Annotated in this window: 58 protein-coding genes and 1 pseudogene (1 of these 59 cut by a window edge); 33 read left to right on the plus strand and 26 right to left on the minus strand. The window is 71.3% G+C overall.

The genetic code is table 11. The annotated features are described in order from the left end of the window. Positions 1 to 113: 113 nt before the first annotated feature. A complete protein-coding gene (locus AB0G59_RS23175; protein ID WP_360914660.1) occupies positions 114 to 950 on the minus strand; it encodes a DUF3097 domain-containing protein in 837 nt (278 codons plus the stop codon). 40 nt (positions 951 to 990) lie between these two features. Further along, positions 991 to 1,734, minus strand: coding sequence for an MBL fold metallo-hydrolase (locus AB0G59_RS23180; protein ID WP_360914663.1), 744 nt, complete (start codon positions 1,732 to 1,734; stop codon positions 991 to 993). Between the two features lie 211 nt (positions 1,735 to 1,945). Between AB0G59_RS23180 and hrcA the strand changes: the two genes are divergently transcribed. The 4 genes from hrcA to AB0G59_RS23200 all read left to right on the plus strand — a co-directional run bounded on the left by hrcA (position 1,946) and on the right by AB0G59_RS23200 (position 6,090). Then, the gene (gene hrcA / locus AB0G59_RS23185; RefSeq protein ID WP_360914666.1) at positions 1,946 to 2,962 is read left to right on the plus strand and encodes a heat-inducible transcriptional repressor HrcA; all 1,017 of its coding nucleotides are present in this window, start codon (positions 1,946 to 1,948) and stop codon (positions 2,960 to 2,962) included. Further along, entirely contained in the window at positions 2,963 to 4,102 is a 1,140-nt protein-coding gene (dnaJ, locus tag AB0G59_RS23190; RefSeq protein WP_071963315.1) for a molecular chaperone DnaJ, read from the plus strand. A 112-nt stretch (positions 4,103 to 4,214) separates the two neighbouring features. Continuing rightward, positions 4,215 to 5,279 (plus strand): nitronate monooxygenase, encoded by a 1,065-nt coding sequence (locus tag AB0G59_RS23195; RefSeq protein ID WP_360914670.1) that lies wholly within the window; start codon positions 4,215 to 4,217, stop codon positions 5,277 to 5,279. Positions 5,280 to 5,340: 61 nt separating this feature from the next. Beyond that, positions 5,341 to 6,090 carry a 16S rRNA (uracil(1498)-N(3))-methyltransferase gene (locus AB0G59_RS23200; protein ID WP_360914673.1) on the plus strand — a complete coding sequence of 250 codons (750 nt, stop codon included), beginning with the start codon at positions 5,341 to 5,343 and terminating at the stop codon, positions 6,088 to 6,090. A 102-nt stretch (positions 6,091 to 6,192) separates the two neighbouring features. Here the strand turns inward: AB0G59_RS23200 and AB0G59_RS23205 are convergent, their stop codons facing one another. Beyond that, complete coding sequence (locus AB0G59_RS23205; protein ID WP_360914676.1) at positions 6,193 to 6,702, minus strand: RICIN domain-containing protein; 510 nt, start codon at positions 6,700 to 6,702, stop codon at positions 6,193 to 6,195. 470 nt (positions 6,703 to 7,172) lie between these two features. On the opposite strand from AB0G59_RS23205, the gene AB0G59_RS23210 reads away from it, so the two are divergent. Further along, entirely contained in the window at positions 7,173 to 7,610 is a 438-nt protein-coding gene (locus AB0G59_RS23210; RefSeq protein WP_360914679.1) for a GNAT family N-acetyltransferase, read from the plus strand. After that, positions 7,607 to 9,079 (plus strand): alpha/beta hydrolase, encoded by a 1,473-nt coding sequence (locus tag AB0G59_RS23215; protein WP_360914682.1) that lies wholly within the window; start codon positions 7,607 to 7,609, stop codon positions 9,077 to 9,079. Before AB0G59_RS23210 ends, AB0G59_RS23215 begins: the two co-directional genes overlap by 4 nt. A 23-nt stretch (positions 9,080 to 9,102) precedes the next feature. On the opposite strand, the gene AB0G59_RS23220 is transcribed toward AB0G59_RS23215, so the two are convergent. The 5 genes from AB0G59_RS23220 to AB0G59_RS23240 form a co-directional block, all read right to left on the minus strand. Next, positions 9,103 to 9,282 carry a hypothetical protein gene (locus tag AB0G59_RS23220; protein WP_177337869.1) on the minus strand — a complete coding sequence of 60 codons (180 nt, stop codon included), beginning with the start codon at positions 9,280 to 9,282 and terminating at the stop codon, positions 9,103 to 9,105. A 109-nt stretch (positions 9,283 to 9,391) separates the two neighbouring features. Then, complete coding sequence (locus AB0G59_RS23225) at positions 9,392 to 10,129, minus strand: hypothetical protein (RefSeq protein WP_360914685.1); 738 nt, start codon at positions 10,127 to 10,129, stop codon at positions 9,392 to 9,394. 169 nt (positions 10,130 to 10,298) lie between these two features. Continuing rightward, the gene (locus AB0G59_RS23230; protein ID WP_360914688.1) at positions 10,299 to 10,520 is read right to left on the minus strand and encodes a DUF397 domain-containing protein; all 222 of its coding nucleotides are present in this window, start codon (positions 10,518 to 10,520) and stop codon (positions 10,299 to 10,301) included. A gap of 50 nt (positions 10,521 to 10,570) precedes the next feature. After that, positions 10,571 to 10,777 carry a DUF397 domain-containing protein gene (locus AB0G59_RS23235; protein ID WP_360914691.1) on the minus strand — a complete coding sequence of 69 codons (207 nt, stop codon included), beginning with the start codon at positions 10,775 to 10,777 and terminating at the stop codon, positions 10,571 to 10,573. A 10-nt stretch (positions 10,778 to 10,787) separates the two neighbouring features. Next, the gene (locus AB0G59_RS23240) at positions 10,788 to 11,642 is read right to left on the minus strand and encodes a helix-turn-helix transcriptional regulator (protein WP_360914693.1); all 855 of its coding nucleotides are present in this window, start codon (positions 11,640 to 11,642) and stop codon (positions 10,788 to 10,790) included. A gap of 148 nt (positions 11,643 to 11,790) precedes the next feature. Between AB0G59_RS23240 and AB0G59_RS23245 the strand changes: the two genes are divergently transcribed. The 4 genes from AB0G59_RS23245 to AB0G59_RS23260 are packed head-to-tail and all read left to right on the plus strand — an operon-like array spanning position 11,791 to position 13,502. Next, on the plus strand, positions 11,791 to 12,408 hold the full coding sequence (locus AB0G59_RS23245) for an ATP-binding protein (protein ID WP_360914696.1): 618 nt from the start codon (positions 11,791 to 11,793) through the stop codon (positions 12,406 to 12,408). Next, complete coding sequence (locus AB0G59_RS23250) at positions 12,405 to 12,719, plus strand: DUF6255 family natural product biosynthesis protein (protein ID WP_360914699.1); 315 nt, start codon at positions 12,405 to 12,407, stop codon at positions 12,717 to 12,719. Before AB0G59_RS23245 ends, AB0G59_RS23250 begins: the two co-directional genes overlap by 4 nt. 33 nt (positions 12,720 to 12,752) lie before the next feature. Next, positions 12,753 to 13,133 (plus strand): DUF6294 family protein, encoded by a 381-nt coding sequence (locus tag AB0G59_RS23255; RefSeq protein WP_360914702.1) that lies wholly within the window; start codon positions 12,753 to 12,755, stop codon positions 13,131 to 13,133. A 30-nt stretch (positions 13,134 to 13,163) separates the two neighbouring features. Beyond that, on the plus strand, positions 13,164 to 13,502 hold the full coding sequence (locus AB0G59_RS23260) for a deoxyxylulose-5-phosphate synthase (RefSeq protein ID WP_360914705.1): 339 nt from the start codon (positions 13,164 to 13,166) through the stop codon (positions 13,500 to 13,502). Positions 13,503 to 13,506: 4 nt separating this feature from the next. Here the strand turns inward: AB0G59_RS23260 and AB0G59_RS23265 are convergent, their stop codons facing one another. The 5 genes and pseudogenes from AB0G59_RS23265 to AB0G59_RS23285 form a co-directional block, all read right to left on the minus strand. Beyond that, complete coding sequence (locus AB0G59_RS23265; RefSeq protein WP_360914708.1) at positions 13,507 to 14,235, minus strand: amino acid racemase; 729 nt, start codon at positions 14,233 to 14,235, stop codon at positions 13,507 to 13,509. Positions 14,236 to 14,363: 128 nt separating this feature from the next. Then, positions 14,364 to 16,802: a galactose oxidase early set domain-containing protein gene (locus tag AB0G59_RS23270; RefSeq protein WP_360914711.1), complete on the minus strand. Its 2,439-nt coding sequence runs from the start codon at positions 16,800 to 16,802 to the stop codon at positions 14,364 to 14,366. A gap of 4 nt (positions 16,803 to 16,806) precedes the next feature. Beyond that, positions 16,807 to 17,274, minus strand: a pseudogene (locus tag AB0G59_RS23275) (GtrA family protein); the annotation flags it as partial. A 104-nt stretch (positions 17,275 to 17,378) separates the two neighbouring features. Continuing rightward, positions 17,379 to 19,010: a phospholipid carrier-dependent glycosyltransferase gene (locus tag AB0G59_RS23280; RefSeq protein ID WP_360914714.1), complete on the minus strand. Its 1,632-nt coding sequence runs from the start codon at positions 19,008 to 19,010 to the stop codon at positions 17,379 to 17,381. Next, complete coding sequence (locus AB0G59_RS23285; protein WP_360914717.1) at positions 19,007 to 20,263, minus strand: glycosyltransferase; 1,257 nt, start codon at positions 20,261 to 20,263, stop codon at positions 19,007 to 19,009. Before AB0G59_RS23285 ends, AB0G59_RS23280 begins: the two co-directional genes overlap by 4 nt. A 311-nt stretch (positions 20,264 to 20,574) precedes the next feature. Here AB0G59_RS23285 and AB0G59_RS23290 point away from each other — a divergent pair, with 311 nt between their 5' ends. The 3 genes from AB0G59_RS23290 to AB0G59_RS23300 all read left to right on the plus strand — a co-directional run bounded on the left by AB0G59_RS23290 (position 20,575) and on the right by AB0G59_RS23300 (position 22,437). Further along, on the plus strand, positions 20,575 to 21,084 hold the full coding sequence (locus tag AB0G59_RS23290) for a hypothetical protein (RefSeq protein ID WP_360914720.1): 510 nt from the start codon (positions 20,575 to 20,577) through the stop codon (positions 21,082 to 21,084). A 79-nt stretch (positions 21,085 to 21,163) separates the two neighbouring features. After that, positions 21,164 to 21,520 carry a histidine triad nucleotide-binding protein gene (locus AB0G59_RS23295; protein WP_360914723.1) on the plus strand — a complete coding sequence of 119 codons (357 nt, stop codon included), beginning with the start codon at positions 21,164 to 21,166 and terminating at the stop codon, positions 21,518 to 21,520. Between the two features lie 5 nt (positions 21,521 to 21,525). Beyond that, positions 21,526 to 22,437 carry a ribonuclease Z gene (locus tag AB0G59_RS23300; RefSeq protein ID WP_360914726.1) on the plus strand — a complete coding sequence of 304 codons (912 nt, stop codon included), beginning with the start codon at positions 21,526 to 21,528 and terminating at the stop codon, positions 22,435 to 22,437. 21 nt (positions 22,438 to 22,458) lie between these two features. Here the strand turns inward: AB0G59_RS23300 and AB0G59_RS23305 are convergent, their stop codons facing one another. Then, positions 22,459 to 23,256: an HAD family acid phosphatase gene (locus AB0G59_RS23305; RefSeq protein WP_360914730.1), complete on the minus strand. Its 798-nt coding sequence runs from the start codon at positions 23,254 to 23,256 to the stop codon at positions 22,459 to 22,461. Positions 23,257 to 23,408: 152 nt separating this feature from the next. Here AB0G59_RS23305 and AB0G59_RS23310 point away from each other — a divergent pair, with 152 nt between their 5' ends. After that, on the plus strand, positions 23,409 to 24,494 hold the full coding sequence (locus AB0G59_RS23310) for an S-(hydroxymethyl)mycothiol dehydrogenase (protein WP_360914733.1): 1,086 nt from the start codon (positions 23,409 to 23,411) through the stop codon (positions 24,492 to 24,494). Positions 24,495 to 24,497: 3 nt separating this feature from the next. Here AB0G59_RS23310 and AB0G59_RS23315 read toward each other — a convergent pair whose 3' ends face one another. Then, positions 24,498 to 25,829, minus strand: a complete 1,332-nt coding sequence (locus AB0G59_RS23315) for a 6-phospho-beta-glucosidase (protein WP_360914736.1) — start codon at positions 25,827 to 25,829, stop codon at positions 24,498 to 24,500. Between the two features lie 78 nt (positions 25,830 to 25,907). Between AB0G59_RS23315 and AB0G59_RS23320 the strand changes: the two genes are divergently transcribed. The 5 genes from AB0G59_RS23320 to AB0G59_RS23340 all read left to right on the plus strand — a co-directional run bounded on the left by AB0G59_RS23320 (position 25,908) and on the right by AB0G59_RS23340 (position 30,469). Further along, entirely contained in the window at positions 25,908 to 27,065 is a 1,158-nt protein-coding gene (locus AB0G59_RS23320) for a PfkB family carbohydrate kinase (RefSeq protein ID WP_360914739.1), read from the plus strand. Between the two features lie 106 nt (positions 27,066 to 27,171). Next, positions 27,172 to 28,164: a PhoH family protein gene (locus AB0G59_RS23325; RefSeq protein ID WP_360914742.1), complete on the plus strand. Its 993-nt coding sequence runs from the start codon at positions 27,172 to 27,174 to the stop codon at positions 28,162 to 28,164. Between the two features lie 29 nt (positions 28,165 to 28,193). Continuing rightward, positions 28,194 to 28,691: an rRNA maturation RNase YbeY gene (gene ybeY / locus AB0G59_RS23330; RefSeq protein ID WP_360914745.1), complete on the plus strand. Its 498-nt coding sequence runs from the start codon at positions 28,194 to 28,196 to the stop codon at positions 28,689 to 28,691. Next, the gene (locus tag AB0G59_RS23335) at positions 28,688 to 29,998 is read left to right on the plus strand and encodes a hemolysin family protein (protein ID WP_360914748.1); all 1,311 of its coding nucleotides are present in this window, start codon (positions 28,688 to 28,690) and stop codon (positions 29,996 to 29,998) included. The genes ybeY and AB0G59_RS23335 overlap by 4 nt, the downstream gene beginning before the upstream one ends. Positions 29,999 to 30,049: 51 nt before the next feature. Beyond that, positions 30,050 to 30,469, plus strand: a complete 420-nt coding sequence (locus tag AB0G59_RS23340; RefSeq protein ID WP_360914751.1) for a DoxX family protein — start codon at positions 30,050 to 30,052, stop codon at positions 30,467 to 30,469. A 9-nt stretch (positions 30,470 to 30,478) separates the two neighbouring features. Here AB0G59_RS23340 and AB0G59_RS23345 read toward each other — a convergent pair whose 3' ends face one another. Continuing rightward, positions 30,479 to 31,945, minus strand: a complete 1,467-nt coding sequence (locus AB0G59_RS23345; protein WP_360914754.1) for an MFS transporter — start codon at positions 31,943 to 31,945, stop codon at positions 30,479 to 30,481. A 105-nt stretch (positions 31,946 to 32,050) separates the two neighbouring features. Here AB0G59_RS23345 and AB0G59_RS23350 point away from each other — a divergent pair, with 105 nt between their 5' ends. The 3 genes from AB0G59_RS23350 to era all read left to right on the plus strand — a co-directional run bounded on the left by AB0G59_RS23350 (position 32,051) and on the right by era (position 34,385). Beyond that, complete coding sequence (locus tag AB0G59_RS23350; protein WP_360914757.1) at positions 32,051 to 32,962, plus strand: helix-turn-helix transcriptional regulator; 912 nt, start codon at positions 32,051 to 32,053, stop codon at positions 32,960 to 32,962. Between the two features lie 88 nt (positions 32,963 to 33,050). Beyond that, a complete protein-coding gene (locus tag AB0G59_RS23355) occupies positions 33,051 to 33,398 on the plus strand; it encodes a cytidine deaminase (RefSeq protein ID WP_071966719.1) in 348 nt (115 codons plus the stop codon). Between the two features lie 45 nt (positions 33,399 to 33,443). Continuing rightward, positions 33,444 to 34,385 (plus strand): GTPase Era, encoded by a 942-nt coding sequence (gene era / locus AB0G59_RS23360; protein WP_071966590.1) that lies wholly within the window; start codon positions 33,444 to 33,446, stop codon positions 34,383 to 34,385. 18 nt (positions 34,386 to 34,403) lie between these two features. Here the strand turns inward: era and AB0G59_RS23365 are convergent, their stop codons facing one another. Together AB0G59_RS23365 and AB0G59_RS23370 are read right to left on the minus strand one after the other, a co-directional pair. Then, positions 34,404 to 34,670, minus strand: a complete 267-nt coding sequence (locus AB0G59_RS23365; protein WP_360914760.1) for a protealysin inhibitor emfourin — start codon at positions 34,668 to 34,670, stop codon at positions 34,404 to 34,406. A gap of 39 nt (positions 34,671 to 34,709) precedes the next feature. Further along, the gene (locus AB0G59_RS23370) at positions 34,710 to 35,771 is read right to left on the minus strand and encodes a M4 family metallopeptidase (RefSeq protein WP_360914763.1); all 1,062 of its coding nucleotides are present in this window, start codon (positions 35,769 to 35,771) and stop codon (positions 34,710 to 34,712) included. 325 nt (positions 35,772 to 36,096) lie between these two features. Between AB0G59_RS23370 and leuA the strand changes: the two genes are divergently transcribed. Further along, the gene (gene leuA, locus AB0G59_RS23375; protein WP_360914766.1) at positions 36,097 to 37,866 is read left to right on the plus strand and encodes a 2-isopropylmalate synthase; all 1,770 of its coding nucleotides are present in this window, start codon (positions 36,097 to 36,099) and stop codon (positions 37,864 to 37,866) included. Positions 37,867 to 38,066: 200 nt separating this feature from the next. Next, complete coding sequence (locus tag AB0G59_RS23380) at positions 38,067 to 38,792, plus strand: TerB family tellurite resistance protein (RefSeq protein WP_071966594.1); 726 nt, start codon at positions 38,067 to 38,069, stop codon at positions 38,790 to 38,792. A 15-nt stretch (positions 38,793 to 38,807) separates the two neighbouring features. Here the strand turns inward: AB0G59_RS23380 and AB0G59_RS23385 are convergent, their stop codons facing one another. Further along, positions 38,808 to 39,578, minus strand: coding sequence for a hypothetical protein (locus tag AB0G59_RS23385; protein ID WP_360914769.1), 771 nt, complete (start codon positions 39,576 to 39,578; stop codon positions 38,808 to 38,810). Positions 39,579 to 39,699: 121 nt separating this feature from the next. Between AB0G59_RS23385 and AB0G59_RS23390 the strand changes: the two genes are divergently transcribed. Genes AB0G59_RS23390 through AB0G59_RS23405 form a run of 4 tightly spaced genes read left to right on the plus strand, consistent with a single transcriptional unit; the run spans position 39,700 to position 41,985 of the window. Then, the gene (locus AB0G59_RS23390) at positions 39,700 to 39,831 is read left to right on the plus strand and encodes a hypothetical protein (RefSeq protein ID WP_360914772.1); all 132 of its coding nucleotides are present in this window, start codon (positions 39,700 to 39,702) and stop codon (positions 39,829 to 39,831) included. Then, complete coding sequence (recO, locus tag AB0G59_RS23395) at positions 39,828 to 40,574, plus strand: DNA repair protein RecO (RefSeq protein ID WP_360914775.1); 747 nt, start codon at positions 39,828 to 39,830, stop codon at positions 40,572 to 40,574. Before AB0G59_RS23390 ends, recO begins: the two co-directional genes overlap by 4 nt. 32 nt (positions 40,575 to 40,606) lie before the next feature. Continuing rightward, on the plus strand, positions 40,607 to 41,440 hold the full coding sequence (locus AB0G59_RS23400) for an isoprenyl transferase (RefSeq protein ID WP_360914779.1): 834 nt from the start codon (positions 40,607 to 40,609) through the stop codon (positions 41,438 to 41,440). After that, positions 41,437 to 41,985, plus strand: a complete 549-nt coding sequence (locus AB0G59_RS23405; RefSeq protein ID WP_360914782.1) for a hypothetical protein — start codon at positions 41,437 to 41,439, stop codon at positions 41,983 to 41,985. Before AB0G59_RS23400 ends, AB0G59_RS23405 begins: the two co-directional genes overlap by 4 nt. Before the next feature lie 61 nt (positions 41,986 to 42,046). Here AB0G59_RS23405 and AB0G59_RS23410 read toward each other — a convergent pair whose 3' ends face one another. The 4 genes from AB0G59_RS23410 to AB0G59_RS23425 form a co-directional block, all read right to left on the minus strand. Then, positions 42,047 to 42,457, minus strand: a complete 411-nt coding sequence (locus tag AB0G59_RS23410) for a Fur family transcriptional regulator (protein WP_360914785.1) — start codon at positions 42,455 to 42,457, stop codon at positions 42,047 to 42,049. 92 nt (positions 42,458 to 42,549) lie between these two features. Beyond that, the gene (locus tag AB0G59_RS23415; protein ID WP_360914788.1) at positions 42,550 to 43,440 is read right to left on the minus strand and encodes a metal ABC transporter permease; all 891 of its coding nucleotides are present in this window, start codon (positions 43,438 to 43,440) and stop codon (positions 42,550 to 42,552) included. Continuing rightward, positions 43,440 to 44,207, minus strand: coding sequence for a metal ABC transporter ATP-binding protein (locus tag AB0G59_RS23420; RefSeq protein ID WP_071966601.1), 768 nt, complete (start codon positions 44,205 to 44,207; stop codon positions 43,440 to 43,442). Before AB0G59_RS23420 ends, AB0G59_RS23415 begins: the two co-directional genes overlap by 1 nt. 20 nt (positions 44,208 to 44,227) lie before the next feature. Further along, entirely contained in the window at positions 44,228 to 45,241 is a 1,014-nt protein-coding gene (locus tag AB0G59_RS23425) for a metal ABC transporter substrate-binding protein (protein WP_360914791.1), read from the minus strand. Between the two features lie 155 nt (positions 45,242 to 45,396). Between AB0G59_RS23425 and AB0G59_RS23430 the strand changes: the two genes are divergently transcribed. From AB0G59_RS23430 to AB0G59_RS23440, 3 genes are all read left to right on the plus strand, one after another. Beyond that, positions 45,397 to 46,779: a glycine--tRNA ligase gene (locus AB0G59_RS23430; protein ID WP_225659874.1), complete on the plus strand. Its 1,383-nt coding sequence runs from the start codon at positions 45,397 to 45,399 to the stop codon at positions 46,777 to 46,779. A gap of 151 nt (positions 46,780 to 46,930) precedes the next feature. Next, the gene (locus AB0G59_RS23435) at positions 46,931 to 48,133 is read left to right on the plus strand and encodes a histidine kinase (protein WP_360914794.1); all 1,203 of its coding nucleotides are present in this window, start codon (positions 46,931 to 46,933) and stop codon (positions 48,131 to 48,133) included. Continuing rightward, the gene (locus AB0G59_RS23440) at positions 48,121 to 48,765 is read left to right on the plus strand and encodes a response regulator transcription factor (RefSeq protein WP_360914797.1); all 645 of its coding nucleotides are present in this window, start codon (positions 48,121 to 48,123) and stop codon (positions 48,763 to 48,765) included. Before AB0G59_RS23435 ends, AB0G59_RS23440 begins: the two co-directional genes overlap by 13 nt. 19 nt (positions 48,766 to 48,784) lie before the next feature. Here AB0G59_RS23440 and AB0G59_RS23445 read toward each other — a convergent pair whose 3' ends face one another. The 3 genes from AB0G59_RS23445 to AB0G59_RS23455 form a co-directional block, all read right to left on the minus strand. Further along, entirely contained in the window at positions 48,785 to 49,366 is a 582-nt protein-coding gene (locus tag AB0G59_RS23445) for a TetR family transcriptional regulator (protein ID WP_360914800.1), read from the minus strand. Positions 49,367 to 49,526: 160 nt separating this feature from the next. Further along, complete coding sequence (locus AB0G59_RS23450) at positions 49,527 to 50,531, minus strand: aldo/keto reductase (protein WP_360914803.1); 1,005 nt, start codon at positions 50,529 to 50,531, stop codon at positions 49,527 to 49,529. Between the two features lie 109 nt (positions 50,532 to 50,640). Beyond that, the gene (locus tag AB0G59_RS23455; RefSeq protein WP_360914806.1) at positions 50,641 to 52,122 is read right to left on the minus strand and encodes an MFS transporter; all 1,482 of its coding nucleotides are present in this window, start codon (positions 52,120 to 52,122) and stop codon (positions 50,641 to 50,643) included. 101 nt (positions 52,123 to 52,223) lie between these two features. On the opposite strand from AB0G59_RS23455, the gene AB0G59_RS23460 reads away from it, so the two are divergent. Both AB0G59_RS23460 and dusB read left to right on the plus strand, forming a co-directional pair. Further along, positions 52,224 to 53,147 carry a helix-turn-helix transcriptional regulator gene (locus AB0G59_RS23460; protein ID WP_360914809.1) on the plus strand — a complete coding sequence of 308 codons (924 nt, stop codon included), beginning with the start codon at positions 52,224 to 52,226 and terminating at the stop codon, positions 53,145 to 53,147. Positions 53,148 to 53,247: 100 nt separating this feature from the next. Continuing rightward, positions 53,248 to 53,659 carry the beginning of a tRNA dihydrouridine synthase DusB gene (dusB, locus tag AB0G59_RS23465; protein WP_360914812.1) on the plus strand. The gene runs 719 nt beyond the window's last position, so 412 of the gene's 1,131 nt are visible here — the first part of the coding sequence; it begins with the start codon at positions 53,248 to 53,250; its stop codon lies beyond the right edge, outside the window.

Genomic DNA, 53,659 nt, shown 5'->3' on the forward strand with positions numbered 1-53,659 from the left:
TGGATTTTCCGCCGGTTCCGGGCGACAAAATCAGCCCGTCCGGCGTTTGAGGACCGGGGTCCGGGGCGGAGCCCCGGTTACGGGAAGGGGCGGGGCGGGGAGAAAACCCCTGGTCAGTCCACCGGTACCGTCACGAAGTCGATGAGCCGTTCCACTGCGCCCAGCAGTGCCGGCTCCAGGTCCTTGTAACTGTGCACCGACCCCAGAATCCGCTGCCACGCGGCCCCCGTGTTCTCCGGCCAGCCCAGCCCCCGGCAGACGCCCGTCTTCCAGTCCTGGCCCCGCGGCACCCGCGGCCAGGACGGGATGCCCACGGAGGACGGTTTCACGGCCTCCCAGACGTCGATGTAGGGGTGGCCCACCACCAGCACGTGGTCACCGGTGACCTCGGCGGCGATGCGGGACTCCTTCGAGCCCGGGACGAGGTGGTCGACCAGCACGCCCAGGCGGGCGTCCGGGCCGGGGGCGAAGGACGAGACGATGGCCGGCAGGTCGTCGATGCCCTCGAGGTACTCCACGACGACGCCCTCGATGCGCAGGTCGTCGCCCCAGACGCGTTCCACGAGCTCCGCGTCGTGGCGCCCCTCGACGTAGATGCGCCCGGCGCGTGCCACGCGCGCCCGCGCTCCGGGGACGGCGATGGACCCGGAGGCCGTGCGAGCGGGGGCCTGCGGGGCGCGGGAGGTGGGGGTCGGGCGTACGAGGGTGACGACGCGCCCCTCCAGGAGGAAGCCGCGGGGCTCCATGGGGAAGACGCGGTGCTTGCCGAAGCGGTCCTCGAGCGTGACCGTCGGGCCCTGGGCCGTCTTCTCGCAGCGGATCACGGCGCCGCAGAAGCCCGTCGTGACCTCCTCCACCACGAGGTCCACTTCGGCCGGCACCTCGGGAGCGGGCGTGTTCCGCTTCCACGGGGGAGTCAGATCGGGGCCGTACTGTCTGCTGCTGCGCATGCGGGCCATTGTGGATCACGACGGTGATCCGGTTCACCGTTCACGACACGCCGAAGCGCCCCGCCAGCGCGTCGCGTTGCGCGCGCACGAAGGCGGCGTCCACCACCGCGCCGTGCCCCGGCACGTACAGCGCGTCGTCGCCGCCCAGGGCGAGCAGCCGGTCGAGGGCGCCCGGCCAGGCGTGCGGCAGGGCGTCCGGGCCGGCCTGCGGTTCGCCGGACTCCTCGACGAGGTCGCCGCAGAAGACGACCTCCGGCGCCCCGCCCGTGCCCGCGACGAGCACGGCGAGGTCGTGCGCCGTGTGCCCCGGCCCGACGTTCGCGAGCAGCACCCGCCGCCCGCCGCCCAGGTCGACCGTCAGCTCGCCGGAGACCGGGTGGTGGGGGCGTACGAGCAGCTCGACGGCCTCCGCGGCGACGTCGGGCTCCACCCCGTGCCGTACCGCGTCCCACCGCAGCTCGTCGCGCTCGCGCAGCAGCAGCTCGGCGACGCCCACCGCCCCGTACACCTGCACGCCCGCGAAGGCGGCGGTGCCCAGCACGTGGTCGAAGTGCGGGTGGGTGAGTGCGATGTGCGTCACGGGCAGCGCGAAGAGGTCCTGCAGCTCGCGGCGGATCTCCACCCCCTCGTGCAGGGAGGAGCCCGTGTCGACGACCAGGACGCCCGTGGTGCCCGCGATCGCGCCCACCGTCGCGTCCCAGCCCGGCAGCCTGCGGCGTACGACACCCGGCGCGAGCCGCTCCCAGCGCGCCCCCGCGGCGGGGGAGTCCCCGTGATTCTCCATACCGCGACGCTAGCCGCAGAGCGGTACCGTTGCCTGCCCGGAGGGGCGCCGGAGGCTCGCGGCGGGGACGGCCCTTGCCCTGGCCGTGGGGCCCGGCCGTACACTGGCTGAAGGGTTCTGGCACTCGTGACCATTGAGTGCCAAGGGTGAAGACCCTGTGAGACCCCGCAGGACCGTAAGACGGCTGGACCACTGACTGGAGGTGCGCGCGATGCTGAGCGAACGCAGGCTCGAAGTATTGCGCGCCATCGTTCAGGACTACGTGGGCACCGAGGAGCCGGTCGGCTCCAAGGCCCTCACCGAGCGGCACCGGCTGGGCGTCTCCCCGGCCACGGTGCGCAACGACATGGCCGCGCTGGAGGAAGAGGGCTTCATCGCCCAGCCCCACACGAGCGCCGGCCGTATCCCGACCGACAAGGGCTACCGCCTCTTCGTCGACAAGCTCGCGGGCGTCAAGCCCCTGTCGACGCCGGAGCGGCGTGCCATCCAGAACTTCCTGGACGGCGCCGTCGACCTGGACGACGTGGTGGCCCGTACGGTGCGGCTGCTGGCGCAGCTGACCCGTCAGGTCGCGGTGGTGCAGTACCCCTCGCTGACCCGTTCGACCGTGCGCCACGTGGAGCTGCTCGCGCTGGCCCCGGCCCGCCTGATGCTCGTGCTGATCACGGACACCGGCCGGGTCGAGCAGCGGATGGTCGACTGTCCGGCGCCGTTCGGCGAGACCTCGCTGGCGGATCTGCGGGCGCGGCTGAACAGCCGTGTCGTGGGCCGTCGCTTCGCCGATGTGCCGAAGCTGGTGCAGGACCTCCCCGACTCCTTCGAGCAGGACGATCGCGGAACCGTTTCTACGGTTCTCGCCACCCTGCTCGACACGCTGGTCGAGGAGACCGAGGAGCGGTTGATGATCGGCGGTACCGCCAATCTCACTCGTTTCGGTCATGACTTCCCGCTGACGATCCGGCCCGTGCTGGAGGCGTTGGAGGAGCAGGTCGTGCTGCTGAAGCTGCTCGGCGAGGCGAAGGACTCGGAGATGACCGTGCGCATCGGTCACGAGATCGCCCACGAGGGACTGAACTCCACATCCGTCGTCGCGGTCGGCTACGGTTCGGGCGACGAGGCGGTCGCCAAACTCGGCGTGGTCGGACCGACCCGCATGGACTACCCCGGAACGATGGGAGCGGTACGCGCAGTGGCACGTTACGTCGGACAGATCCTGGCGGAGTCGTAAGTGGCCACGGACTACTACGCGGTCCTGGGCGTACGGCGTGATGCCTCGCAGGACGAGATCAAGAAGGCCTTCCGCCGTCTCGCGCGCGAGCTGCACCCGGACGTCAACCCGGACCCGAAGACGCAGGAGCGGTTCAAGGAGATCAACGCCGCTTACGAGGTGCTCTCGGACCCGCAGAAGAAGCAGGTCTACGACCTCGGTGGCGACCCCCTGTCCGCCTCGGGCGGCGCGGGTGCGGGCGCCGGTGGCTTCGGCGCCGGCTTCGGCAACTTCTCCGACATCATGGACGCCTTCTTCGGCCAGGCCTCGCAGCGCGGTCCGCGCTCGCGCACGCGCCGCGGCCAGGACGCCATGATCCGGCTCGAAGTCACCCTGAACGAGGCGACCTTCGGCACGACCAAGGAAATCCAGGTCGACACGGCCGTCGTCTGTACGACCTGCAGCGGCGAGGGCGCGGCTCCGGGTACGTCCGCGCAGACCTGTGACATGTGCCGCGGCCGTGGCGAGGTCTCGCAGGTCACCCGGTCCTTCCTGGGCCAGGTCATGACCTCCCGCCCCTGCCCGCAGTGCCAGGGCTTCGGCACCGTGGTGCCGACTCCGTGCCCGGAGTGCGCCGGCGACGGCCGCGTCCGGTCGCGGCGGACCCTGACCGTGAAGATCCCCGCCGGTGTCGACAACGGCACCCGCATCCAGCTCGCGGGCGAGGGCGAGGTCGGCCCCGGCGGCGGCCCCGCCGGCGACCTCTACGTGGAGATCCACGAGACCCCGCACCCGGTCTTCCAGCGCCGCGGCGACGACCTGCACTGCACGGTCACCATCCCGATGACCGCCGCCGCCCTCGGCACGAAGGTGCCGCTGGAGACGCTCGACGGCGTCGAGGAGATCGACATCCGCCCGGGCACGCAGTCCGGTCAGTCGATCCCGCTGCACCAGCGCGGCGTCACGCACCTGCGCGGCGGCGGCCGTGGCGACCTCATCGTGCACGTCGAGGTGACCACCCCGTCGAAGCTGGACCCGCAGCAGGAGGATCTGCTGCGCCAGCTGGCGAAGATCCGCGGCGAGGAGCGCCCGATGGGCGAGTTCAAGCCGGGGCAGCAGGGGCTGTTCTCGCGGCTGAAGGACGCGTTCAACGGGCGTTAGCCGCGTGGGCGATGACGTTCCCGAACGCCGGGCGGGCCGGATTCCTCCGGCCCGCCCGGCGTTCGCGTTCGGCCTCACCGGTGGTCCGGTGGGCTTGTGACACGATGTGCTCATGGCTCCGTTCACCGGACTGTTCGAGCACCCGATCGTGCAAGCCCCCATGGCGGGCGGCGGATCCTGCCCCTCGCTCGCCGCGGCCGTCTCCGACGCCGGTGGCCTGGGCTTCCTGGCCGCGGGGTACAAGACGCCGGCGGCCATGTACGAGGAGATCAAGCAGCTCCGTGCCCGGACGGCCCGGCCGTTCGGAGTGAACCTGTTCATGCCGCAGCCGCCCGCCGCCGATCCGGCGGCCGTGGAGGTCTACGCCGAGCAGCTCGCGGGCGAGGCCGCCTGGTACCGGACCCCGCTGGGGGAGACGGACCAGGCCTGTGACGACGCGTACGACGCCAAGCTCGCCATCCTCCTCGACGACCCGGTACCGGTCGTCTCCTTCACTTTCGGGTGTCCCGCCCGTACGGCGGTGGACGCGCTGGCCCGGGCCGGCACGGTGACCGTCGTGACGGTGACGTCCGTCGCCGAGGCGCAGGCCGCGGCGGAGGCGGGCGCGGACGCGGTGTGCGTCCAGGGCGTCGAGGCCGGTGGCCACCAGGGCACGCACCGCGACGATCCGCACATGGACGGCGCGGGTGCGGGATTGGGCCTGCTGGCGCTCCTGGCCGAGGTCCGCGAGAGCGTGCCGCTGCCGGTCGTCGCGGCGGGCGGGCTGATGCGCGGGGCGCAGATAGCCGCCGTCCTCGCCGCGGGTGCCTGCGCGGCGCAGCTCGGCACGGCGTTCCTGCCCTGCCCGGAATCCGGCGCGCACGCCCTGCACAAGCAGGCCCTCACCGATCCCCGCTACGTACGGACCGAACTGACCCGGGCCTTCTCGGGCCGTCCGGCCAGGGGCCTGGTGAACCGTTTCATCCGGGAGCACGGCCCGTACGCCCCGGCCGCGTACCCCCAGATCCACCACATGACGTCCGGCCTGCGCAAGGCCTCCGCGGCGGCCGGCGACCCGCAGGCCATGGCCCTGTGGGCCGGTCAGGGCCACCGCCTGGCGCGGAAGCTCCCGGCGGCGGAGCTGGTGGGCGTGCTGGCGGCCGAACTGGCCGCGGCCCGGGCGACGTCGAGCCACTGAACCACCGGGCGGTCCGATTGCCGGGACCGCCGAGTCATTGCAGCGAGAGAGCGAGTACGTCATGACAGCGCCGGTCTTCCTGGTCGAAGAGGACGCCCTCACCGGTGTCTTCCCCGGCACCGTCTTCCCCCTCGACGGGCCCGAGGGCCGGCACGCGGTCTCCGTCCGCCGGCTGCGGGTGGGCGAGGAGATCGTCCTGACGGACGGGCACGGCACGGGCGCCCATGGCATCGTGGCCGCGGTGGAGGGCAAGGACCACCTCGACGTCTCGGTCACCTCCGTCCGTTCCGAGCCCGAACCGCAGCCGCGCATCACGGTCGTCCAGGCCCTGCCGAAGGGCGACCGCGGCGAGCTGGCGGTCGAGACGATGACGGAGACCGGCGTCGACGCGATCGTGCCGTGGGCGGCCTCCCGCTGTGTGACGCAGTGGAAGGGCGACCGGGGCCTGAAGTCCCTCGGCAAGTGGCGCGCGACCGCCCGCGAGGCCGGCAAGCAGTCCCGCCGCCTCCGCTTCCCCTCCGTGGCCGACCTCATGACGACCCGCCAGGTCGCCGACCTCCTCTCTGGCGCGGCCTTCGCCGCGGTCCTCCACGAGGAGGGCAGCACCCCCCTCGCCACGGCCGACCTCCCCCCGACGGGCGACATCGTCCTGGTGGTGGGCCCCGAGGGCGGCGTCTCCCCCGAAGAACTCACCACCTTCGCAGCCGCGGGCGCCCACCCGTACCGCCTCGGCCCGAGCGTCCTGCGCACCTCGACGGCGGGCACGGCGGCGGCCGCGCTGCTGCTGGGGCGGACGGGGCGGTGGAGCTGAGGGGGAGCGGCGGGGACGGGCGGAGAACCGCACGTCGTCCATAACCGGCGATGAGCCCGGCGATTTTTGTCGCCGGGCTCATCCGTGCCCTTTCCGCGTTGGTTAGCTGCGTGCCTTCCTTCCGCCCTCCGCGAGTGGCAGGTACTGCTGGATCGGGCCGCGTGAGCAGGTCTTGAGGGTCATCGGTTGGTTCTGGCCGCTGTCCTGGATGCAGCCGTGGGAGTATTTGCGGCTCTGGAAGGCCGAGCCCTGGTCGCTCACGTTGAAGTCCCAGTACTGCGACTGGAGATTGGTGTTACAGCTCTCCAGTGCGATGTTCTTGTTGAGGCCCTTTGCCGTGACGCACTTGCCGTGCCGGCGATCGACGATCTGATAGCCCGGAAGCTTGCCGGACTGCAGTCTGAACTCCTGCGAATTGCTTCCGTCCGGGGAGTACGCGTACAGCACGTCTGACCTGTACGAATCGAAGTTGCGGTCGGTGGCCATGTTCTGGAACTGGTACCACACGTCTGCCGTGGGCGCGGCCGCCGCCGGGGCTCCGGAGGCCAGTACGCCGCCGCCGAGCAGTGCGGCCGTGGACAGTGCGACGGCGGTCTTCTGGATTTTCCTCATGCTGCTTTCCCTTCCTCGGGTTTCGCAGTGCAGGAATTCACCGGGGGACTTTCGTCCCGACCGCGAACCTAGGTGCCGCCGTCACCGTGCGGCCAGGGGCATTCGGGACAGAGTCCCCCTCAAATATCGAAGGTTCAACCTGGCCGTATTCCCGCGCCTCCCCCGCGCGGGCAAGCCCGCAAAAACAGCCGGTCCTGGCCTGGCCTTAATCCGATCTGCGCCTGGGCAGGAAATTCCGGCCGGTTCAGCAGGCTGGGCGGGGTGAGCGGCGGAACGCGCCACCCTGGCGCAGTCGTGGCATCGCCGCTCTGCCCGAGGCCGGGCGTCCGACTTTCGGACATCCCCGCCGGGGCCCGCCGCGCGTGTCGGCGGCCTGATCGGGCGAGGATGCGCATGGCCGAATGTGCGGCTTGCCCCGACCACTTGAAACTCGATGGTGTTCGGGGGGAGTTGTGCGCATACTGCGGCTCATGACTGCTGAAGAGAAGCCGGTGCCGGCTGTCGGCGGGAGCGACGCCGCGCTCACCGAGCGCCTGGAGCACGAACTCGACGCCTTCAACGACGCGGCCACCGACTACGCCGAGCGCGAGGAACTGTCGGTCAAGGTGACGGACGAGGGCGGTCAGCTGATCGGCGGCCTGACGGCCTCGACCTGGGGCGGTCTCTGCGCGATCGAGCTGCTGTGGGTGCGCGAGGACAGCCGCGCCGGCGGCTGGGGCGCGAAGCTGCTGCGGGCGGCCGAAGCGGAGGCCGTGCGGCGCGGCTGTGACCGCATCACGGTTTCCTCGTACACCTTCCAGGCCCCGGGCTTCTACCAGCGTCATGGATACGCCGAGGTCGGCCGCGTACCGGGCATGCCCGGCGGGCACGCGGACGTCTACTTCTTCAAGAAGTTGGCGGGGGAATGACGATGCGACGCCATGGCTTACCGGTCGCCCTGACACTCCTGGCGGCAACGCTCGCTCCCGCCGCCCACGCGGCCACTCCGGCGCCCCCGGTGGCGTGGAAGCCCTGCAGTGAGGGGCCCACCGCCGCCGTCCAATGCGGCTCCTTACGCGTCCCGCTCGACTGGAAGGACCCCACGGGCAAGAAGATCGACGTCAAAGTCGCCCGCGTCCCTGCGCGCGACCAGGCGCACCGCGTCGGCACGCTGTTCTTCAACCCCGGCGGCCCCGGCGGGCAGGGCGCGACGATGCTCGCCTACGGGCAGGCGGACCTGCTGTTCCCGGGCAAACTGCGGGACCGCTTCGACGTCGTCAGCCTCGACCCCCGCGGCACCGGCGGCAGCCAGGGCCTGGACTGCGGGCCGGTGCTCGACCCGGGCCAGGTGGTCTTCCCCAAGAACGCCGACGAATACGAGGACATGAAGCGCAGCAGCCGGGCTCGCGGCGAGCGGTGCCTCGCCCGTCACGGCGACCTCGTCCGGAACATCGACACCGTCTCGGTCGCCCGCGACATGGACGCCTTCCGTGCCGCGCTGGGCGAGCAGCGCCTCAACTACCTCGGCGTCTCCTACGGCACCCACCTCGGCGCCACCTACGCCCGGCTCTTCCCGCAGCGGATCCGTGCCATGGTGCTGGACGGCCCCATCGACCACGCCTCGGGTCCCGCCCGCTTCCTGCGCGAGGAAGCCGCCGAGATGGAGCGTGAGTTCAACCGCTTCGTCGCCTGGTGCGCCGAGGACACCGCCTGTGCCCTGCACGGCGAGGACGCGGGCGCGGTGTACGACCGTGTCGTCGCCCGCGCCGACCGCTCCCCGATTCCGGTGCCCGGACAGAAGGACCTCACCGTCAACGGTGACCGGATCCGCATGGCCCTGCCCGTACAACTGCTGCGCGTACGCCTCATTGAGGACATCGTCCGTACGAACGCCTGGGTGAACCTCGCGCAGGGGCTGGCCGCCGCCGACCGGCACAATGACGCATCAACTCTGGTCCAGGGCGGAAGCTACGTCGGCAAGCAGGACAGCCCGTACACCGCCGTGTCCTGCCTGGACTTCCCGCCGCAATTCACCGGCCACGCGGACGCGGCCGACCGTCTGCGCCAGGCCCGTGCGGTCGCTCCGCGCACCGGCGCGGCCGCGGAAGGCTGGGTCATGTCCGCCTCCTGCGCGGACTGGCCCGTCGAGGCGACCAACCCGTGGCAGCCGACTCCGGTGCGCGGCGCACCGCCGATCCTGATCGCCGCCAACACCCACGACCCGGCCACGCCGCTGCCGGGTGCCCGGCGGCTCCACCACCAGATCGCCGACAGCCGGCTGCTGGTCACCGACGTGAACGGCCACGTCTCGTACTTCAACTCCGCCTGCGCGCGGGAGCGGGAGACCGAGTATCTGATCAGTGCCGAGATGCCCGCGCGGCTCACCTGCGGTGGCTGACGGCGGGGCGGCTCCCGGGCCCGCTATGGCTTGTGATGTGCCTGCAGCACGACGGCCAGCCTGGACCTTATCCAGCGGAACAACTCCTGGCCAGGAGTTGTGGCCGCCGACTGCAGCACTTTAGTGATGTAGGCATCGGTGGATTCCTTGCCGTCCATCCACCGATGCCCGGATGCGATGATCGCCGATTCACGCTCAGGCATGACGGTTCCCCCAACCTGTCTCTCGATGCGCATCGACTCTAGTGAGCCGCGAGCGGTCTCCGCTCGGTTTGGAGCATCTTCACTGTTTTACCCGCTGTCCGGCGTTCCGTCACCCGGTCGGGTCCATTCCGAGAGCGTTTGAAGCGCCGAACAAAGAAGCGAAGACCCATACGTAGGTTTCCGGCACCTTGACCCTTGAAAGATCGCCGGGATTCGGTGCGTCGACAATCAGGACCCCCTGCACTTCGTCCCCCGCCCAGGCGCCGTGAGCGAGGATCGACCTGTAGCCGCTGCCCAGGGTGAAGTTCAATTGCGCATCGGGGTCGAGAATGTCTTTTGTGTACACCGCGACTTTTTGTTCCATCACATGCCTCAGGCTGGCATATTTCTCGGAACGGTTCCCGATCTCGTCAGGCGTGCCGTTCGGTCCACCCGAGGCCACTTCCTTGACGAACCGTTCGTTCTTCCTGTCGTACGAGTAGAACGTGCACCGTGCGCCGCCGCCCAGGCTCTCCGCCAGGAGCGGGGCCAGGCGCTCATGGATCTGCGCCACCTTCGCGGGCGCTTCATGCGGTTTGGTGATGCTTTCGCCGATGTAATCGATGATCGGTGCCAGGAGTGCCTCGCGGCGGGTTCTTTCCTGGACGCGCGTCTTCTTCTGCTGGCAGAACGCCCAGAGCGGGGGTGCCGTGGCCAGGACGGCGACAAGGATGATCAGGGCGATCTGCGCCGCCCCGTCCGTCGCCTTGGCTATCCAGGTGATGATCGGCACCGCGCCGGCAGGCAGGACGGTGAATACGAGGATGAGCGCGTCCTGCTTTTTAGAGCCGCTCTTGATGTCGGGCATTGCACCTTCTTCGGGGGTTTTCGATTACCTCTGATAGGGATTGGTGCTGCAGGCCGCACTCATTATCCCGAACCCCTTCGATTTCCGACCGCCACCGTCTTCTTCTTGCGACGTGAAGGCCAGAGCTTGCAGCCATTTGGGGGCGCGTTTTGCGTTCCGCGCGCCCCATTTACGGTGCCAGCGCCCCTGCCCGGTCGAAGTTTCCGGCTTTTATGCCGGATATGAGGGGGCTCAATCTCCTGCGGGCGGTGACCAGTACGGTCTGCGGCGCGTCGCTTTCGCGGAGGTGGACCGGTCCGGATGGGGAAGCGGCGAGGTAGAGGCAAGACGACGCCTCCTCGCTGTACGAGGACTTCTGCCAGTGTGGCTGGGGCATATCGCCGCCTTTCATGCGGACTTGCGATGCGATGTTGGGCAGACCGGGCGCCCGTGCTGGGCTGTTCAGGAGACCAGCGCTGCCGCGCGGTCGAAACGGCCGGCCTTGATGCCGGATATGAGGGGGTGGAGTCTGTCCGGGATGGTGCTGAGGACGGCGTGGGGGGTGTCGCTCTCGCAGAGGTGGATCGATCCGGCGGGGGAGGCGGCGAGGTAGACGCAGGAAGACCCGTACTCGCTGTACGAGGACTTCTGCCAGTTGAGGGCGTTCACGGGGGTCCTCTCAGATGGCCTGTGCGATGCGGTGGACGAGATCGCGCGACGGAGTCGGTTTGAGGGTGACGCTCTCCATCCGGTCCAGGATCAGACGGCATCTCTCGAGTTGCGCCGAGGCGTCGATGAGAGCGCCATTGTGGGCGGTATCGAGAAGCGCGGTGTCTACGTGTGGCACGGGGCCGTGGAAGTAGTCGATGCCGTGACCGGCGCTGGGAAAGGCGGTGCCGTCGAAGGGGATGACCAGGATGGTGACGTTGTCCCGCTCGCTCATGTCGAGAACATGGTCGAGTTGGGCCTTCGCTGTCGCGGTGCCGCCGAACTGCATGCGCAGGGCGGCCTCATGGATGATCGCGGTGTAAGGAGGCGGGGCCTCACGGTAGAGGATTGCTTGTCGTTTGACCCTGTGGCTGACCCGATATTCGATCTCGTGGGGTGCGAGCTGCGGCACCCCCTCGCGGAAGACTGAGCGTGCGTGTTCAGGGGTTTGGAGCAGGCCGGGGATGTTGATGACCTGGGCAACGCGCAGAGCGGTCGCGTGGTGTTCCAGTTCGGCAAGGTCGATCAGGCTTGTCGGCAGGTACTCGCGGTACTCCTCCCACCAGCCGCGTTTACGCTCTCCCGTCATCGCGGCGAGTGCGCTGATCAGCGCCTCGTCCGAACAGTCGTAGATGCGGGCCAGGGCACGCACTCTCTCCGCGCTGACCCCGTAACGGCCCGCCTCGATATTGCTGATGCGTGACTGGGTGATGCCGAAGCGGGCAGCGGCTTCCGTGGCGGACAGATCGGCGCGCTCGCGCAGTCTGCGCAGCTCGGCGCCAAGTCGACGCCTACGTACGGTCGGTAGAGGTGTGCTCGGGGGCATCGTGCTCCTCTGTGCTCGCACTCCAGTGCGCTGCCGTCACTCGATCAGGTCTAGTGGGCTGCAGCTCACGGATTACGGGGAATGTAGTCCATCAAGCTCGCTACGGTGTGAGCCAAGCCACTCAACCGGTACCCGCCAGGAGACCTTCATGGCCACCGTATCCCCCACGCCCCCCTGGTCCTACATCCTCGAACTGCCGCGCGACCCCCGTGCGCCCGGTATCGCCAGAGTCACCACCCGAGCCGTCCTCGACAGCCACGGCATGACCGAAATCGCCCCCGACGCAACCCTGTTGACCTGCGAGCTCGTCACCAACGCCTACCTCCACACCGACGGCCCCTGCTCCCTCAGCCTGCGCGGCCTGCCCGGCCAACAACTCCGCGTCGGCGTCTGGGACACCAGCCCCGTCGTACCGCCCCCCTTCGGCGGGGGAACCGCCACAGACCATGGCCCCGTCAGCGAAGCCGGTTGCGGGCTCGTGCTCCTGCGCATGTGTGCCGACAGCTGGGGGAGCCGTACGTACGACAAGCGCCGCTTCGGCAAGATGCTGTGGTTCGAACTCGCCCACCCGAAACGACCGATGGCCGGCCCGCGCACCGGTACGTACAAGTCACCCGTGAACTGCGGCGAGTGCGCCGCACTCGAGGCCGCGCGGCGGGCGGCCGTCGCCGCCGGTGACACGGTCCACGCCGAGGACGCCGCGATCGCCGTCCGGAGTCACTTCCGGCACGCGCACCTGCTGCCGCGACGGGGTGCGGCCCGGTGAGGGGCCGGATCGCGGACCGTTGCGCGCACCGCCAAGGCTGGCGGCATACCGGCGGTGAGGCGTGTTGTGAGGTGTGCGGGGCCCGGCGGTTCTCGGACTACGGGGCGCTGCGGCCGTCGGGGTTGCCGCACGCGGTGGTGCCGGACGGGCCCGCGCGGCGTGCGGCGGACCGGGCTGCCGCCGGGCGGGTGGGGGAGGCGATGCGCCGGGTCCGGCCCCGATCGGGCCATAAGTGGCATCAGCACACTTTCGTACGCTCTCTTCCCGTTTCGGGCGTCCCGCGTACGCTGCGAAGTGTCATCTCCCCTTGAAGGGGACGGTGATCAGGGGAGAGGGGACGGGAAATGGCCGGTTGCGTCGAAACCAGTACGGACGGCAGCCTCCAGGAAGGGGGGCCGGAGCTCGCTTCCAAGGTGTTCGTCTGGGGCGAGCTCCACGTCGGGGACTGCGAACAGCGGGACGGCAGGATCGAATTCAATTCGGACGGCTCGGGGCTGTGGAGCTGCGTCACCAAGACGTATTCGACGGGCACCGGAGACATCTGGCATGCGCGGTTCTCGGTCAAGAACTCGACCGGGCTGACGCTCTTCCAGGTGGGAACCTTCGACAGCCCGGAGATGGACGACGGGAATCCACCCCCCGAGTACCGCTGGTCGAGGGTGTTCATCTTCGATGAGCGCGAGTACAACGACATCGGCGGCGTGACTCAGCACTACAGCTGCTGAACAATCCCGCGGCCTTGTTAGCCTCGGCGCATGCCGCCCGCCAAGACCGCGTACGTCTGCCTCCCCTGCCGGGCCTCGTACAAACAGCCCCACCCCGGACGCGACAACCGTGAGCGCAACTGCCCGCGGTGCGCCGGGGAGCTGATCCACGTCGGGTCCGCCTTCGCGCCGCCACGCCGGCGGGACGTCGCCGGCTGGCGGGCGCTGTCGGTGCTGCTGCACGCAGGGGTGCGCTTCCACAAGGACTGCTGCTTCAAGGGGCCCGGCTACCGCCCGCGCACCCTCAGGGAGGTACGGGAGCGGCTGGCGTACGCCCGCGCCACGGGCGAGCCGTTCGACCGGGCTCTGGTGCGGCGCGAGCTGCCGTAGCCGGTCAGGGCGTGACCGGGCCCCCGCGCCAGGACGGGAGCTCCGCGCGGCCCACGGCCACCTCGAACGCGGCGCCGGCCAGGAGGCGGGTCGAGTCGAGCGTGGGGAGGGGGGAGACGTCCGGGGTCACCAGGAGGGGGATCTCGGTGCAGACCAGGGCCACCGCGTCGCAGCCGCGGGCGGCCAGGCCGGCGATGATCCGTACGTACTCCCGGCGTGAGCTCTCGGAGAGGATGCCGTTGAGCAGCTCCTCGAAGATGACGTCGTTGACGATGCGGCGGTCGTCCGCGTCCGGCACCTCCGCCGCGATGCCGCGACGGGCGAGCGCCTCGGGGTAGACCGGGCCGTCCATCAGGTACTTCGTGCCCAGTACGGCCACGCGCTTGCGGCCCTCGCGGGCCGCCTGGGCGGCGACGACCTCGGCGATGTGCAGGCCCGGGAGGGCGAGGTCGGGGCCGGGGCGTTCGAATGCCATGTGGGCGGTGTTGTCCGGGCAGACGAAGAAGTCCGCGCCCGCGCGGGCCAGCCGGTCGGCGCTCTCGGCCAGCGTGGCGCGGATCGTGTCGTGGTCGCCCGCGTCCCACGCGGGCATGCTGCGGGCCAGCGCGATGAAGTCGAGGGTGACGTCGGGGTGTTCGTGGGGGCCGAGCTCGGCGAAGCCCTGCCGGCAGAAGGTGCGGAAGCACAGGGCGGCCCCTTCCGCGCTGTGCGCGAGAATGCCCAGGTGTTTCACGGTGGCTCCAGTGATCCAGAAGCGGTCGGAACACGCATGATCCCACCACGAGGCCGGGCGGCACGAACGCACGTGCCCCCGCGCCCGGTTCGGACGCGGGGGCACACGGTGCTCGCCGTCAGCCTTGCTCAGTCACACGCCCGGCCGTTCCGGTCCGGGTCCAGCTTCAGCGGATCGTCCTTGCCGTTCAGTCGCAGCGCCTTGTAGTCGTGCGCCGTGAGCCACTCGCAGCGGGCCGCCGTCGTCGCCGCGACCGTCTTCGGGAAGACCGTCGGGACGCACACGTTCTCCGCCCCGTAGTGACGGTCGCAGCCCGCGATCTGCGGGGAGACCGGGTGGGACTTCTTCGCCGGCTCCGGGACGGACGCCTTCGCGTCGTGCCGCATCTTGCCCGCGAAGTCGTGCACCATCGGGGTGGCCAGGGCCTCAGGGCCGCCCAGGTGGACCCAGGAGGCCACCGACGGGACGCCGGCCGCGTCGACGGCGAAGAGCATGTACCAGCCCGGCGGCGCCAGGTTGGGGTTGCTCGTCACGTTGAGGTCGATCGTGGTGCCGTCCGCGCCGACCGTCATCGGCAGGTCGACGAAGCGCTGGTTCGGGTCGGAGGAGTGCGTCACCGCCGCCGGGCGGATCAGCTCGGCCTTGACCACCGGACGGTCCACCGTCACGCGCTGCGTGCTGGCGTACTGCCACTTGTTGTTCGCCACCGACGTGATCTGCGGCCGCGCGCCCTTGTAGAGGTACGGCGGCGTGTAGATCGACACGTGGTCGTCGAACGTGCCGTTGCCGGGGTTGTCGCCCACCGCCATCACACGGCCGTCCGGCAGCAGGAAGGCCGAGGAGTGGTACGTGCGCGGGATCGGGTCCGTCGCCAGACCGTCCTGGAAGGTGTTGGTCTGCGGGTTGAAGAAGCTCGCCTCGTACACCGGGTCCGCCCGGTCGTGGAGGCCGCCGCCGGTCTCCAGGACCTTGCCGTCCGGCATCAGCACCGCCGAGACGTACATCTTGCCCTGCCCGCCCGTCTGCGGCTTGGGCCCCTGGCCCTGGTCGACCGTGCCCTGCGGCAGCAGCGGCGCGGGCTTGTAGACGGGGTTGGGCTGCTTGAGGTCGATGAGGTCCGTGAGGCGGCTCGCCTCCGGGTTGCGGTTGACGTTGCCGCCGCCCATGGTCAGCACGCGCTGGTCCTGCGCGGGCGGGAGCAGCACGCTCATCGACTGGTCGCGGTTGTCCTTGTCCTGCAGCCCCGGCACGTCGGTGATCTTGTTGGCGCCGTAGTCGTAGACCGAGGCGCCCGTGCCGGGCGTGCCGTCGCCGAAGACATGGCTGCCGGAGTAGAAGAGCCGGCCGTCCTGCATGAGGATCATGGACGGGTACAGGCCCCAGTACGACCACGTCTGGTTGACCTCGTTGCGCGGCAGCCACTTCTGCTGCGCCTGCGAGAACTTCTCGGCGGTGACGCTGCCGGTCGAGTCCTCCTTGAGGCCGCCGAAGCTGATGACGTCGCCGTTGCCGAGGATCGTCGCCGAGGGGTACCAGTGGCCCTCGTTCATGTCGTTGGTCCTGACGTACTTCTCCGCCGCCGGGTCGAAGATGTAGCTGTCCTTGAAGCCCTCGTAGCCGTGGCTGCCGTCGGCCGCCGGATAGGCCTTGTTGCCGCTCATGATGAGGACGCGGCCGTCGGAGAGCTGCACATGGCCGGCGCAGAACATGTCGACCGGGGTCGGGATCGTCTTCGTGGTGCCGGTCTTCGGGTCGTAGACCGCCGACGTGAACGTGCCGGCCTTGAACATGTCGGGGTCGTTGCCGGAGCCGGCGACCAGCAGCACCTTGCCGTTGTGCAGGACGACCGAGTGCATGCTGCGCACCGGGTTCTTGAACGGCATGACCGCCCAGGTGCCCTTGGTGCAGGCGTCGCCGGCGGTGCAGGTGTCGCCGACCGCGGGCTGGGTGGCGTCCTCCATGTCGTAGTCGTCGGAGACGACCGTGCCCGTGCCGTGGACGGAGACGCCCCAGGTGATCTGGTCGGTGCCGGGCGGGACGACGGGCGTACGGACGGAGGCGCGCGTGTAGTCGGCGCTGACCGGCAGCGTCTTGAGGTCGGTCCAGTACTGCCAGCCGGCCTTCACGTCATGGCGGAAGACGGTGATGGTCGCGTCCGGGGTGGTGCTCTTGTACCAGAGGGAGAGGTCGTACTGATGGGCCGGCGTCACGTTCGGCGCGCAGGAGGTGTCCTCGACCATCAGGGCCTTGCGGTCGCCGTCGACGCGGCGCGTGACGGTGACGGACAGGGCCTTGCCGCCGCTGTGCGACTGGTCGGTCGTGGTGACGGTGAAGTCGTTGTCGCCCCAGCCGGACTTCTCCCAGCAGGTCGGCAGGGCGTCGGAGGACCGTACGGACTCGAAGCCGGGGTTGACGACCATGTTGGAGCCGGCCTCCGCCGGGCCGGGCGCGGCCAGCAGCAGCCCGAAGGACGCGCTCGAGGCCAGGAGCAGCGCCGCGGCCGCCCGGGTGCGTCTCCTGCGTCCGGGGACGCGGGTGCGTCTGCCTGCGGTGACTCTCAATGCCATGCCATCACTTGTCCCTTCTTCGACGGCGGTCTCGGCGGTGTGCGCCTCCGCCGCGGCTCGGGCGGAGGCGGCGCCGGGGGCGCGGCAGGTAGACCAGCGCCTCGGTGGCGGCGTAGCGCAGGACGAACGTGGTGAGCAGCGCGAGCGCGGTCGCGGGCAGGACGCCCAGGCCGAGGCCGCCGACGAACAGGGCGATGAGCGGGATGCGCAGCACCAGGTCGGCGTTGGCCAGGAGGGCGACACGGGCGAGGCGGTCCGCCCAGTGCCGGTGGCCGCGGCGGTGGCGGAAGAGCAGCGTCTCGGCGAGGGCGAAGTTCCATACGACGCCGAACTGGTTGGCGACGATCTCGGCCTGGAGGTAGTGCAGGCCCGCGCCGGTCAGCAGCTTCAGCCCGAGGAGGTTCGGCAGGAAGCCCGTCAGGCCGATGAGGCCGAAGGCGACCACGCGGGCCAGGGGCGAGGACGTGGGCACGGACGCCAGGGTGCGGGCCGTGCGGCGGCGGATGCCGGAAGGGCCCGGGGGCGCGGTGGCCCCCGGGCGGGGTAACGGCTCGGTGGCCGTGGTCTCGCTGCCCGTCACCGGGCGCCGGCCCTTATACGGCGGATCTCGATCCGGGCCGGGCCCTCGCCGAAGGAGGCCACGGCCTCGGAGTTCTCCAGCGCGGCCTTCACCAGCGGCAGCGTCGTGGCGTCACGGCGGACGGTCGGCGAGGAGACCACGTAGTCCACGTCGCGCCAGCCCCTCGGCATGGTCTTGCCGACCGCGGGGTCGAGGTCGGCCTTGTAGAACCAGACGGCCCCGGTACCGGGCCGGTAGCCGGCGTGCACGAGGTCGAGCCAGATCCCGTCGTCGGCCAGGACGCGCGTACGGGCCGGGTCGGCGACGTTGTCCCGGTCGCCCAGCCAGTCGGCGGCCGAGCGGTAGGGCGCGTTGGCGTCGACGGTCAGGGCCGCGCGGTTGCCGTCGTACCAGCGCGGTACGACGAGCACGGCGGCGGCCACGGCCAGCAGGGCGACCGCCGAGCGGCGCAGCGCCCGCCGGCGGGGCCCCTGGTGCGGGCGGGTGCGCAGCAGGGCGCCGGCCACGGAGGCGGCCGCGCCCGCGAGGGCCAGCGCGAGGAAGGGCAGGACCTGGATGACGTACATCGCCGGCAGATAGCCCGAGGGGCGCAGCGCGACCAGCGCGAGGATGACGGCCGCGGCGGTGGGGCCGGCCAGGGCACGGCCCGTGCGGGACCAGCGGGCGGCGGCTAGCAGCACCACCGCGGCGGTCAGTCCGCACAGCGGCAGGACGCGGTCGTAGTACAGCCAGGAGTGCAGCACGCCGTGCGAGCCGGACCCGGGGTCGAGCACGAACCCCGAACCGGGGCGGCTCATCTGGTATTTGATGCCGTCGATCAGCGACACATGGCCGGGGCCGGGGAAGAGCTCGTGGTTGAGCAGGGCGAACAGCGGATACGCCAGGCCGATCAGCCCGCAGGCGGTGACCGCGCCCGTCACGGCGAACTTGCGGGTGTCGCGGTGGCTGTGCCGCCACATGGTCAGCAGCAGGGCGGGCAGGATGACGAGCATCGTCTCCTTGGACAGCACGGCGACGGCCGCCGCCAGCCCGGCCCCGAAGTGGTGCCACAGGTGTCGCCGGGGGGAGGCGGCCAGGCAGAAGGCCAGCAGGATCCACATCACGGCGATGTTGTCGAGGAAGATCTCCCGCTGCAGGACCACCGCCAGCGGGGAGAGCCCGAACAGGGCCATGGCCAGCCCCGCCGCCCAGCGCTGCAGCCCCAGCCGCCGCCCGAGCACGTACACCAGCACCGCGCTGACGGCCGAGATCAGCAGCATCGCGCAACGCATGGGGGCGACCGACATCGCGTCGGGGGACAGGGCCGCCGGTATCCAGGTGAGCAGGGCCAACTGGATCCAGCCCAGCGGCGGGTGGTCGTACCAGTAGGTGTAGTGGGCCAGGCCCTTGCCCTCCTGGACGGCCCACGCCTGGGCGAGGTAGGTGCCCTCGTCGTCGCTGAGGGCCGGGAAGCCGGTGATGTTCCAGCCCTGCACCAGCAGGATCGCCGCCAGCAGGGCCCCGCACACCAGCAGGTCCGGGCGGGAGCTGCGCAGCCGCAGCACGGGTCTGAGGGGGCCGGGGGAGACGGGTGCCGGGCGCCGGACGGCGGGCGGGGCCGCCTCGGCGGTGGGGAGTGTCGCGGTCACGAAGTGACGTCCTCTCGGGTGAGGTGCGCGCCGACGTGTCGGGTGAGCTCCCAGTCGCTGCGGCCCCGCTGCTCCCGCCAGACCGCGCGGACCGCGGCCCCGGCGAGCATCAGCTGGTAGAAGGGGCCGCCGAGGATGAGCTTGAGGTAGTGGACGAACCGCACGCGCAGGCCGTACTGCGTGCCGAAGTCGTGCAGTCCGACGATCTCGAACATGAAGGTGACCAGCATGGTGACGGCCGGCAGGAAGGTCACCACGGCGACGCCGGCGGGGACGTCGAGGAAGAGCGCTATCGCTATGTTCAGCGGGATGATCAGCCCGGTGAAGGCCTGGAAGAAGGGCGTCATCAGGGTGTAGCGGGCGAGCAGGCGCTGGGCGACGGTGGGCAGTTGCCGCCAGTCCTTCTTGCGGTAGACCTGCAGGAAGCCCTGGTTCCAGCGGGTGCGCTGCTTGAGCAGGCTCATCAGGGTGCCGGGGGTCTCCTCGCGGGTGACCATCTCCGAGTCGTAGGCGACGACGACGCGCTTGCCCCGGCTGGAGAGCCGCACGCCCAGGTCGCAGTCCTCGGCCAGGCACTCCGGGTCCCAGCCGTCGGCCTCGCGCAGCACGTCGGTGCGGACGAAGACGGTGTTGCCGCCCAGCGGGATGAAACCTTTCTCCGCATGGAGGTGGAGGCGGCTGCGGAACCAGAAGAAGTACTCCAGGCAGTTGCGCAGGCTGTACCAGCTGGAGTGGAAGTTGATCAGCTGGACGCCGCCCTGCACCACGTCCGCGCCGGTCGCCCGGAAGGCGTGGTCGACGTGGGTGAGCAGCTCGGGGTGGACCTGGTCCTCGGCGTCGAAGACGCCGACGACCTCGCCCAGGCAGTGGGGGAGCGCGGTGTTGAGGGCCTTGGGCTTGTTCTTCTTCTCGTGGGTGTCCACGATCACCCGCACCCGGTCCGGGGCGGCGGCCGCCACCTTCTCGGCGACCCCGGCGGTCTCCGGGTCGTCGTGGCCGACGATGACGAGGACCTCGAAGCGCCCGTGCGTGGACGTCAGCAGCCGGGTGACGGTGTGCTCCAGCACGGCCTGCTCGTGCCGGGCGGGCACCAGCAGCGAGAAGGACAGGGCGCCTTCGTCGCCGGCCGGCTCGAAGCGGGTGCCCGCGAGCGTCTCGGGCGTGCGCCAGGCGTGCATCTGCCACCACAGCGTGAAGCCCGCCATCCAGAAGAGGGCGAGCGAGACCGCGCAGACGAAGACGGAAGCGAGCAAAGAAGTCCCCCCTGAAAAGCGCCACGAAGGCGCCGTGGCATCGCTTGGATCTTCCCCCTCACGCGCCTCCCCGGGCGCGTGTGTGTCTCCCTGCGGGAGAGAGTAAGGGGGGAAGGTGAAACTCGGGTGCGGAAACGATAAATCCTGTGTTTCCGAACGAACTCGGAGTTGATCCTGTCATGTTGGCACAGACCATTCCGGCGGACGGGGGCGGAGCGGCGGCCGACGGAGCGTCAGCTCGTGGCCCACGGGCGTTCTTCCGCACGGCCCGGGCCGGTGGGAGACTCGCCGTCATGGGTGCGTTGGGGCGCATGCGTGTCCGTCCCCGGGTGCGGCACGCGGCGGGTGCCGCGGCCCTCGCCGGGGCGGCAGTGATGGTGCTCGCCGGCTGCGACCCGGCCGGCGGGCTCGATTCGGCGACCGTCGCCGTCACCACACAGCGGCAGGCCAGTGGGGCGCTCGAGCACGAGGGCGTCAAGGTCGCCTGGCTGAAGTGCACGGGCAAGGCCGAGGGCGGCGGCAAGGACGCGAGCGGCGCCACCCAGCCGGTGTACGCCGTCGGCGTCGACTGCGAGGGGCGCACCGAGAACGGCAAGAAGATCATCGTCTTCGGCCGGGTCACCGGCATCAGCGGCCAGGCGTGCGTGCGCGGCCTGCTGACCGCCAAGGTCGACGGCAGGACAGTCTTCTCCGTCAGCGTCCTCGGCGACTGCTCCCGCACGGCCGGCGGCACGCCCCCGAGCCCGCCGTCCAAGCCCACCTCCTCCGCCGACTGCACCGACAAGCCCGGCGATCAGGGCCACCACCAGCAGGGCAAGTAGCGGGGAGGGTCGCCACGGCCGTACGGACGGACCGGTAACATCCGGACCGTACGAGCCGACGACCCGGGAGGAGCCACCGGTGGCGGGAGAACCGCAGGCCGACTGCCTGTTCTGCAAGATCGCGGCAGGGGAGGTGCCCGCGACGGTCGTCAAGGAGACCGAGACGACCCTCGCCTTCCGCGACATCAACCCCCAGGCGCCCGTGCACTGCCTGGTGATCCCCAAGGTGCACTACCCCGACGCCGCCTCCCTCGCGGCCGCCGAGCCGAAGATCGCCGCCGACGTGCTGCGCGAGGCCGGCGAGGTCGCCCTGCAGGAGAACGGGGACCAGGGCTTCCGCATCGTCTTCAACACCGGCGCCGGCGCCGGGCAGACCGTCTTCCACGCGCACGCCCACGTCCTCGGCGGCCGCGGCTTCAACTGGCCGCCCGGCTAAGCCGTATGTCCGTACGCGAACTCGTCGTCCTCGGCACCGCCAGCCAGGTGCCCACCCGGCACCGCAACCACAACGGCTACGTCCTGCTCTGGGACGGCGAGGGCCTGCTCTTCGACCCCGGAGAGGGCACCCAGCGGCAGATGCTGCGCGCCGGGGTGGCCGCCCACGACCTCAACCGGATCTGCGTCACGCACTTCCATGGCGACCACTCCCTCGGCCTGGCCGGGGTGATCCAGCGCATCAACCTCGACCGGGTGCCGCACCGGGTCACCGCGCACTACCCGGCCAGCGGGCAGCGCTTCTTCGAACGGCTGCGGTACGCCACGGCCTACCGCGAGACGGTCAAGCTGGTCCAGGAGCCCGTGGCCGGCACCGGCGCGGTCCTCGCCGACACCAAGGCGTTCGTCCTGGAGGCGCGCAAGCTCTCGCACCCCGTCGAGTCCTACGGCTACCGCCTGATCGAACCCGACGGGCGGCGCATGCTGCCCGAGCTGCTGGCCGCGCACGGCATCAGCGGACCGGACGTGGGCCGGCTGCAGCGCGAGGGCTCCGTCGGCGGCGTCACCCTGGACGAGGTGAGCGAGGTCCGGCGCGGACAGCGCTTCGCGTTCGTCATGGACACCCGGCTGTGCGAGGGCGTCGACGCCCTCGCCGAGGGCTGCGACATGCTCGTCATCGAGTCGACCTTCCTCGACGAGGACGAGTCCCTCGCCACCGAGCACGGACATCTGACGGCGGGCCAGGCCGGCCGGGTCGCGGCGCGGGCGGGCGTGCGGCACCTGGTGCTCACGCACTTCTCGCAGCGCTACGACGACCCGTCCGTCTTCGAGCGCCAGGCCCGGGCGGCCGGCTTCGACGGAGAGCTGACCGTCGCCCGGGACCTGATGCGCGTACCGCTGCCGAAGCGGCGGGCGTAGGGCCTCAAGGGCCCCAGGGCCTTACGGCAGGTAGTACATCGGGTTCGGCAGCTTGTAGGTGCGGTCGGCGTAGCCGCCCTGCAGGTCGCTGTGCTGGTCGCCGAAGTTGGCGACGATGTCGTAGCCGCGCGACTCGATGTACTTGCGGGTGCCCGACTTGTACTCGACGGTGGTGCACTTCGCGCCGCACGCGAGGTAGGCGGGCGGGTTCTGCTTGTTCTTCAGGAAGAAGTGCGCCGTGTCGGCGACGGGCTTGTAGCCGACGTTCTTGAGGTTGCGGGCGCTCCACTCGCGCTGGTGCTCGCCGCGGCCGGTGACGTAGAAGACCTCGATGCCCTTGGACTTCGCCCAGTTGACGAGCTGGGGCATGCCGAAGACGGGCGCCATGTCGGTGGACTTCAGATAGGCGTCCTGCGACTCGGGCGTGAAGTGGAAGCCCACCTGGAGCTCGTAGTTGTAGGTCAGCAGCGTGGTGTCGTCCAGGTCGAGGACGATGGCCGGCTTGGCGCCCTTCTTGCCGTGGGCCTGGTTCTTGACGACCTTCTCGAGGTGGGCCTTGGCCTTCTTCTCGATGTCGGCGACCTGCTTGGCGTAGTTGCTGTCCGGCGACGCGTAGTGCTGGCCGTTCTTGTCGACGGTGTCGCCGTAGAACGCCTTGATCTTGTCCTGGACCTGCGTGAGGTTCGGGATCTCCTTGTCCGTGCGGGGCACCGCGTGGTCGGCGGTGGCCGCGCCCGCGGTGTAGAGGCCGGCGCCGACGGCGAGGGCGGCGGTGGCGGCGGCGATGCGCACGCGGGGGGACTTCAGGGAGAGCGACACTTTAGTGACTCCTGGGTAACAAGGAAGGTGCAGCGCGAAGCTAAGGCGCTCGACACGTGCCGGTCAAGGGTCCTCTACGCGCGGAGAAAGATCCTTGGGCGTACCGTGACCATGTCGGACATCGCAGCGACGAGAAGGGTGGGGCGCTGACCATGGCGCAGGAAGTACGCGGAGTCATCGCACCGGGCAAGAACGAGCCGGTCCGGGTGGAGACCATCCTGGTGCCGGACCCGGGACCGGGCGAGGCCGTGGTGAAGGTCCAGGCGTGCGGCGTCTGCCACACCGACCTGCACTACAAGCAGGGCGGCATCAACGACGACTTCCCCTTCCTCCTCGGCCATGAGGCGGCGGGCGTGGTGGAGGCCGTCGGCGAGGGCGTGAGCGAGGTGGCCCCCGGCGACTTCGTCGTCCTCAACTGGCGGGCCGTCTGCGGCCAGTGCCGCTCCTGTCTGCGCGGTCGTCCGCAGTACTGCTTCAACACGCACAACGCGAAGCAGAAGATGACGCTCGCCGACGGCACCGAGCTCTCGCCGGCGCTGGGCATCGGCGCGTTCGCCGAGAAGACGCTCGTCGCGGCCGGCCAGTGCACCAAGGTCGACCCCGGCGTCTCCCCGGCGGTGGCCGGGCTGCTCGGCTGCGGCGTCATGGCGGGCATCGGCGCCGCGATCAACACCGGCCAGGTCGGGCGCGGCGACTCCGTCGCCGTCATCGGCTGCGGCGGCGTCGGCGACGCGGCGATCGCCGGCTCCCGGCTCGCGGGCGCGGCCCGGATCATCGCCGTCGACATCGACGACCGCAAGCTCGAGACCGCCCTGCGCATGGGCGCCACGCACACCGTCAACTCCCGCTCGACCGACCCCGTCGAGGCGATCCGCGAGCTGACCGGCGGCTTCGGCGCGGACGTCGTCATCGAGGCGGTCGGCCGCCCCGAGACGTACGAGCAGGCGTTCTACGCCCGCGACCTGGCCGGCACGGTCGTCCTGGTCGGCGTGCCCACCCCCGACATGAAGCTGGAGCTGCCGCTCCTGGACGTCTTCGGCCGCGGCGGCGCCCTCAAGTCCTCCTGGTACGGCGACTGCCTGCCCTCGCGCGACTTCCCCATGCTCATCGACCTGCACCAGCAGGGGCGGCTCGACCTCGGCGCGTTCGTCACGGAGACGATCGGGCTGGGCGACGTGGAGAAGGCGTTCGAGCGCATGCACGCGGGCGACGTGCTGCGCTCGGTGGTCGTCTTCTGATCGTCAGCTGCGCGCCCCCTGGGCCCGGGCGAGGATGCGGGCCGCGACCGCCGGGGAGTCGACCAGGGGGTGCAGCGCGAGCGCGCGCAGCGCGGCGTCGTGGTCCTCGTGGACGGCCGCCTGGATCGTGGCCCGCTCGACGGCCTTGAGCTGCAGCATCAGCCCCAGCTGGTCCTCGCGCAGGGGCGCGCACGGCATCGGGCGCGCCCCCTTGGCGTCCACCACGCACACCGTCTCGATGATCGCGTCGGCGCTCAGCGCCGGCACGGTCGTGCCGTTGCGGACGTTGAGGATCAGCCGGGCGCCCTCGTTCGCGGCCACCCCGCGCATGAAGGCCAGCGCCACCCGTTCGTAGCCGCCGCCGTCCAGGTCGCAGCTGTCGCGCTGCCAGCCGCCGGACGCGGCCCGGCTCGCGGCCCCGTAGGTCTCCTCGCGCTGCAGCCGGGTCCGCTCCCACAGTTCGTACGAACGGTGCGGCGCGGCCGCCGCCTCGGCGAAGAAGTCGTTCTGCTGCTGGTCGAGGAACTCCCCGCGCGTCTCCGTGGCCTCCTGCACCGAGCGGAGCGTCTCGCGGCGGAAGTAGTAGTAGTGCAGGTATTCGTTGGGCAGCGCGCCCAGGGCCCGCAGCCACTCGCCGCCGAAGAGCTTGCCCTCCTCGAGCGTGCGCAGGGCCTCGTCGTCCCGCAGCAGCCGCGGCAGCAGGTCCTCGCCGTCGAGGGTCAACGAGCGCAGCCACCCCAAATGATTGAGGCCCACGTAGTCGTAGATCACTCTTTCCGGGTCGGCGTGCACCGCCTGCGCGGCCCGCCGCGCCAGGCCCACCGGCGAGTCGCAGATGCCGATCACCCGTTCGCCCAGCACGGAGGACATCGCCTCGGTCACCAGCCCCGCGGGGTTGGTGAAGTTGATGACCCACGCGTTGGGGGCGAGCTCCGCGACCCGCTCCGCGATCTCCAGCGCGACCAGCACCGTACGGAGCCCGTACAGCACCCCGCCCGCGCCGACCGTCTCCTGCCCCAACACGCCCTCGCTCAGCGGGATCCGTTCGTCCAGCACCCGCCCGGCGGTGCCGCCCACCCGGATCGCGGAGAAGACGAAGTCGGTGTCCTCCAGGGCCCGGTCCAGGTCGTCGGCGATGCGCACGACAGGGGCGCCCGGCACCCCGGCGGCCTGCGCGGCCAGCACCGAAGCGATCACTCTCAACCGCTTCGAGTCGGTGTCGTACAGCACGAGTTCCGTGCAGCGTCCCGGTGCCTCGCGCCGGGCGTCGTCCAACAGGGCTCGGTGCACGAGAGGCACGCGAAAGCCGCCGCCGCCGAGAATCGTCAGCCTCATAGTCCGGAACGTACCGCAGGATCGGGCAGACTGTCCGGACCCGCACCCGTGCACCCCTGAGAGGAGCAACGAGCGAGCATGTCGGTCTCTTCGTCGCACGTGACACCGCAGGCAGGCAGCCAGGGCGAGCGCATCCGGGACGAGCGGTTCGAGGGCGCGGCGCCGGTCCTCGACCCCCTCGCCGAGGTCCGCCGCGAGGGCGACCCGGCGACCGACGTCTATCTGACCGGACCGGTCTTCCTCGACATCATCTTCACCGGCCTGGACTCGGCCCCCGTGCGCGGCACCGAGTCCTGGGCGCGCGGCATGGGCTCCAGCCCCGGCGGCATCGCCAACATGGCCACCGCCCTGGCCCGGCTGGGCCTGCGCACCTCGCTGGCCGCGGCCTTCGGCGACGACATGTACGGCGAATACTGCTGGGAGGCGCTCTCGCGCGGCGAGGGCATCGACCTGGGCCTGTCGCGCACCGTGCCCGGCTGGCACTCCCCGGTCACCGTCTCCATGGCCTACGAGGGCGAGCGGACGATGGTCTCCCACGGGCACGAGGCCCCGCCCCCGGAGGAGCCCGCCCCCGAGTGCCCGCCCGCCGCCCGCGCCTGCGTGGCCCTGCTCGTACCGGGCCGCCAGGAGGAGTGGATCGGACGGGCGGCCCGCCGGGGCAGCCGGGTCTTCGCCGACGTCGGCTGGGACGACACCGGCCGCTGGGACCCCGCCGACCTGGCCGACCTCGAGCACTGCGAGGCGTTCCTGCCCAACGCCGAGGAGGCCATGCGCTACACCCGCACCGACTGCCCCCGCGCCGCCGCCCGGGCCCTGGCGGACAAGGTGCCGCTGGCGGTGGTGACGATGGGGGAGCGGGGCGCCTACGCCGTGGACGGGCGCACCGGCGAGAGCGCCGAGGTCCCCGCGATCGTCGTCGAGGCCCTCGACCCGACCGGCGCCGGGGACGTCTTCGTGGCCGGCTTCGTCACCGGCACCCTCGCCGGCTGGCCGCTGGCGGACCGGCTCGCCTTCGCCGGGCTGACCTCGGCCCTGTCCGTGCAGGAATTCGGCGGCTCGCTCTCCGCGCCCGGCTGGGTGGAGATCGCCGCCTGGTGGCAGCACGTGAAGTCCTTCGACGACCAGTCCCGGGCCACCCTGCGCCGCTACGCCTTCCTCGACGGCCTGCTGCCCGCCGCCTGCCGCCCCTGGCCACTGCGCCGGGCCGTGCCCACGCTGGGATTCCGCCGTCCGTAAAAGCCTTCGGGCTCCCGGGGACACCGTCGTACCCTTGGTATTCCAAGGTTCTTCGGATGCAGGAACGCAGGAAAGAAGGGGATGAGCAGGCCTTCAGAGCCGGCCCATGACTCAGACACCCACACGACCGCAGGCGACCACCCGGTTCACCGTCCCGGCCAAGCACCCCATGGTGACGGTCCTGGGCTCCGGGGACTCGCTCCTGAGGGTCATCGAGAACGCCTTCCCCTCGACGGACATCCACGTACGGGGAAATGAAGTCAGCGCGACGGGCGACGAGCGGGAAGTGGCCCTCGTCCAGCGCCTCTTCGCCGAAATGATGCTGGTGCTCCGCACGGGGGCGCCGATGACGGAGGACGCGGTGGAACGCTCGATCGCCATGCTCAAGGACGAGGAGAAGGGGGCCGAGACCCCCGCCGAGGTCCTCACCCAGAACATCCTCTCCAGCCGCGGCCGCACCATCCGCCCCAAGACGCTCAACCAGAAGCGCTATGTCGACGCGATCGACAAGCACACGGTCGTCTTCGGCATCGGCCCCGCCGGCACCGGCAAGACCTACCTGGCCATGGCCAAGGCGGTCCAGGCCCTGCAGTCCAAGCAGGTCAACCGGATCATCCTGACCCGGCCCGCCGTCGAGGCCGGCGAGCGGCTGGGCTTCCTGCCCGGCACGCTCTACGAGAAGATCGACCCGTATCTGCGGCCGCTCTACGACGCGCTGCACGACATGCTCGACCCCGACTCCATCCCGCGCCTGATGGCCGCCGGGACGATCGAGGTCGCGCCGCTGGCGTACATGCGCGGCCGGACGCTCAACGACGCGTTCATCATCCTCGACGAGGCGCAGAACACCAGCCCCGAGCAGATGAAGATGTTCCTCACCCGGCTCGGCTTCGACTCCAAGATCGTGATCACGGGTGACATCACCCAGATCGACCTGCCCGGCGGCACCAAGAGCGGCCTGCGCCAGGTGCGGGAGATCCTCGACGGCGTCCAGGACGTCCACTTCTCCATGCTCACCAGCCAGGACGTCGTCCGGCACAAGCTGGTCGGCCGTATTGTCGACGCGTACGAGCAGTACGACAGCCGCAACGGCAAGTAGATCCTGAGAAGCGAGAAGACCCGGTAACGATGGCAATCGACGTCAACAACGAATCCGGCACGGAGGTCGACGAGCAGGCGATCCTCGATGTCGCCCGCTACGCCCTCACCCGGATGCGTATCCACCCGCTCTCCGAACTCTCGGTCATCGTTGTCGACGCCGATGCCATGGAGCAGCTCCACATCCAGTGGATGGACCTCCCCGGGCCCACCGACGTGATGTCCTTCCCCATGGACGAGCTGCGCCCGCCGGCCAAGGACGACGACGAGCCGCCGCAGGGCCTCCTCGGCGACATCGTCCTGTGCCCCGAGGTCGCCAAGAAGCAGGGCGAGGACGCCCCGACCGGCCACTCCATGGACGAGGAGCTCCAGCTCCTGACCGTCCACGGCGTCCTCCACCTCCTCGGCTACGACCACGAGGAGCCCGACGAGAAGGCCGAGATGTTCGGCCTCCAGGCCGCGATCATCGACGGCTGGCGCGCCGAGCGCGGCATCGAGGGGCCCTCGCCGGCCCCCACCTTCACGTGACCGGCCAGCTGATCGCCGCCGCGGTCCTGCTGATCGTCGTCGCCTGGCTCGCCGCCTGCGCCGAGGCCGGCCTCGCCCGGACCACCAGGTTCCGGGCCGAGGAGGCCGTACGGGCGGGGCGGCGGGGCAGCGCCCGGCTCATGGCCGTCGCCGCCGACCCCACCCGCTACCTCAACCTGGCGCTGCTGGTGCGCGTCGCCTGCGAAATGGCGGCGGGCGTCTTCGTCACCTACGTCTGCCTGGAGGAGTTCGACGCCACCTGGCAGGCGCTGACGGTCGCCGTGGGCGTGATGGTCCTCGTCTCGTACGTGGCCGTCGGCGTCTCCCCGCGCACCATCGGCCGGCAGCACCCGATCGGCACCGCCACCGCGGCGGCGTACGTCCTGCTGCCGCTGGCCCGTGTCCTGGGCCCGGTGCCCCGGCTGCTGATCCTCCTCGGCAACGCCCTCACCCCCGGCAAGGGCTTCCGCATGGGCCCCTTCGCCTCCGAGGCGGAGCTGCGGGCCGCGGTCGACCTGGCGGAGAAGGAGTCGCTGATCGAGGACGAGGAGCGCCGCATGGTGCACTCCGTCTTCGAGCTCGGCGACACCCTCGTCCGCGAGGTGATGGTGCCCCGGACGGACCTCGTCGTCATAGAACGCGGCAAGACCATCCGCCAGGCCCTCACCCTCGCCCTGCGCTCCGGCTTCTCCCGCATCCCGGTGACCGGCGAGAACGAGGACGACGTGGTGGGGGTCGTCTACCTCAAGGACCTCGTCCGCAAGACGCACATCAGCCGTGACGCCGAGTCCGAGCTGGTCTCGACGGCCATGCGGCCGGCGGTCTTCGTCCCCGACACCAAGAACGCGGGCGACCTGCTGCGCGAGATGCAGCAGCAGCGCAACCACTGCGCCGTCGTCATCGACGAGTACGGCGGCACGGCGGGCATCGTCACGATCGAGGACATCCTCGAGGAGATCGTCGGCGAGATCACCGACGAGTACGACCGCGAGCTGCCGCCCGTCGAGGAGCTCGGCGACGGCCGCTACCGGGTCACGGCCCGCCTCGACATCGGCGACCTGGGCCAGCTGTACGGCCTGGAGGAGTTCGACGACGAGGACGTCGAGACCGTCGGCGGCCTGCTCGCCAAGTCCCTGGGCCGGGTGCCGATCGCCGGTGCGACGGCCGACGTCGAGCTCACCGAGCGGGGCAAGGACCCGGACCTGACGGCCCTGCGGCTGACCGCCGAGGCCGCGGCGGGGCGGCGCAACCGCATCGTCACCGTGCTGGTCGAGCCGGTGCGGGCCGAGGCCGACCCGGCGGAGTGAATGTCCCCGGCGCCGGGGTTCCCCCCGGCGCCGGCCGGGAACGTACGCCAGGTGGCACTAGTCAGAAGGATCGCCCGTCCCCTGCTGGCCTCGGCGTTCGTCAGCAGCGGCCTTCAGACCGTCCAGCACCCCGAGGCGCTGGCGGCCACGGCCGCGCCCGTGGCGCTCGCCATCGCGCAGTGGGTGCCGGGGCTGCCGCGGGACGCGCGGGCGCTGGTGCGCCTGAACGGCGCGGTGCACTTGGGGGCAGGCACGCTGCTCGCCTTCGGCATCCTGCCCCGCGCGTGTGCGCTGGCGCTGGCGGCCAGCCTGGTGCCGACGACCCTGGCGGGTCATGCGTACTGGGCGGAGGAGGATCCGGGCAAGCGGATGCAGCACCGGGTGGCCTTCTTCAGCAACATGTCGATTCTGGGTGGGCTGCTGATTGCTGTCGCCGATCGGCCACGCGGGGGGCGGCGCCACTGTGGCTGAGGCTTGTCCTCAAACGCCGGACGGGCTGGATTTTCCACGCCGCAGGCCAACGGCCACCAGTACGGCCACCAACGCCACCACACCGGTGTCCACTGCCAGCGCCAGCTTGATTCCGCCCAGCGTCGCCTCCCCGAAGCCGGCCCCCGCATCGCGTCGCGCCGCGATGTCCGCCGACGCCAGGGCGCTCAGCAGCGGGATGCCGATCGTGATGCCCACCTGCTGGGAGCTGGTCACCAGGCCCGTGGCCAGGCCCTGCTCCCCGTCCGGGAGCCCCGACGTGGCCGTGACGCCGTACGCCACGATCGCCCACATGTGACCGACGCAGGCCAGCGACGCGCCCACCAGGGCCAGCCAGGCGCCCGAGGCCGTGCCCAGGAACAGCAGGGAGGCCGTGAAGCCGGCCTGGACCAGCATGCCCGTCACCAGCGTGGCACGGGTGCCGAAGCGGGCGATGATCCTGGGGGCCGTCATGCCGGAGAGGGCCGCGCAGATGCCCAGCGCGCCGAAGATCAGGCCGGTGCGGACCGTCGACAGCCCCAGCACCTCCTGCAGGTACAGGGTGAGGAGGAAGATGACCGTGGTCATCATCGCGAAGGTGGTCAGCCCGGCCAGGTTCCCCCAGGCCACCGTCCGCCGCCGCAGCATCGGCAGGGACACCAGCGGCTCGGCGGCCCGGGACTCCACCACCACGAAGGCCACGAGCAGCACCACTCCGGCGACCAGCGTGACGAGGACGTCCACGCCGCCGAAGCCCCGCTGCGCCGCCGTCGACAGCGCGTAGATCAGCGCCAGCAGGCCACCGGTCACGGTCACCGCGCCCGGCACGTCCAGGCGCGGCCGGTCGGCACGCCGGGATTCGGTCAGCAGGCCCGGCGCCGCCAGCAGCACGCCGACGCCCGCCACCGCGAGCAGCCCCATCGTGGAGCGCCAGCCCAGCCAGTCGGTCATCACGCCGCCCAGCAGCATGCCGATGGTGAAGCCCAGGGACATCAGCGTGCTGCTGATGCCCAGCGCCCGCTCGCGCTGCGGGCCCTCGGCGAAGGTCGTGGTCAGCAGCGACATCCCGGTCGGCACGATCACGGCCGCGCCCAGCCCCTGCAGCGCCCGCCCGGCCAGGAAGGACGCCGGGTCCCAGGCCAGCGTGGCCAGCACGGAGGCCACCGTGAACAGGGCCAGCCCCGTCAGGAACAGCTTCCGCCGCCCGTAGAGGTCGGCGAGCCGGCCGAAGAACAGCAGGAAGCCGCCCGAGGGCAGGGCGAAGGCCGTGACCGCCCACTGCAGGTCGGCCTGGCCCATGCCCAGGTCGTCCCCGAGGGCGGGCAGGGCGACGTTGAGGATGGAGAAGTCGAGCGCGACGATGAACTGCGCGGCGCACAGCACCAGCAGGATCAGCTTCGCGCGGGTGGTCATACGGGCGCCGGCCGGGGCCGGGGAGGTGTCGGGGCCGGATGTTCGGGGCAGGGAGTCGATCGCCATGCGATCACCCTCGGGCGTGCGGAATAGCCGTGGGGAGAGCGCGCTTATGGTGGTGGTCGCACCACCAGGCAGGGGGCCCGGGTGGGCGAGGCCGGACGAGGGGGAATGGTGACCGTTGCACCGCACGAGGGCCGGGACAGGCCGCGTCGGCGCGAGGAGCTGCGCGAGTTCCTGATGAGCCGTCGGGCCCGGGTCTCGCCGGCCGAGGCGGGGCTGCCGGACGGCGGGGCCCGCCGCCGCACGCCGGGACTGCGCCGCGAGGAGGTCGCGGTCCTCGCCGGGGTGGGCGCCAGCTGGTACCAGTGGCTGGAGCAGGGGCGCCAGATCACCGTCTCGCCGCAGGTCATCGACGCCGTCGCCGGCGTGCTGAGGCTGGACGGCCCCGAGCGCCGCCATCTGTACGTCCTGGCCGGCCTGAACCCGCCGCTGCCCGAGTCCGTGCACGACGCGGAGTACCTGTGCGACGGGCTGCGCCGGCTGATCGACGGCTGGCTGCCGTCCCCGGCGCACATCATGGACCCGTACTGGAACCTCGTCGCGTACAACGAGGCGGCCGGCCACGTCCTCGGCTTCCGGCCGGAGATCCGGCAGAACTGCCTGATCGACTTCTTCACCGACCCCGTCTACCGCGCCCGCGCCGCGAACTGGGAGCAGAACGCCCACCGCGTCGTCGCCACCTACCGCGCCGCCTGCTCGGAGCGCCCCGACGACGACGGCTTCAAGGAGGTCGTGGCCGAGGTGTCCGCGGCCAGCCCGGAGTTCGTCGAGCTGTGGGCGCGCGGTGACGTGAGCCCCGGCGGCCTGCTGGTCAAGGAGTTCGCGCACCCGCTGGTCGGCACCCTGTACCTGGAGAGCACCCAGCTGCGCGTGCCGGCCCGGCCGGACCTGACGATCGTGCTGCACAACCCGGTGCCGGAGACGGGCACGGCCGCGAAGGTGCGCTGGCTCGCCACGCCGGAGGGCCGCCGCGGCAGCATGTACTCCCTCGGGGGTCTGCTGGAGCGGGCGTCCGGCTGAGGCCCGTACATGACGGCGGTGTGACGGCCGCATGAAGGCCGCACGGGTGCCCTCGGGGGCCCGGCGCGGCCGCACCTATGCTCCCGGTATGACGGAGACGCTGGACCCCGAAGACCGCAAGCTCATCACCCTCGCCCGGGCCGCCCGGGCCCGCAACGCCGTCCCCGAGGGCGCGGCGGTCCGCGACGAGACGGGCCGTACGTACGTCGCCGGGACCGTGGCGCTCGACTCGCTGCGGCTGAGCGCCCTGCGGACGGCCGTGGCGATGGCCGTGGCCAGCGGCGCGAAGTCCCTGGAGGCGGCGGCCGTGGTCTCCGCGGAGACGGCTGTGCCCGACGCGGACCGCGCGGCCGTACGGGACCTGGGCGGCCCGGACACCCCCGTGCTGCTCGCGGGCCCGGACGGCACCCCGGGCCCGGTCGTCACCGCTGGCTGAAGCCGCTGGTCGGCGGGGGCCGGACGATCGGGGAGAATATGAGGCATGGACAACGCCTCCTCCCCCTCCCAGGCCCCCCACCGCGCGGGCTTCGCGTGCTTCGTCGGCCGCCCCAACGCGGGCAAGTCGACCCTGACCAACGCACTGGTGGGGACGAAGGTCGCGATCACCTCCAACCGTCCGCAGACCACCCGCCACACCGTGCGCGGCATCGTGCACCGCCCGGACGCCCAGCTCGTCCTGGTGGACACCCCCGGTCTGCACAAGCCGCGCACCCTGCTGGGCGAGCGGCTCAACGACGTCGTGCGCACCACCTGGGCCGAGGTCGACGTGATCGGCTTCTGCCTGCCGGCCGACCAGAAGCTCGGCCCGGGTGACAAGTTCATCGCCAAGGAACTCGCGGGGATCAAGAAGACCCCGAAGATCGCGATCGTCACCAAGACGGACCTGGTCGACTCCAAGCAGCTCGCCGAGCAGCTGATCGCCATCCAGCAGTTGGGCGAGGAGCTCGGCATCCAGTGGGCGCAGATCGTCCCGGTCTCGGCCGTCGGCGACAAGCAGGTCTCCCTGCTGGCCGACCTGATCGCCCCGCTGCTGCCCGAGAGCCCGCCGCTGTACCCCGAGGGCGACCTCACCGACGAGCCCGAGCAGGTCATGGTCGCCGAGCTGATCCGCGAGGCGGCGCTGGAGGGCGTCCGCGACGAGCTGCCCCACTCGATCGCGGTCGTGGTCGAGGAGATGCTGCCGCGCGAGGACCGGCCCAAGGACAAGCCGCTGCTGGACATCCACGCCAACGTCTACATCGAGCGGCCCAGCCAGAAGGGCATCATCATCGGCCCCAAGGGCGCCCGCCTGAAGGAGGTCGGCATGAAGTCCCGCAAGCACATCGAGGCCCTGCTCGGTACCCCGGTCTACCTCGACCTGCACGTGAAGGTCGCCAAGGACTGGCAGCGCGACCCGAAGCAGCTGCGCAAGCTCGGGTTCTGACCCCCTGCGGCTGCCCCTCTACGCGCCTTCCTTCAGGACGGTCCGGATCAGTTCGCGCTGGTCCTCGGTGAGGTGCGGGTCCGCCGCGTGGACCGCGCGGCCGTCCACCTTGATCTCGTAGTGGAAGCCGTCCGGCACGCCCCTCGCCGGAGTCTCCCGGCCCGGCGCGAGGGCGCGGTGGGCCAGGGCCTCCAGGTGCGTGGCGTCGGGCCGGCCGCAGGTCTCCAGCTCGGCCCGGCGCTCGATGCCGGCGAAACCGCCGGTTCGGGTGATGACGATACGCATGGCGTCATCCCTACCCTGTCGGCTGCGGACTACGGGTCCCTACGTGGTGGGGACCCCCACCTGGCTCCACGCCTTGAGGACGGCCTGGAGTTCGTCCCCCTCGCCGAACAGCGCGCGTGCCGAGGCCACCGTCAGCCGGGCGAACTCGGCGAAGTCGGCGTCCGAGGACAGCTCGCCGCCGGTGAGCGTGGCGTACCAGATCTTCCCGGCGCGCTCCCAGGCGTTGCCGCCGAGGTCGGTGGCCAGCAGGTAGAAGGCGTGGTTGGGGATGCCGGAGTTGATGTGCACGCCGCCGTTGTCGCGGTTGGTGCGGACGTAGTGCTCCATGGTGGCGGGCTGGGGGTCCTTGCCGAGGACGTCGTCGTCGTAGGCGGTGCCCGGCGCCTTCATCGAGCGCAGCGCCGTTCCCTTGTCCACGCCCGGGCCCAGCAGCCCCTGCCCGATCAGCCAGTCGGCCTGGTCGGCGCTCTGCCCGAGCGCGTACTGCTTGATCAGCGAGCCGAAGACGTCCGCGCAGGACTCGTTGAGCGCGCCGGACTGGCCGTAGTACTCGAGGTTCGCGGTGTGCTGGACGACGCCGTGGGTCAGCTCGTGGCCGATGACGTCCACGGCGACGGTGAAGTCGACGAACGTGTCGTTGTCCCCGTCGCCGAAGACCATCCGCTCGCCGTCCCAGAAGGCGTTGCAGTAGCCCTCCCCGTAGTGGACGGTGGCGTCCAGCGGCAGCCCGCAGTCGTCGATCGAGCGCCGGCCGAAGACCTTGAAGAAGAGGTCGAAGGTGGCTCCGAGCCCGGCGTGGGCGCGGTTGACCGTCGCGTCCTTGGCGGGGGCGTCGCCCTCGGCGTGCACCTTCTTGCCCGGCAGCGTCTCCCGGTGCTGGGCGTCGTAGATCGTGCGCTGCGCAGTGTCGGAAGGCGTGGTGGCGGACGAGTCCGCGTACACCGAACGGACCGAGGTGATGCGCCGCCGGGTGCGCAGCGCGCCGTCGTGCTCCAGCGTGCGGCGGGCCGGCTCGTTGAAGCGGGGGTCCTCGGCCTGGGCGAGCTTGTCCAGCACGTGCGGCGGCACGATCGTGCAGAAAACCGTCTTCTCTGACTTCATTGCGTCGTCCATGGCGGCAATCTGGCACCGGCCCCCCGCCTTGTCATGGCCCGGTGCAGTGATTAACACAAACGAGTGGCGAGGTTCCTTTACCGGCCACCGCCGGGCGGCGCCCCCATCCCGCATGCTGGAACGCCCCTACAGCCCCTCCCTGGCCTCGCGTAGTCTGCTGTGCATCATGCGTGACGTGCTGCTTCTTCTTAGCTGCCGCGGCGAGGGCCTGTAGACGTAGGCCGACCCCCTCCCCGCGGAGTTCGGTGTTGCCCAACGCCAGGAAAGAAGCCCGTCGGCCGTATCGCGCGGATCACCGAGGAGCCCTCCGCAGATGCCCGAGATCCACCCCTCCGTAGGCCGTCCCACGCCCGTCACCGCGGCCACCGTCACCCAGCGGCCGTCCGGAATGCCGGTCCACAAGTACCGCCCGTACGACGCCGTGGACCTGGCCGACCGCACCTGGCCGGACCAGCGCATCACCGCCGCGCCCCGCTGGCTGTCGACCGACCTGCGCGACGGCAACCAGGCGCTGATCGACCCCATGTCGCCCGCCCGCAAGCGCGAGATGTTCGACCTGCTGGTGCGCATGGGCTACAAGGAGATCGAGGTCGGCTTCCCCTCCTCCGGGGCCACCGACTTCGACTTCGTGCGGTCGATCATCGAAGAGGGCGCCATCCCCGAGGACGTGACGATCTCCGTCCTCACCCAGGCGCGCGAGGAGCTGATCGAGCGCACGGTGGAGTCCCTGCGGGGCGCGCACCGGGCCACGGTCCACCTCTACAACGCCACGGCCCCCGTCTTCCGCCGCGTGGTCTTCCGGGGCTCGCGCGAGCAGGTCAAGCAGATCGCGGTGGACGGCACGCGGCTGGTCGTGGAGTACGCCGACAAGATCCTCGGCGACGGCACGGTCTTCGGCTACCAGTACAGCCCGGAGATCTTCACCGACACCGAGCTGGACTTCGCGCTGGAGGTCTGCGAGGGCGTCATGGACGTCTGGCAGCCCGAGGCCGGCCGCGAGATCATCCTGAACCTGCCGGCCACCGTCGAGCGGTCCACCCCCTCCACGCACGCGGACCGCTTCGAGTGGATGTCGCGGAACCTGTCGCGGCGCGAGTTCGTCTGCCTGTCCGCCCACCCGCACAACGACCGGGGCACCGCCGTCGCCGCCGCCGAGCTGGCCGTCATGGCCGGCGCCGACCGCGTCGAGGGCTGCCTGTTCGGCCAGGGCGAGCGCACCGGCAACGTCGACCTGGTCACCCTGGGCATGAACCTCTTCTCCCAGGGTGTCGACCCGCAGATCGACTTCTCGCAGATCGACGAGGTCCGCCGGACCGCCGAGTACTGCAGCCAGATGGAGGTCCACCCGCGCCACCCCTACGCGGGCGACCTGGTCTACACCGCCTTCTCCGGCTCCCACCAGGACGCCATCAAGAAGGGCTTCGAGGCGATGGCGACCGAGGCGGCCGCCGCCGGGAAGACCGTCGACGACATCGAGTGGGCCGTTCCCTACCTGCCCATCGACCCCAAGGACGTCGGCCGTTCGTACGAAGCCGTCATCCGCGTCAACTCGCAGTCCGGCAAGGGCGGCATCGCCTACGTCCTGAAGAACGACCACAAGCTGGACCTGCCGCGCCGGATGCAGATCGAGTTCTCGAAGATCATCCAGGCCAAGACCGACGCCGAGGGCGGCGAGGTCACCCCGCAGGAGATCTGGTCGGTCTTCCAGGACGAGTACCTGCCCACGCCCGACAACGCGTGGGGCCGCATCATCCTGCGCTCCACGCAGACCTCCACCACCAGCGAGGGCACCGACGCGCTGACCGTCGAGGCCTCCGTGGACGGCACCGAGACGGTCCTCACGGGCACCGGCAACGGTCCGATCTCGGCCTTCTTCGACGCGCTCGCCGGCGCCGGGGTCGACGCCCGCCTGCTGGACTACACCGAGCACACGATGAGCGAGGGCGCCAGCGCCCAGGCCGCGTCGTACATCGAGTGCGTGATCGACGGCAAGGTGCTGTGGGGCATCGGTATCGACGCCAACACGACCCGCGCCTCGATCAAGGCGGTCGTGTCGGCGGTGAACCGCGCGTACCGAGGCTGACTGACGGCCCCTTCGGGGGCCCCGGGCGGCACCGCCGTCAATTTCGCGCCACCGAGAACACCGCTTCCGGTGGGCTCGGTGGCGCGGCGGGCCAGCAGCCGCCCGAACTCGGCGCCCGGGGTACTGACGCCGCATCACCGATGTGGCTAACATCACGTCAACGCGGCGACCAGGCCGTGGCGTTATGGAGGTGCGCCGTGATGCACGCGCAAGGCCGACACAGCCCGGACCGGTGCGTGGTGGGCGTACGCACCGTATGGCGCACGGTCGGGGACGGCGAGTTCTTCTGCCCGGGATGCGGCGGCGACCGCAACTACCACCGCCGCACGGGCCGCCGACGCCTGGTCGCCTTCGGGGTGCCTCTGCTGCCGCGCGGGCCGGTGGGACCCATCGTCGAATGCACGGCCTGCCGGGGCCGGTTCGCGATGGACGTCCTCGACCACCCCACCACGACCCGTTTCTCCGCGATGCTCCGCGACGCCGTGCACACGGTGGCCCTGGCGGTCCTGGCCGCCGGCGGCACGGAGGCCCGTACGGTGCGCCGGGCCGCGGTCGGGGCGGTGCGGGCGGCCGGGTTCGCCGACTGCAGCGAGGAGCAGCTGGTCACCCTCATCGAGGCCCTCGCCGCGGACACGGGCCGTCTTCCGGGGCGGTACGCGACGCCGCCGGAGGCCGTGGGCCGCGACGGCTTCGACCCCTGCGGCACGGCCCTGGCCATCGAGCTCCACGAGGCCTTGGAGCCCCTCGCCCCGCACCTGGCCCCCGCGGGCCGGGAGTCGATCCTGCTGCAGGGCGCCCGCATCGCCCTGGCGGACGGCCCCTACCGGCCCGCGGAGCGGGAGGTGCTGGCCACGGTGGGGCGGGCGCTGCTGCTGTGCCCCGAGGACACGGACCGGCTGCTGGCGGCGGCCCGGATGCCGTCGTAGGGGCCGCGGCGGCCCTTAGGCGGCGGAGGTCTCCTGGGCGGCGGCCCGGGCGGCCCTCCGCTTGCTCTCCGGCCGCCGCTGCCGCAGTACCTTGACGCGCCACACGGTGCCGAGCACGACGGGCAGCGCGCCGGCGGCGGCGAACACCAGGGCCGTCGACACCGCGTCCGTCAGCAGGGGCGCCCCGAAGCCGACGGCCGACAGCCAGGCCCCCGCGAGCGCGGGAAGGGCGATCTCCCAGGAGCGCAGCGCCCGGCCGCGGCCGGTGCGGAAGCCCGCCCGCACGGAGGTCCACAGGAGCGTTCCGCCCAGGGCGAGCAGCCCCAGGCCGGCGGCGAACGGCAGGCGGTAGGCCTCCTTCGGCTCGTCCGCCGTGAACTGCTGCCTGCCGCGGAAGTCGACGGCGCGCACCTCCAGCCGCCAGTACGTCGCGGTCACCCGGTCGCCGGGCGAGACGGCCCCGAAGACCGACAACGGTCCGTTCATGTCGACACGGCGGGAGGCCCCGCCGGGCTCGGCGAGGGTGAGCCAGTGGTGCTGCGTCCTGCCCTCGGCCTCGGTCGCCTTCTTCTTCACGACGACCTCGACCGGCTTGCGGCACTCCCGGGGCGTCTCGTCCGGCAGGCACGCGGCCGCCGTCGCGAAGGTCCGCGCGTCGGTGCGCTTGCCGGGCACGGTGACGGACAGCAGGAACACCGCGGCAAGGATCAGGACGGCACCCAGCGCGGCGGTGGCGATGACCGGCCAGCGTGTGCGGCGCGGCCGGCGACGGCGGCGCGCGCTCACCGGGATCTCACAGGCGAAAGCGTGATCGACATGGCGCATATTCTGCCTGCGTCCGGAGGCGGTTGTTCCCCCCTGCCACAGGCCGGTCCGCGCCGTCCCGCGGGTACGCGAGAATGACCCCATGAGTCTGTTCCGCGACGACGGCATCGTGCTGCGCACCCAGAAGCTGGGCGAAGCGGACCGCATCATGCTGCACTCTCCCGGGGGACAACCCCCGTACCCCCGGCCGGACGCCCGTGGGGGCGGGCGATGAGCCTCTTCCGCGACGACGGCATCGTCCTGAGGACCCAGAAGCTCGGTGAGGCGGACCGCATCATCACCCTGCTCACCCGCGGCCACGGCCGCGTGCGTGCCGTGGCGCGCGGGGTGCGGCGCACGAAGTCGAAGTTCGGGGCGCGGCTGGAGCCGTTCTCGCACGTCGACGTGCAGTTCTTCGCGCGCGGCAGCGAGCTGGTCGGGCGCAGCCTGCCGCTGTGCACACAGAGCGAGACCATCGCTCCGTACGGTGGCGGGATCGTCACCGACTACGCCCGCTACACCGCCGGCACCGCCATGCTGGAGACCGCCGAGCGGTTCACCGACCACGAGGGCGAGCCCGCCGTGCAGCAGTACCTGCTGCTCGTCGGCGGGCTGCGGACGCTCGCCGCGGGGGAGCACGCCCCGCACCTCATCCTCGACGCGTTCCTGCTGCGCTCGCTCGCCGTCAACGGCTACGCGCCCAGTTTCGACGCGTGTGCGAAGTGCGGCATGCCCGGGCCGAACCGGTTCTTCTCGGCGGCCGCCGGCGGTGTGGTCTGCGGTGAGTGCCGGGTGCCCGGAAGCGTCGTACCCTCCTCGGAGTCGATCGGGCTCCTCAGCGCGCTGCTGACCGGGGACTGGGCGACCGCGGACGCCTGCGAGGCGCGGTACGTCCGGGAGGGCAGCGCGCTCGTGGCGGCGTATCTGCACTGGCATCTGGAGCGGGGTCTTCGCTCGCTCCGGTACGTCGAGAAGTAAGCGAAACCAGGGATCAAGGAGAAGTGGCACCCATGGCTGTACGCGGGATTCTGGGCCGTTCCCGACGCGAGTACCGCACCCCCGACCCGCACCCCTCCGGCGCCCGGCCGCCCAAGATCCCCGGTGAGCTCGTCCCGAACCACGTGGCGATCGTCATGGACGGCAACGGCCGCTGGGCCAAGGAGCGCGGCCTGCCGCGCACCGAGGGCCACAAGGTCGGCGCCGAGCGCGTGCTGGACGTCCTGCAGGGCGCGATCGAGATGGGCGTCGGCAGCATCGCCCTCTACGCCTTCTCCACCGAGAACTGGCGGCGCTCGCCCGACGAGGTGCGCTTCCTGATGAACTTCAACCGCGACTTCATCCGCAAGACCCGCGACCAGCTCGACGAACTCGGCATCCGGGTCCGCTGGGTGGGCCGCATGCCCAAGCTGTGGCGGTCGGTGGCCAAGGAGCTCCAGATCGCCCAGGAGCAGACCAAGGACAACGACAAGCTCACGCTGTACTTCTGCATGAACTACGGCGGGCGCGCGGAGATCGCGGACGCGGCGCAGGCGCTGGCGGCCGATGTGAAGGCGGGCCGGCTCGACCCGTCGAAGGTCTCGGAGAAGACGTTCGCGAAGTACCTCTACTACCCGGACATGCCGGACGTGGACCTCTTCCTGCGCCCCTCCGGCGAGCAGCGCACGTCCAACTACCTGATCTGGCAGAGCGCCTACGCCGAGATGGTCTTCCAGGACGTCCTGTGGCCGGACTTCGACCGCCGCGACCTGTGGCGCGCCTGCCTGGAGTACGCCTCGCGCGACCGCCGCTTCGGCGGGGCGATCCCGAACGAGGAGCAGCTCGCCAAGGATTCCGGCTCCGCGTGAACGACACCGCTCCACCGGCGGCGGCCGCCGGCGTGACCGTCGTGTACGAGCTCACCACGGCCGATCTGCGCACCATCCGCGACGTCCGGCGCCGCGTGGTGCGCGCCGCCCGGCTGCCGCTGTGGCTGCTGCTGTTCGCCTTCCCGGCGGTCGTGTGCGGGCTGGTCCTCACGGTCCGGCAGGACGGTGTGGCCGGAGTCGGCGTCAAGGACTGGCTGCTGCTGGGCATCGTCACGCTCGCCCTCGTGCTGCAGTTCCCCGCCGGACAGATGTTCCTGACGCCTCCGGCGGTGCGCCGGAAGCGCATGGAGGTCGGCGCCGAGGGCGTCACCGGTGTGCCCGTGCACGGCAACGGCGGCCGGCGGGTCCTGGCATGGGACTCACCGCTCCTGGGCCGCTACGCGGAGCAGCGGGACGCCTTCGTCCTGCTGAGCGGCGACAGGCGCGCCCGCTGCTCGTTCCTGCTGCCCAAGCGCGCGCTCGCCGCCCCCGGCGACGTCGACCGCCTTCGCGTGCTGCTGGACGCGCATCTGGCCCGCGTCTAGGGCCGCGCATACGTCACTGCCCCGGGAGCCGGACGGCTCCCGGGGCAGTGACGTGATCGGGTCAGCGCTTGGCCGCGCACTCCCCGCACGTACCGAAGATCTCGATGGTGTGGGCGACGTCGACGAAGCCGTGCTCCTCGGCGATGGAGTCGGCCCACTTCTCGACGGCCGGGCCCTCCACCTCGACGGCCTTGCCGCACAGGCGGCACACCAGATGGTGGTGGTGTCCGCTGGAGCAGCGGCGGTAGACCGCCTCGCCCTCGCTGGTGCGCAGGACGTCGACCTCGCCCGCGTCGGCGAGGGACTGCAGGGTGCGGTAGACGGTGGTCAGACCGACCGAGGCACCGCGGTGCCTGAGCATGTCGTGGAGCTCCTGCGCGCTGCGGAACTCGTCCACCTCGTCGAGCGCGGCCGAGACCGCGGCCCGCTGCTTGGTGGCCCGGCCGCGTACCGGGGGACCGGCGGTCGCCACAGTTGCCTCCTCAAGCTCGCCTGAACACCTAACTCACGTGTTGCCACGCCAATTGTGCCAGGCCCGGCGGCCGGGGCCCGCCCGGCCGCCCGTCAGACCCGGACGTCGTCGGCGGCCGTGGGCGCGTCCGGCTCGGCGAGGGTGCAGCGCTCGGCGGCGGCCGCCCTGTCCGCCCGTTTCCTCGCCAGCGGCGTGGCCAGCAGGGTCAGGGCGATGAAGACGCCGATGGCCATCAGCACGATCGTCGCACCGGAGGGCACGTCCACGTAGTAGGACGTGGCGGTGCCCGAAAGGGTCACCAGCACGCCGACGGTCACCGCCATGGCGAAGGTCGTCGCGAAGCTGCGGGCGATCTGCTGGGAGGCCGCGACGGGGATCACCATCAGGGCGCTGACCAGCAGCAGGCCGACCACGCGCATGGCGACGGTGACGGTCACGGCGGCGGTGACGGCGACCAGGAGGTTCAGCAGCCGCACCGGCAGGCCGGTGACGCGGGCGAACTCCTCGTCCTGGCAGATCGCGAACAGCTGCTTCCGCAGGCCGACCGTGGTCAGGATCACGAACGCCGCCAGCAGGCAGATCGCCACGATGTCCTCCTGGGAGACCGTGGCGATCGACCCGAAGAGGTAGCTGGTGAGGTTGGCGTTGGAGCCGTTGGGGGACAGGCTCATCAGCATCACGCCGCCGGCCATGCCGCCGTAGAAGAGCATGGCGAGGGCGATGTCGCCGCGCGCCTTGCCGTAGGAGCGGATCAGCTCCATCGCCACGGCGCCGATCACGCAGACGGCCGTGGCCACCCACACCGGGCTGGTGTTGAGGAGGAAGCCGAGGCCGACGCCGGTGAGGGCGACGTGGCCGATGCCGTCGCCCATCAGCGCCTGGCGGCGCTGGACGAGGTAGATGCCGATGGCGGGGGCGGTGACGCCCACGAGGAGCGCGGCGAGCAGCGCCCGCTGCATGAAGGCGAGTTCGAGGATCTCCATCAGCTCAGCAGCCCCGTTCGGATCGGTTCCGCGGCCGGGTCGGCGTGCGGGTGTACGTGGTCGTGGCCGGGCAGCGCGTGCTGGCCCACGGCCTTGGGCGGGGCGCCGTCGTGGACGACGCAGCCGTCGCGCAGCACGACCGCGCGGTCGATGAGGGGCTCCAGCGGGCCCAGCTCGTGCAGGACGAGCAGGACCGTGACACCGCGGGCCACCTGCTCGCGCAGGGCGGCGGCGAGGACCTCCTGGCTGGCGAGGTCCACGCCCGCCATGGGCTCGTCCATGATCAGCAGTTCGGGCTCGACGGCGAGCGCGCGGGCGATCAGCACCCGCTGGTGCTGGCCGCCGGAGAGGGCGCTCACGGAGTCCTTGAGCCGGTCCGCCATGCCGACCAGCTCCAGCGCCGCGACCACGGCCTCCCGGTCCGCCTTGCGGGTCGGGCCCAGCTTCGTCCGGGCCAGCCGGCCGGCCGCGACGACCTCGCGGACGGTCGCGGGCACCCCGCTGGCGGCGGTGGTGCGCTGCGGTACGTAGCCGACGCGGGCCCAGTCGCGGAAGCGGCGCTGCGGGGAGCCGAAGAGCTCCAGCTCGCCGCCGGTCAGCGGGACCTGTCCGACGATGGCCCGTACGGCCGTGGACTTGCCGGAGCCGTTGGCGCCCAGCAGGGCGACGACCTCGCCGCGCCGGACGCTCAGGTCGACGCCGCGCAGCACCGGGCGGGAGCCCAGCGAGGCCGTGGCCCCGCGCAGGGATATGACGGGCTGCTCCATGTCTGCCTCCTCAGGTGCGCTCACTTGGTGCCGAGTGCCTTGCGCAGGGCGGTGAGGTTGGACTCCATGACCTCGACGTAGTCGCGGCCCTTGGAGTCGTCCGTGATGCCCTCGATGGGGTCGAGTACGTCCGTCTTCAGGTCCAGGTCCTTGGCCAGCGTCTTCGCCGTGCCGGGGCTGGCGAGGGTCTCGAAGAAGACCGTGCCGACGTGGTGGTCCTTGGCGAGCTTGTGCAGGTCCTTCATGCGGGCGGCGCTGGGCTCGGACTCGGGGTCGAGGCCGGCGATGGCCTCCTCGGTCAGGCCGTAGCGCTCGGCCAGGTAGCCGAAGGCCGCGTGGGTGGTGATGAAGGTGTCCGAGGCGCGGTTCTTCAGCCCGTCCTTGAACTTCAGGTGCAGCGCGTCCAGCTTCGTCACCAGCGCGTCGGTGTTCTTCTCGAAGTCACCCTTGTGCTCGGGGTCGGCCTCGGCGAAGGCCTTGGCGACGCCCTTGGCGACCTCGGCGTACTTCACCGGGTCCAGCCAGATGTGGGGGTCGCCGCCGGCCGCGTCGTGGTTGTGGCCCTCGTGGCCCTCGTGGCCGTGCTCGTCCTCGCCGTGCTCGTGCCCGCCGACCTCGTTGCCGTGCTTCTCCAGCTCGGTCAGGGAGGCCGCGTCGACGGCGTGCTTGTTTCCGGACTGCTTGATCGCCTCGTCCACGGCGGGCTGGAGGCCCTTGAGGTAGACGATCGCGCCCGCGTCGGCGAGCGAGCCGGTCTGCCGGGGGGTGAGCTCCAGGTCGTGCGGCTCGACGCCCGGCTTGGTCAGGCCGGTGACCTTGACGTGGTCGCCGCCGATCTCCTTGGCCAGATACTCCATGGGGTAGAACGACGCCACGACCTGCAGCTTCCCGTCCTTGGTCCGGCCGGAGCCGCCCTCGGCGGAGCAGGCCGAGAGGGTGACCAGGCCCAGCGACGCGGCGAGGGCCACGGCGGCGGTGGTTATTCGGCGGCGGGGGCGAAGGGGACGGATCGGACGTACGTTCATGACACTCATTTTCAACAAAAGTGGAAACGATTGTCAACAGCGGCCCGGGTCGTCCTGGTCTGGCTGGAAGGGTCAAGCCAAGGCCAGAGCCGATTTGATGAGAGGGGGTGCAGCGCCGGTAACCTGAACCATTCGCTGTTCGTCGTCGCAATGAAGAGAGCACCGTGGCCGCCGACAAGATCGACACCATCGTCAGCCTGAGCAAGCGCCGTGGCTTTGTTTTTCCGTGCAGTGAGATCTACGGCGGCCAGCGTGCCGCCTGGGATTACGGACCGCTGGGCGTGGAGCTCAAGGAGAACCTCAAGCGCCAGTGGTGGCGCTACATGGTCACCTCGCGCGAGGACGTCGTCGGTATCGACTCGTCGGTGATCCTGGCCTCCGAGGTCTGGGTGGCCTCCGGTCACGTCGCCACCTTCAGCGACCCGCTGACCGAGTGCACCTCCTGCCACAAGCGCTACCGCGCGGACCACCTGGAAGAGGCGTACGAGGCCAAGCACGGCCGCCTGCCCGAGAACGGCCTGGCCGACATCAACTGCCCCAACTGCGGCAACAAGGGTCAGTTCACCGAGCCCAAGCAGTTCTCCGGCCTGCTCTCCACCCACCTCGGCCCCACCCAGGACTCCGGCTCGGTCGCCTACCTGCGCCCCGAGACCGCCCAGGGCATCTTCACCAACTTCGCCCAGGTCCAGCAGACCTCCCGGAAGAAGCCCCCCTTCGGCATCGCCCAGATGGGCAAGTCCTTCCGCAACGAGATCACGCCGGGCAACTTCATCTTCCGCACCCGCGAGTTCGAGCAGATGGAGATGGAGTTCTTCGTCAAGCCGGGCGAGGACGAGCAGTGGCAGGAGTACTGGATGGAGCAGCGCTGGAACTGGTACACCGGTCTCGGCCTGCGCGAGGAGAACATGCGGTGGTACGAGCACCCGAAGGAGAAGCTCTCCCACTACTCCAAGCGCACCGCTGACATCGAGTACCGCTTCCAGTTCGGCGGCAACGAGTGGGGCGAGCTCGAGGGCGTCGCGAACCGCACCGACTACGACCTCGGCGCGCACGCGAAGGCCTCCGGCCAGGACCTGTCGTTCTTCGACCAGGAGGCCGGCGAGCGCTGGACCCCCTACGTCATCGAGCCCGCCGCCGGTGTCGGCCGCGCCATGCTCGCCTTCCTGCTCGACGCCTACGTCGAGGACGAGGCCCCCAACGCCAAGGGCAAGCTGGAGAAGCGCACGGTGCTGCGCCTCGACCCGCGCCTGGCCCCGGTCAAGGTCGCCGTTCTGCCGCTCTCGCGCAACCCGGAGCTGTCGCCGAAGGCCAAGGGCCTGGCGGCGGACCTGCGCAAGAACTGGAACATCGACTTCGACGACGCCGGTGCGATCGGTCGCCGCTACCGTCGCCAGGACGAGATCGGCACGCCGTTCTGCGTCACCGTGGACTTCGACACCCTCGAGGACAACGCGGTGACCGTGCGCGAGCGCGACACGATGAAGCAGGAGCGGGTTTCGCTCGACCAGATCGAGGGCTACCTGGCCAGCCGCCTGCTGGGCTGCTGACGCCCGACGCCTGACCGAGGGCCCCGGCACCGCTTCAGCGGTGCCGGGGCCTTTCGGCTTTCGGGTCTGCCGGCCGGTGGTGCTGCTTGCACCCCAATGACGGGCTCCAGCGCCATCCCGCGCCCCTGATCAGCGCGCTTACCGTGTGGGCATGCACATTCCCACCCCCTTCCGGCGCCCCTTCGACGGTCTCGGCCGTTCCATCGCCTTTCTCGCCACCGGCGTGCTCGTCCAGCTCGGCGCTCTCCTCGTCATGGCGCTGCCGTGGCTGAACGGGGGGCCGACGAAGGCGCTGAGCTGTGTGGCGGCCGTGGTCGGGATGGGTGCTGTCCTCGGGGCGGGGTGTCCGGTGCTGACGCGGATGCAGCGGGCGCGGTTCCTGGGGCGGCTCGGGGTGGAGATACCGGCGGCCGGGCGGGCCTGGTCCTGGCGGCAGCTGGGGTACCACCTGGCGGCGGGGCCGGCGGTCGCCCTGGGGGCCGCGTGCGTACTGACGCTGGGGGCGGCCTCCGCGGTGGCGGCGACCGTCTACGTATGGGTGTGGGCGCTGCCGCCCGAGACGCGGCTGGGGCAGGCCGGCTACGCGGTGCAGGCCGCGTACGTGAGCGCCGCCGGGCTCGCCGGGCTGTACGCCTCGGCATGGCTGTCCGGCGTGCTGGCCCGGATCGACGTCCGGGCCGCGACCCGGCGCCTGGGGCCCAGCCGCGCCGAACAGCTGGAGCGCCGGGTGGAGGAGGTCACCGAGAGCCGCGCCGGCGTCGTGGACGCGGCCGACGCCGAGCGGCGGCGCATCGAACGGGACCTGCACGACGGCGCCCAGCAGCGGCTGGTGTCGCTGGCGGTCAACCTGGGACTGGCCAAGGTCACGATGCCCGATCTGCCCGACGACGCCCGCAAGGTGATCGACGAGGCGCACCGCGAGGCCAAGGAGGCCATCGCCGAGCTGCAGGACCTCGTGCGCGGCCTGCACCCGGCGGTGCTGGAGGACCGCGGCCTCGACGCCGCACTGTCGGGCATCGCCGAACGGGCGCCGCTGCCGGTGCGGCTGACGGTGGATCTGCCGTCACGGCCCGCGCCCACGATCGAAGCGGTGGCCTACTTCGTCGTCTCCGAGGCGCTCGCCAACGTGGTCAAGCACGCACAGGCGTCGAGGGCCGATGTCACGGTCGAACGCTTCGGGGGGATACTTCTCCTCGTCGTCTCCGACGACGGCGTGGGCGGAGCCGACCCCTCGGGCGGTACCGGGCTGGCGGGGCTCGCCAAGCGCGTCGCGTCGGTCGACGGCACGTTCTCGATCAGCAGCCCCGTGGGGGGCCCGACCGTAGTAACCGTGGAGCTGCCGTGCGCGCCGTGATCGCCGAGGATTCCGTCCTGCTCCGTGTGGGCCTGGTGAAGGTCCTGGAGGCGGCCGGATTCGAGGTGGTCGCGGAGACCGGTGACGCGGAGGCGTTGCTGGCCGCGGTCGAACTGCACCGCCCCGACCTCGCCGTGCTCGACGTCCGGATGCCGCCCGGCTACACGGACGAGGGGGTACGGGCCGCGCTCGACCTCCGGGCGCGCCGGCCGGAGGTGGCGGTGCTGCTGCTCTCGCAGTACGTGGAGGAGCGCTACGCCACCGACCTGTTGACCGGCGACACGGCCGGCTTCGGGTATCTGCTCAAGCAACGCGTCGCCGACGTCGAGGAGTTCATCGACGCCCTGCGCCGGGTCGCCGCGGGCGGTACGGCCCTCGACCCGCAGGTGGTCTCGCAGCTGCTGATGCGCCGGCACAGCGATCCGCTGGACCGGCTGACGCCGCGTGAGCGCGACGTGCTGGCCTCGATGGCGGAGGGGCGCTCGAACGCCGGGATCGCCCAGCACCTGGTCGTCAGCGAGAGCGCCGTCGCCAAGCACATCAACAGCATCCTGGCGAAGCTGGACCTGCCGAAGGCGGACGCGGACCACCGGCGGGTGCTGGCGGTCCTGCGCTTCCTGGGCGTGGGCTGACGGGGCCCGGGGCCACCGCCTAGGCGCGCAGGCCCCGCAGCACGAGGCCGCACACCGCGTCGAACGCCGCGTCGATGCCGGGCTGCGACCACTCCGCCGCGTACGCGGGGTCGTGGAAGCGGTTGGTCGCGTCCCAGACGGCCCGGGCCGCCGTCGCCGGGTCGGTCGCGGCGAACTCGCCCCTGTCCACGCCGGCCGCCACGATGCCGGCCAGCTGGCCGATCATCGTCTCGATGTGCCGCTCGACGGTGCCGCTGTTCTCGCCGACCAGGACCATGTAGGTCGCGAACAGTTCGGGGTCGTCGCCCGCCTTGCGGCGCTTGGCGGCGAAGAGCGCGGTGAGCCAGTCGCGCAGCCGGGACGCGGCCGGGCCCTGTGCGTCGGCCAGGGCGGAGAGTTCGGCGTGCGACTGGTCCAGCCAGCGCTCGGTGACGGCTTCCCGCAGGGCGGCCTTGCTGCCGAAGTGGCGGTAGACGCTGCCGTGGCTGACGCCGAGCGCGCGTGCGACGTCGACCACGGTGGCCTTGGCGGGGCCGAAGCGGCGCAGCACGTCCTCGGTGGCTTCGAGGATGCGGGTTGGGGTCAGCGGTTCCGGGGGCATCGCGGTGCGGGTCCCTTCCAGGGCGGTACGGGTGCGGCTACGCGTCGTTTGTATGACCGACCGTACCCGGGTGCGGGCCGTGGTCGGGTTGTGCCCACCCTCCCCCAGCTACCGCTGGGAGGTGCCCCCAGCCCTGCGGAACGACTGCCCACAACCTTTCTCAGTGCTCGCTGTCCAGGTGGGCCATTTGGTCTGCGGGGTAGCGGGCGCCGGCTGCGGCGTTGGCGGGGATGGCCTTTTCGATGGCGGTCAGGGCGTCGGCGTCCAGGTGGAGGTCGAGGGCGCCGAGGGCCTCGTAGAGGCGGTCGCGGCGGCGGGCGCCGACCAGGGGGACGATGTCCTCGCCGCGCGAGAGGACCCAGGCGATCGCGGTCTGGGCGACGCTGGCGCCCCGCTCCTCGGCGACCTTGCGCAGCGCGTCGACGAGGTCGAGGTTGCGCTGGAGGTTCTCGCCCTGGAAGCGCGGGCTCATGCCGCGGAAGTCGTTCGCGGCGAGCTGCCGGTCGCGGGTGAAGTGGCCGCTGATCAGGCCGCGCGAGAGCACGCCGTACGCCGTGACGCCGATGCCCAGCTCACGGCAGGTCGGCAGGATCTGCTCCTCGATGCCGCGCGAGATCAGGGAGTACTCGATCTGCAGGTCCACGATCGGGGCGACGGACGCGGCCCGGCGGATGGTGTCCGCGCCGGCCTCGGACAGGCCGATGTGGCGGACGTGGCCGGCCTCGACCAGCTCGGCGATGGCGCCGACGGTCTCCTCGATCGGGACGCCGGGGTCGACGCGGGCGATGCGGTAGACGTCGATGTGGTCGACGCCGAGACGCTGCAGCGAGTAGGCGGCGAAGTTCTTCACGGCCGCGGGGCGGCCGTCGTAGCCGGACCAGCCGCCGTCCGGGTCGCGCAGGGCGCCGAACTTGACGCTGGTGAGCGCCTGCTCGCGCGTCCCGGCCGGGGCCGAGCGCAGGGCCTCGCCGATGAGCATCTCGTTGTGGCCCATGGCGTAGAAGTCGCCGGTGTCCAGCAGCGTGACGCCGGCGTCGAGCGCCGCGTGGATGGTGGCGATCGACTCGGCGCGGTCGGCCTCGCCGTAGAGGGCGGACATGCCCATGCAGCCGAGGCCGAGGGCGGAGACCTGGGGTCCGGTGGTGCCGAGGGTGCGGTGCAGCACGGGAACTCCTTGGGGAGGGGAGGGAGCCGGGGGGGGTACACAAAAACCATGCCACATGGAATGACAGATTTCAATATCTGTCATTCCATGCTTGTCCCCCTCCCTCGCTCTAGCGCACCCCGCGCGGCAGTCGGAACGTCAGCAGCACGGTCGCCGCCACCGCCACCAGCTGCACCCCCAACGTGATCGCCAGCGCGTCCCGCATCCCCGACCCCGGCGCCAGCGACAGGAACAGCGAGCCGAGCGTGGCCACGCCCAGCGCCATGAACGCCTGCTGCGTGGTCACCAGCACCCCGCTGCCCACCCCGGCCCGGTCCACCGGCACCTCGCTCAGCACGAGCCGGATCGTCAGCGGCATCAGGATTCCCTGGCCCAGCCCCTGGATCGCGAGCCCCGGCGCCAGGCCAAGCGCGCCCAGCCCCTCGTTCCAGCCGAACCAGAAGGTCGCCGCCACCACGGCCAGCCCCGCCCCCTGGATCAGCGCCCCGGCCGTCGCCAGCCGCCGCCCGTAGCGCACCGCCAGCCGGGGGCCGGCCAGCGAACCGGCGAAGAAGGTCACACACATCGGCACCAGGGCCAGCCCCGCCGCCATCGGGCCCAGCCGCAGCCCCTCCTGCAGCGCCACCGCCAGGACGAACATGAAGCCGCCCCAGCCGATGGAGAACGGCACGATCAGCGTCAGCCCGCTGCGCACCGCGTGCACCCGCAGCAGCGACGGCGGCACCAGCGGCATCCGCCCCGCCCGCTCCTCGCGCAGCTCCACCAGCACGAACGCGGCGGCCGCGCACGGGAACACCGCCAGCAGCACCCACGACCACAGCGGCCAGCCCGTGGAGCGGCCCTCCGTCAGCGGCACCAGCAGCGACACCAGGGACACCGACAGCAGAACCGTGCCCCACCAGTCCACCCGCGTGGGGTTCTCCGAGCGCGTCTCCGGCACCGAACGCACCGCCAGCACCAGGGCCACCACCGCGACCGGCGCGTTGATCAGGAAGATCGACCGCCAGCCCGTGCCCAGCAGGTCGACCGAGACCAACACCCCGCCGAGCACCTGCCCGACCGCGCTCACCACCCCGGCCGTGCCGCTGTAAAGGCTCAGCGCCTTGGTGCGCCGGGTGCCGCTGGTCGTCGCCTGGATCGTCGCCAGCACCTGCGGCAGCATCAGCGCGGAGGCCGCGCCCTGCGCCACCCGCGCCACCACCAGCGTCCAGGCGTCCGGCGCCAGACCGCAGGCCACGGACGTCACCCCGAAGGCGGCCGTACCCCACAGGAACAGCCGGCGCCGGCCCACCATGTCGCCCAGCCGCCCGCCGAGCACCAGCAGCACCGCGTAGGCGACGCCGTAGCCGCCGACGACCATCTCCAGGAGCGCCGGGCCGGCGTCCAGGTCGCGCCCGATCGTCGGCAGAGCGACGTTGACGATGAAGAAGTCCAGGAACGGCAGCGCCGCCCCCAGCAGCACGGTCGCCAGCCCCAGCGGCGTCAGGCCCGCCGGGGGAGAGGACGGAGAGGGGAGGGGGGAGGCGGGGGTCGCGGCGGTCGTCGGAGTCGTCGGGACGGGGGCAGGACTGGCTATTCGCGGTTCACTCACGGATACGACGATGGCGGTGTGCGCAGCCGGGTACCAGAGTGTCCTTATCCTGGTACAAGGAGTACCTGGCAACAGGCTGGGAGGTCCCGCACCCTGGAGCCATGACGACGATGACACTTGAGCGCCCTGCCGTAGCAGCCCATACGGCCGACGACGTACGCCGCAGTGAACTCGCCGCCTTCCTCCGCTCCCGCCGCGAGCGCATCTCCCCCGAACAGGCCGGCCTCCCGCGCGGCCCCCGCCGCCGCACCCCCGGGCTGCGCCGCGAGGAGGTCGCCCAGCTCGCCGCCGTCGGGGTCACCTGGTACACGTGGCTGGAGCAGGCCAGGGACATCCAGGTCTCGGCGCAGGTGCTGGACTCCATCGCCCGCGCCCTGATGCTCGACCGGGGCGAGCGCGTCCACCTCTTCGCGCTGGCGGGCTCCACCGACCCGCTGTCCCCGACCGACTGCCCGGGCGTGACCCCCGCGCTGCACGCGATGCTGGAAGGGCTGGAGCCCTTCCCGGCGTGCATCCAGAACGCGCGGTACGACATCCTCGCCTACAACCGCACCTACGGGCGCCTGCTCGGCGACCTCGACGCCATAGCGCCGGAGAACCGCAACTGCCTGTGGCTGTACTTCACCGACGACGACTGGCGCGCCGGCACCGCCGACCGGGAAGAGGCCACGCGCGCCATGGTCGCGAAATTCCGGGCCGCCATGGCCGAGCACCTCGCCGAGCCGGCCTGGAAGTGCCTGCTCAAGCGGCTGCAGGACGCCTCGGAGGAGTTCCGGCAGCTGTGGGCGCGGCACGAGGTGGCCGAGCTCACCGCCTACCGCACCCGCAGCCTGCTGCAGCCCAGCGTGGGCATGCTGCGCCTGGACTACACCAGCCTGTGGACCGGCCCCACCCCCGGCGCCCGGCTGCTGACCTTCACCCCCGCCGACCAGGAGACACAAGCCCGGCTGGAGCGGCTGCTGGCGCTCGTACGGGCGGAGGAGGCGCTGGAGCACACCGGTGCGACGGCCGCGCCGGTGCGCTGACGCCCGCTCGTCAGGACCTCCGACCCGGGATCCGGCTCCCCCGAATGAGGGACAATGGACGGTCCGCCCGTTCCCGTACGACTTCGAGGAAGCCCGCTCCATGACGCTCCAGATCGGTCCGCACTCGGTGCAGCCGCCGGTGGTCCTGGCCCCCATGGCGGGGATCACCAACGCGCCCTTCCGCACGCTGTGCCGTGAGTTCTCCGGCGGCAAGGGGCTCTTCGTCAGCGAGATGATCACCACCCGGGCGCTCGTCGAGCGGGACGCCAAGACGATGCGGCTGATCCACTTCGACGGCACCGAGAAGCCGCGCTCGATCCAGCTCTACGGCGTCGACCCGGTCACCGTCGGCAAGGCCGTCCGCATGATCGTGGACGAGGACCTGGCCGACCACATCGACCTCAACTTCGGCTGCCCGGTCCCCAAGGTCACCCGCAAGGGCGGCGGCTCCGCCCTCCCGTACAAGCGGAACCTGCTGCGCTCGATCCTCCGTGAGGCCGTCGGCAACGCCG

This window comes from Streptomyces sp. NPDC021096 (genome assembly GCF_040641275.1).
GTDB lineage: Bacteria > Actinomycetota > Actinomycetes > Streptomycetales > Streptomycetaceae > Streptomyces.

What these genes read in the sequence shown, in the direction of transcription:
- AB0G59_RS23175 (WP_360914660.1), bottom strand. Translation starts at nt 950, where the DNA reads ATGCGCAGCAGCAGACAGTACGGCCCCGATCTGACTCCCCCGTGGAAG.
- AB0G59_RS23180 (WP_360914663.1), bottom strand. Translation starts at nt 1,734, where the DNA reads ATGGAGAATCACGGGGACTCCCCCGCCGCGGGGGCGCGCTGGGAGCGG.
- hrcA (WP_360914666.1), top strand. Translation starts at nt 1,946, where the DNA reads ATGCTGAGCGAACGCAGGCTCGAAGTATTGCGCGCCATCGTTCAGGAC.
- AB0G59_RS23195 (WP_360914670.1), top strand. Translation starts at nt 4,215, where the DNA reads ATGGCTCCGTTCACCGGACTGTTCGAGCACCCGATCGTGCAAGCCCCC.
- AB0G59_RS23200 (WP_360914673.1), top strand. Translation starts at nt 5,341, where the DNA reads ATGACAGCGCCGGTCTTCCTGGTCGAAGAGGACGCCCTCACCGGTGTC.
- AB0G59_RS23205 (WP_360914676.1), bottom strand. Translation starts at nt 6,702, where the DNA reads ATGAGGAAAATCCAGAAGACCGCCGTCGCACTGTCCACGGCCGCACTG.
- AB0G59_RS23210 (WP_360914679.1), top strand. Translation starts at nt 7,173, where the DNA reads ATGACTGCTGAAGAGAAGCCGGTGCCGGCTGTCGGCGGGAGCGACGCC.
- AB0G59_RS23215 (WP_360914682.1), top strand. Translation starts at nt 7,607, where the DNA reads ATGACGATGCGACGCCATGGCTTACCGGTCGCCCTGACACTCCTGGCG.
- AB0G59_RS23220 (WP_177337869.1), bottom strand. Translation starts at nt 9,282, where the DNA reads ATGCCTGAGCGTGAATCGGCGATCATCGCATCCGGGCATCGGTGGATG.
- AB0G59_RS23225 (WP_360914685.1), bottom strand. Translation starts at nt 10,129, where the DNA reads ATGCCCGACATCAAGAGCGGCTCTAAAAAGCAGGACGCGCTCATCCTC.
- AB0G59_RS23230 (WP_360914688.1), bottom strand. Translation starts at nt 10,520, where the DNA reads ATGAAAGGCGGCGATATGCCCCAGCCACACTGGCAGAAGTCCTCGTAC.
- AB0G59_RS23240 (WP_360914693.1), bottom strand. Translation starts at nt 11,642, where the DNA reads ATGCCCCCGAGCACACCTCTACCGACCGTACGTAGGCGTCGACTTGGC.
- AB0G59_RS23245 (WP_360914696.1), top strand. Translation starts at nt 11,791, where the DNA reads ATGGCCACCGTATCCCCCACGCCCCCCTGGTCCTACATCCTCGAACTG.
- AB0G59_RS23255 (WP_360914702.1), top strand. Translation starts at nt 12,753, where the DNA reads ATGGCCGGTTGCGTCGAAACCAGTACGGACGGCAGCCTCCAGGAAGGG.
- AB0G59_RS23260 (WP_360914705.1), top strand. Translation starts at nt 13,164, where the DNA reads ATGCCGCCCGCCAAGACCGCGTACGTCTGCCTCCCCTGCCGGGCCTCG.
- AB0G59_RS23270 (WP_360914711.1), bottom strand. Translation starts at nt 16,802, where the DNA reads ATGGCATTGAGAGTCACCGCAGGCAGACGCACCCGCGTCCCCGGACGC.
- AB0G59_RS23290 (WP_360914720.1), top strand. Translation starts at nt 20,575, where the DNA reads ATGCGTGTCCGTCCCCGGGTGCGGCACGCGGCGGGTGCCGCGGCCCTC.
- AB0G59_RS23300 (WP_360914726.1), top strand. Translation starts at nt 21,526, where the DNA reads ATGTCCGTACGCGAACTCGTCGTCCTCGGCACCGCCAGCCAGGTGCCC.
- AB0G59_RS23310 (WP_360914733.1), top strand. Translation starts at nt 23,409, where the DNA reads ATGGCGCAGGAAGTACGCGGAGTCATCGCACCGGGCAAGAACGAGCCG.
- AB0G59_RS23315 (WP_360914736.1), bottom strand. Translation starts at nt 25,829, where the DNA reads ATGAGGCTGACGATTCTCGGCGGCGGCGGCTTTCGCGTGCCTCTCGTG.
- AB0G59_RS23320 (WP_360914739.1), top strand. Translation starts at nt 25,908, where the DNA reads ATGTCGGTCTCTTCGTCGCACGTGACACCGCAGGCAGGCAGCCAGGGC.
- AB0G59_RS23325 (WP_360914742.1), top strand. Translation starts at nt 27,172, where the DNA reads ATGACTCAGACACCCACACGACCGCAGGCGACCACCCGGTTCACCGTC.
- ybeY (WP_360914745.1), top strand. Translation starts at nt 28,194, where the DNA reads ATGGCAATCGACGTCAACAACGAATCCGGCACGGAGGTCGACGAGCAG.
- AB0G59_RS23345 (WP_360914754.1), bottom strand. Translation starts at nt 31,945, where the DNA reads ATGGCGATCGACTCCCTGCCCCGAACATCCGGCCCCGACACCTCCCCG.
- AB0G59_RS23350 (WP_360914757.1), top strand. Translation starts at nt 32,051, where the DNA reads ATGGTGACCGTTGCACCGCACGAGGGCCGGGACAGGCCGCGTCGGCGC.
- AB0G59_RS23355 (WP_071966719.1), top strand. Translation starts at nt 33,051, where the DNA reads ATGACGGAGACGCTGGACCCCGAAGACCGCAAGCTCATCACCCTCGCC.
- era (WP_071966590.1), top strand. Translation starts at nt 33,444, where the DNA reads ATGGACAACGCCTCCTCCCCCTCCCAGGCCCCCCACCGCGCGGGCTTC.
- AB0G59_RS23365 (WP_360914760.1), bottom strand. Translation starts at nt 34,670, where the DNA reads ATGCGTATCGTCATCACCCGAACCGGCGGTTTCGCCGGCATCGAGCGC.
- AB0G59_RS23370 (WP_360914763.1), bottom strand. Translation starts at nt 35,771, where the DNA reads ATGAAGTCAGAGAAGACGGTTTTCTGCACGATCGTGCCGCCGCACGTG.
- leuA (WP_360914766.1), top strand. Translation starts at nt 36,097, where the DNA reads ATGCCCGAGATCCACCCCTCCGTAGGCCGTCCCACGCCCGTCACCGCG.
- AB0G59_RS23380 (WP_071966594.1), top strand. Translation starts at nt 38,067, where the DNA reads ATGCACGCGCAAGGCCGACACAGCCCGGACCGGTGCGTGGTGGGCGTA.
- AB0G59_RS23390 (WP_360914772.1), top strand. Translation starts at nt 39,700, where the DNA reads ATGAGTCTGTTCCGCGACGACGGCATCGTGCTGCGCACCCAGAAGCTG.
- recO (WP_360914775.1), top strand. Translation starts at nt 39,828, where the DNA reads ATGAGCCTCTTCCGCGACGACGGCATCGTCCTGAGGACCCAGAAGCTC.
- AB0G59_RS23400 (WP_360914779.1), top strand. Translation starts at nt 40,607, where the DNA reads ATGGCTGTACGCGGGATTCTGGGCCGTTCCCGACGCGAGTACCGCACC.
- AB0G59_RS23415 (WP_360914788.1), bottom strand. Translation starts at nt 43,440, where the DNA reads ATGGAGATCCTCGAACTCGCCTTCATGCAGCGGGCGCTGCTCGCCGCG.
- AB0G59_RS23420 (WP_071966601.1), bottom strand. Translation starts at nt 44,207, where the DNA reads ATGGAGCAGCCCGTCATATCCCTGCGCGGGGCCACGGCCTCGCTGGGC.
- AB0G59_RS23425 (WP_360914791.1), bottom strand. Translation starts at nt 45,241, where the DNA reads ATGAGTGTCATGAACGTACGTCCGATCCGTCCCCTTCGCCCCCGCCGC.
- AB0G59_RS23435 (WP_360914794.1), top strand. Translation starts at nt 46,931, where the DNA reads ATGCACATTCCCACCCCCTTCCGGCGCCCCTTCGACGGTCTCGGCCGT.
- AB0G59_RS23445 (WP_360914800.1), bottom strand. Translation starts at nt 49,366, where the DNA reads ATGCCCCCGGAACCGCTGACCCCAACCCGCATCCTCGAAGCCACCGAG.
- AB0G59_RS23460 (WP_360914809.1), top strand. Translation starts at nt 52,224, where the DNA reads ATGACGACGATGACACTTGAGCGCCCTGCCGTAGCAGCCCATACGGCC.